Genomic DNA, 57,671 nt, shown 5'->3' with positions numbered 1-57,671 from the left:
TGAAGGGGCTGAAGGCATTTCAGGCCAGTCGCTGATAAGATCGCGGCTTGTTTCCTACAAGCCTTGATCGTCACGTGAACACCTCGAGCGAATCTTCCGTCATTGCCGCCGAACCGACGCTGCCCGTCAGCAAACCCTGGTTCGTCTACCTCGTTCGCGCGGCCAATGGTTCGCTCTACTGCGGGATCAGCGACGATCCCGTCCGCCGTTTCGCCACCCACCAAAGTGGCAAAGGCGCGCGCTTCTTCCTGTCGAGCCCGGCCGTGGCGCTGGTCTACACCGAAGTCTGCCGCGACAAAAGCGAAGCACTGCGCCAGGAACGCCTGATCAAAAAACTCAAGAAAAGTGCCAAGGAATGTCTGGTGGCGAGCGCAGCTGCGGGCTTATCAATCTGACTGATAAGCGTCCATCAGGCCGATGGGTAGGCCGCGTGCGGATTGCGCGCTAAGCTGCTGGCTCCTTATCGAGCGGCGGAGCCGAGCATGTCCGAGTTGATTCTGCATCATTACCCGACGTCCCCTTTCGCCGAAAAGGCCCGCTTGCTGCTGGGCTTCAAGGGGCTGTCCTGGCGCTCGGTGAACATTTCGCCGGTGATGCCAAAACCCGACCTGACGGCGCTGACCGGCGGCTACCGCAAGACGCCGGTGTTGCAGATTGGTGCTGATATCTATTGCGACACCGCGCTGATGGCTCGTCGTCTGGAGCAGGAAAAAGCCTTGCCTGCGTTCTTTCCGGAAGGCCAGGAAATGATCACCGCAACCTTCGCGGCGTGGGTCGATTCGGTGGTGTTCCAGCATGCGGTCAGCCTGGTGTTCCAGCCGGCGTCAGTGGCAGTGCGCTTCGGCAAGTTGTCGCCGGAAGCGATCAAGGCGTTCCTGGCCGATCGCGCCGGCTTGTTCAGCGGTGGCAGCGCCACACGCTTGTCGGCCGAGCAGGCTCGGCACCAGTGGCCAACGATCATGGCGCGTCTGGAGCAACAGCTTCAGCGCGAACAGGGTGACTTCCTGTTCGGCGAGCCGTCGATTGCCGACTTTGCCCTGGCCCATTCACTGTGGTTCCTCAAAGCGACGCACGTGACGTCACCGTTGGTGGATGCTTATCCGGCCGTGTCGGCGTGGTTTGGCCGGGTGATGGGCTTTGGTCATGGCGCGTTCAGCGAGATGACTTCTGAGGAAGCGCTTGAAGTCGCGCGCAACGCCACACCGGCTGCATTGCCGGATGAGCAGTTCGATGAGCCGAACGGGTTCGAGGTTGGCCAGCAGGTGGTGGTCGCCGCGACCGATTACGGCGTTGATCCGGTGGCGGGAGAGTTGCTGTTTGCGGGCAGCGAAGAGTTGATTTTGCGTCGCGAAGACGAGCGGGTTGGCGTGGTGCATGTGCATTTTCCGCGGTTCGGGTTTCGCATAGAGGCTTGCTGACGCACACCCTGTGGCGAGGGGGCTTGCCCCCGTGGGGCCGCGAAGCGGCCCCAGCATTTCAACGGTAAATCTCATGCATAGGGTTTACGACTGCTGCGCAGCCGAACGGCGGCAAGCCCTCTCGCCACAAGGGATGGTGTGAGCCAGTGGGTTATTCCAGCGCCGCAAGAACCTTGTCCGGGTCATACCCGCGAATCAAGGTCCCGTTCACATCGATCAGCGGAATCCCGCGTCCGCCCAGCGCCTCATAAGCCTTGCGTGCACCGGCATCTTTCTCGATATCGAATTCCTTGTACGGAATACCCTTCTGGTCGAGAAAGCGCCGGGTCAGCTTGCAGTAGCCGCACCAGTCGGTGGCGTAGAGCACGACGTTGGCCTTGGTCTGGGTCTGCTCGGACACCACCTGCGAGGGGTGAAACACCCGCTCGATCTTGCCCCAGTTCTGGTAAGCAACGACCACCAGCAGGATCAGCAGGCATTTCTTCAACACGCCGCCGAGCATCAGTTGCGTCGCTTGAGCTGGTCGGTCAATTGGGTTGGCAGACCTTTGATGATCAGCGTGCCAGCTTCTTCGTCATATTCGATCTTCGAGCCCAGCAGGTGCGCTTCGAAGCTGATGGACAAACCCTCGGCGCGGCCGGTGAAGCGGCGGAACTGGTTCAGGGTGCGCTTATCCGCGGGAATCTCGGGCGACAGGCCGTAGTCCTTGTTGCGGATGTGATCGTAGAACGCTTTCGGGCGCTCTTCGTCGATCAGCTCGGACAACTCTTCCAGGCCCATGGGCTCGCCCATTTTTGCCTGGCTGCTGGCGTAATCCACCAGGGTCTTGGTCTTTTCGCGCGCGGACTCTTCCGGCAGGTCTTCGCTTTCGACGAAGTCACTGAAGGCTTTGAGCAGGGTGCGGGTTTCGCCGGGGCCGTCGACGCCTTCCTGGCAGCCGATGAAGTCGCGGAAGTACTCCGACACCTTTTTGCCGTTCTTGCCTTTGATGAACGAAATGTACTGCTTGGACTGCTTGTTGTTCTGCCACTCGGAGATGTTGATCCGCGCCGCCAGGTGCAACTGGCCAAGGTCCAGATGTCGCGAAGGAGTCACGTCCAGCTGATCGGTCACTGCAACACCTTCGCTGTGGTGCAGCAGGGCGATGGCCAGGTAATCGGTCATGCCTTGCTGGTAATGCGCGAACAGCACGTGGCCGCCCACAGAGAGGTTCGACTCTTCCATCAGCTTCTGCAGATGTTCCACCGCCACCCGGCTGAAGGCTGTGAAGTCCTTACCACCATCGAGGTATTCCTTCAGCCAGCCGCTGAACGGATGCGCCCCGGACTCGGCATGGAACAAACCCCAAGCCTTGCCTTGTTTGGCGTTGTAGCTCTCGTTGAGGTCGGCAAGCATGTTCTCGATGGCGCTGGACTCGGCCAGTTCGGAATCGCGGGCATGAAGAACTGCGGGTGTGCCGTCGGGTTTTTTGTCGATCAGGTGGACGATGCAATGACGGATCGGCATGGGCTTCTCGGCTGATTGAAGAGAGGAGGGCGTGCTCCCCCGAAAAAGCGCTCAGTGTACCGCAACCACTGGTTTTGGCGTGGTGCCAAGGGCAATTTGCAGCTGTCCGCCGGCGCTTATGCAGTTTTTTGCCGATTTAGAGCAATAAAGCTGACCAAATGGGTAGCTAGAGGCGGATATTTCCCCGTCTCTGTGCTAGTTTTGCCCGGTCTTACGCGAAGTCACTGCGTTAAGCGTGCATTCAGCATTTGTCAGGTCGAACCAAACCCTGATTTCGGTATCTATAACCCCGACTCGTCGTGGTTATGGCCGAGGGTGCCAGATCCAGAAGATCGGGCTCGATGGCTGACACTGCACTCTGCAATCCATATGAATTTGATAGGGAAGGAACATTACATGGCTCTTACTAAAGACCAACTGATCGCCGACATCGCTGAAGCTATCGACGCGCCAAAAACCACCGCGCGTAACGCTCTGGACCAACTGGGCCAAATCGTTGCTGATCAGCTGGAAAACGGCGGCGAAATCACCCTGCCAGGTATCGGCAAGCTGAAAGTGACTGAGCGTCCTGCCCGTACCGGCCGCAACCCTTCGACTGGCGCTGCCATCGAAATCGCTGCCAAGAAAGTTATCAAGCTGGTTGTGGCCAAAGGCCTGACCGACGCTGTTAACAAGTAAGACTTGTTAAAAAAAACCGTGCTCCGGAGCAATCCGGGCACGGTTTTTTTGTGTCTGCGATTTAGCGATTGACCTGCAACACCACTGAACCAATGTGTGCGAGCAAGCCCACTCCCACAGTTGATCTGCGCCGGTCAGTTACTCAGCTTTTACGCGCCCAACGTTCGCGCCAGACCTGCTGTTCGGATTTAGTCTGGAACGTCCAGGCGACGAAGCGGCTTTGTTTCTGCCCTTGAGACATTTCCACGACCTGGCTTTCCAATACGCCGGCCTTTTTCAGCGCCGTCTGGATCGCAGGCAGGTTTGAGGCTTTCGAGACCAGGGTGCTGAACCAAAGCACTTTGTGTTGGAAATGCGCGCTCTCGGCGATCAGTTGCGTCACAAACCGTGCTTCGCCACCTTCACACCACAGTTCGGCCGATTGACCGCCAAAGTTCAGTACCGGCAGTTTGCGTTTCGGGTCGGCTCGGCCCAATGCGCGCCATTTACGCTCGCTGCCCTTGGTTGCCTCGTCCATCGAGGCGTGGAACGGCGGGTTGCACATGGTCAGGTCAAAGCGTTCGCCGGGTTCGAGCAGGCCCAGCAGAATGTGCTTGGGATTGTTTTGCTGACGCAGCTGGATGGCCTTGTTCAGCCCGTTGGACTGTACGATGGCTTTGGCGGCAGCCACGGCTGTCGGGTCGATTTCCGAACCGAGGAAGTGCCAGCGGTAGTCGCTGTAGCCGATCAACGGATAGACGCAGTTGGCGCCCATGCCGATATCGAGCACCTTGACCGGCGCGCCGCGAGGGATCTCGCCGTCGTTGACGCTGGCCAGCAGGTCGGCCAGAAAGTGCACGTAGTCAGCCCGACCCGGAACCGGTGGGCACAGGTAATCGGCCGGGATGTCCCAATGGGCGATGCCGTAGAACGACTTGAGCAGCGCCCGGTTGAACACCCGAACCGCGTCCGGGCTGGCGAAGTCGATGCTTTCCTTGCCATACGGGTTGATGATCACGAACTTCGCCAGTTCCGGCGTGGTTTTGATCAGCGCCGGGAAGTCGTAACGACCCTGATGGCGATTGCGCGGATGCAGGCTGGCCTTCTCGCGGGGCTCCACGACTTTGGCCGGGATGGCGGAGTCAGGCTTCTTGCGCGCAGGTCTTGGTGTGCGGGGGGCGTTCATGGGCGTTGTCGATTCGGGTATGGCTAAAAGTGGCGGGTATTGTCCCACATCCAGCCGTTGTGAACCCAATTGTAAAGTTCGCCGCTCCCACAGGGATTTTTGGTGTGTGGAGGAAAGCGGCAGGCATAAAAAAGGGAGGCCATCTGGCCTCCCTGTTTCGTTGCGACTTGCCGTTACAGGCTGGCAATCCGCGCATGCTGCTCGGCCAGCTTGCCCAAAGCCTGTTCAGCTTCGGCCAGTTTGGCGCGTTCCTTCTCGATGACTTCGGCCGGGGCCTTGTCGACGAAACCGGCGTTGGACAGCTTGCCGCCGACGCGCTGGACTTCACCCTGCAGACGCAGGATTTCCTTGTCCAGGCGAGCCAGTTCGGCGTCCTTGTCGATCAGGCCAGCCATTGGCACCAGCACTTCCATCTCGCCAACCAGTGCGGTGGCGGACAGCGGTGCTTCTTCGCCGGCCTTCAGAACGGTGATCGATTCCAGACGCGCCAGCTTCTTCAGCAGCGCTTCGTTCTCGGTGAGACGACGCTGATCTTCGGCGCTGACGTTTTTCAGGAACAGGTTCAGCGGCTTGCCCGGGCCGATGTTCATTTCGCCACGGATGTTCCGCGTGCCGAGCATCAGGCCCTTGAGCCATTCGATGTCGTCTTCGGCGCCCTGGTCGATGCGTGCTTCGTTGGCCACTGGCCAAGGTTGCAGCATGATCGTCTTGCCTTCGATGCCGGCCAGCGGCGCGACGCGCTGCCAGATTTCTTCGGTGATGAACGGCATGAACGGGTGGGCCAGGCGCAACGCGACTTCCAGCACTCGAACCAGCGTGCGACGGGTGCCGCGCTGACGTTCGACCGGTGCGTTTTCGTCCCACAGCACAGGCTTGGACAGTTCCAGGTACCAGTCGCAATACTGGTTCCAGATGAACTCGTACAAGGCTTGTGCGGCCAGGTCGAAACGGAACTGATCGAGCTGGCGGGTCACTTCGGCTTCAGTGCGTTGCAGCTGCGAGATGATCCAGCGATCCGCCAGGGACAGCTCGTAAGCTTCGCCGTTCTGACCGCAGTCTTCGCCCTTGTCCAGCACGTAGCGCGCCGCGTTCCAGATCTTGTTGCAGAAGTTGCGATAGCCTTCGACGCGACCCATGTCGAACTTGATGTCACGCCCGGTCGATGCCAGCGAGCAGAACGTGAAGCGCAGGGCATCGGTGCCGTAGCTGGCGATGCCGTCGGCGAACTCGTCGCGGGTCTGCTTCTCGATCTTCTTCGCCAGTTTTGGCTGCATCATGCCGGAGGTGCGTTTCTGCACCAGCTCTTCCAGTTCGATGCCGTCGATGATGTCCAGCGGGTCCAGGACGTTGCCCTTGGACTTGGACATTTTCTGGCCCTGGCCATCACGTACCAGACCGTGCACGTAAACGGTCTTGAACGGAACCTGCGGCGTGCCGTCTTCGTTTTTCACCAAGTGCATGGTGAGCATGATCATCCGGGCAACCCAGAAGAAAATGATGTCGAAACCGGTCACCAGCACATCGGTGGAGTGGAATTTCTTCAGGAATTCGGTCTGCTCCGGCCAGCCGAGCGTGGAGAAAGTCCACAGACCCGAACTGAACCAGGTATCCAGAACGTCGTTGTCCTGTTGCAGCGCAACGTCCGGGCCGAGGTTGTTCTTGGCACGCACTTCGGCTTCGTCGCGACCGACATAGACCTTGCCCGACTCGTCGTACCAGGCCGGAATCCGGTGGCCCCACCACAACTGACGGCTGATGCACCAATCCTGGATGTCGCGCATCCACGAGAAGTACATGTTTTCGTATTGCTTGGGCACGAACTGAATGCGGCCGTCTTCAACCGCAGCGATGGCCGGCTCGGCCAATGGCTTGGTCGATACATACCACTGGTCGGTCAACCATGGCTCGATGATGGTGCCCGAGCGATCGCCTTTCGGCACTTTCAGAGCGTGATCGTCGACGCTGACCAGCAGGCCGGCGGCTTCGAACGCGGCCACGATCTGTTTGCGCGCTTCGAAGCGGTCGAGGCCGGCGTATTCGGCCGGGATCTTGCCGTCGATGCTTTCGTTAAGCGTGCCGTCGAGGTTGAACACCTGACAGGCCGGCAGCACGTGGGCATTCTTGTCGAAGATGTTCAGCAGTGGCAGGTTGTGGCGCTTGCCGACTTCGTAGTCGTTGAAATCGTGGGCCGGGGTGATTTTCACGCAGCCGGTGCCGAATTCAGGGTCGCAGTAATCGTCGGCGATGATCGGGATGCGGCGGCCGACCAGTGGCAGCTCGACAAATTTGCCGATCAGGGCTTTGTAGCGTTCATCGTTCGGGTTAACGGCCACGGCGGCGTCGCCGAGCATGGTTTCCGGACGCGTGGTCGCGACGATCAGGTAATCCTTGCCTTCAGCGGTTTTGGCGCCGTCGGCCAGCGGGTATTTCAGGTTCCACAGGAAGCCTTTCTCGTCGTGGTTTTCCACTTCGAGGTCGGAAATCGCCGTGTGCAGCTTGGTATCCCAGTTGACCAGGCGCTTGCCGCGGTAGATCAGGCCGTCTTCGTGAAGGCGCACGAACGCTTCTTTCACCGCTTCCGAGAGGCCGTCGTCCATGGTGAAGCGCTCACGGCTCCAGTCCACGGACGAGCCGAGGCGACGGATCTGACGGCTGATGTTGCCGCCGGACTGATCCTTCCACTCCCAGACTTTCTCGAGGAATTTTTCGCGGCCCAGATCATGGCGATTCTGGCCTTGAGCTTCGAGTTGACGCTCCACCAGCATTTGCGTGGCGATACCGGCGTGGTCGGTGCCCGGCTGCCACAGGGTGTTGCGACCCTGCATGCGGCGGAAACGGATCAGGGCATCCATGATCGCGTTGTTGAAGCCGTGACCCATGTGCAGGCTGCCGGTGACATTCGGCGGCGGGATCATGATGGTGTAGGACTCGCCCGCGCCTTGCGGGGCGAAGTAATTCTCAGACTCCCAGGTGTTGTACCAGGAAGTTTCAATGGCGTGCGGCTGGTAGGTCTTATCCATGCGCGGCGGGACCCTATTGGCATTTATTCAGGAAAGCCGGCAAGTATAACGGGGCATCGGGCGTAGGGCGAGCGGGTGCGGACCGGGCGCAGATCAATAGCAGCGCGAATCAAATGTGGAGGCAATTTGTAGGGTGTAGGGAGAGGGGTCTTACCCTGTAGGAGCTGTCGCAGGCTGCGATCTTTTGGCGTCTTCAAGAACACTGAAGATCAAAGTCAAAAGATCGCAGCCTGCGGCAGCTCCTACACTGGAATGGTGGTGTTTATTCGTACTGACTGAGCAACCGCTCCATTCGCGCATCCAGCCGGCGTTTGATCTCGGTTTCGATGTGCGGGGCGAAGTCGTCGATTACGTCTTGCATGATCAATAGCGCGGCGGCGCGCAGTTCGCTGTCCAGGTGCAGCAGGGCGTCGGGGCCTTTGCTGGTGGCAGGCGACGGCTGCGCTGCCGGAGCAGGCGGCGGTGTCGTTTCGACCGGTTGCGGCGCATTGCCGACAGTGTCGAATAGCATGGGGATCTGTTCCTGATCACCTTCGATGACCGTGTCGGTCAGCAAGGGCGGTTGCAGGTTGTCATCGCCGAGCAGTTGGCGGATCGACTCGAGGTCATCCAGCAGATGCGCGGAATTTTGCTGCGGTTTTGGAGTGTCCATCGGAATGCTCAGAGTCGCTGTAAACGGTGATCTTGCAGAGGATAGCCCTGTTCGCGGTAGAAACGGAAACTCTCCCGCGCAGCCGAACGAATCGTCGGATCTTCCACCACCACTTCCGCCACGCGGGCGAACTGTTTGGCAAATACCGGCACTTTCAGGTCCAGATTGACCAGCAGATCCTGATGCTGGCCGCAGTCATCGCCAAGACCCAGGACAATCAAACCGTCTGGCTCGCTTTCGGCGGGACCATGGGGCACGAAGCTTTCGCCCTTGAAGGCCCACAAACGCGCATCGAGGTCATCACGCTGGGCGGCATCGCTGCAGTGCAGGTAAATGCGATGGCCCATGCGCCAGGCTTTTTCGGTGAGCTTGCAGGCGAAATCCAGCCGTGCCGAAGGATCGGCGCTGGGCAGGATATAGAAGTCGACTTTGGTCATTGCGGTTCCTGAGCCCTGAACGGCGCCACGAGTAAGTGGCACCGCTCGGGGTCATCGGTGTCAGGCTTTGGCGCGGTCCAGCAGGTATTGGGTCAGCAGGGGAACCGGACGGCCAGTGGCGCCCTTGTCCTTGCCGCCGCTGGTCCAGGCCGTGCCGGCGATGTCCAGATGCGCCCAGTTCAGGTTCTTGGTGAAGCGCGACAGGAAGCAGGCGGCGGTGATGGCGCCGGCTTTCGGGCCGCCAATGTTGGCGATGTCGGCGAACGGGCTGTCCAGCTGCTCTTGATATTCATCGAACAGCGGCAGTTGCCAGGCGCGGTCGTCGGCGGCTTGGCCGGCGCTCAGCAGTTGGCCGATCAGCTCGTCGTTGTTGCCCAGCAAGCCCGAGGTGTGGGAACCCAGTGCGACGACACAAGCGCCGGTCAGGGTAGCGATGTCGATCACCGCTTGCGGCTTGAAGCGTTCGGAGTAGGTCAGGGCATCGCACAGCACCAGACGGCCTTCGGCATCGGTGTTGAGGATTTCCACGGTCTGGCCGCTCATGGTGGTGACGATGTCACCCGGACGTGCAGCGTTGCCGCTCGGCATGTTCTCGGCGCAGGCCAGGATGCACACCAGGTTGATCGGCAGTTTCAGCTCAAGCACGGCACGCAGGGTGCCGAACACGCTGGCGCTGCCGCCCATGTCGTACTTCATTTCATCCATGCCGGCGCCAGGCTTGAGGCTGATGCCGCCGGTGTCGAAGGTGATGCCTTTACCTACCAGTGCGTACGGCTTCTCGGACTTCTTGCCGCCGTTGTATTGCATGACGATCAGGCGCGGCGGCTGGGCGCTGCCCTGGCCGACGGCGTAGAACGAACCCATGCCCAGGTCCTTGATCTTCTTCTCATCGAGGACTTCGACTTTCAGGCTCTTGAATTCTTTGCCCAGGTTCTTGGCTTGCTCGCCCAGGAACGTCGGGTGGCAGATGTTTGGCGGCAGGTTGCCCAGGTTGCGAGTGAAGGCCATGCCGTTGGCGATGGCGGTGGCGTGGGCCACGGCGCGTTCGACTTCAGCCTGTGCTGCCTTGATGGTCACCAGGGTGACTTTCTTCAGGGAGAGCGGGTCGGCTTTCTGGCTCTTGAACTGGTCGAAGCTATATTCGCCATCCACCAGGGTTTCGGCCAGCAGGCGGGTCTTGCCATAGCTGTCGCGGCCTTTGACCACGACTTCATCCAGCGCCAGCACTGCATCGCTGCCGCCCAGGCTTTTAAGGGTATTGAGTACACCGGCGATGATTTTGCGGAACGGGCGATCGCCCAGCTCCTCATCCTTGCCCACGCCCACCAGCAGCACGCGCTCGGCCTTGAGGTTAGGCAGGCTGTGCAGCAACAGGCTCTGGCCGACTTTGCCGGCCAGGTCGCCGCGCTTGAGTACCGCGCTGATGGCGCCACCGCTCAGCTCATCGAGTTGTCTGGCAACGGCGCCGAGCTTGCGGCCTTCGCCGACGGAGACCACCAGCGTGGCGGTCTTCAACGTTTCCGGGCTAACGCTTTTTACAACCAGTTCCATGTCCGGGTCCCTGAATTAATGGTCAATGTGCGCGACGCGCAAAGGCTTGCTTATAAGTAGGAAGGCGCCGGAGCAGTGCCAGCGACAAAGGCCGCAGTTTGAACCTCGCTAATGGCGCCTGACAACCCTCGGTCGTGCGAACTTCGGTGGTTCCGGTGTCTGCTTGAGCATGCGCAGTGACAGGCGCACCCAATCACAGGATAATGCGCCATCTTTTTCGGCGGCTCTGCCCTGCGGGCCGACCGATACGTTTGTTTGTTTGGCCGCTTAGCCTGACAACCCTGGAGTGTCTGGTTTGATTGTCTTCCGTTATCTATCCCGCGAAGTCCTGTTGACCTTGAGCGCCGTCAGCGCCGTGCTGCTGGTCATCATCATGAGCGGGCGCTTCATCAAATACCTCGCCCAGGCGGCCGCTGGTGCCCTGGATCCGGGGTCGCTGTTCCTGATCATGGGCTTCCGTCTGCCGGGTTTCCTGCAGTTGATCCTGCCTTTGGGGCTGTTTCTCGGGATCTTGCTGGCCTACGGTCGTCTGTACCTCGACAGCGAAATGACCGTGTTGTCGGCCACCGGCATGAGCCAGCAGCGGCTGTTTCGCATCACTTTGTTTCCGGCCACGCTGGTTGCGCTGGTGGTGGCATGGCTGAGCCTGAGCCTGGCGCCACAAGGTGCCAACCAGTTCCAGCTGCTGCTGAACAAACAGGACGCACTGACTGAATTCGATACCCTTGAGCCCGGCCGCTTCCAGGCCCTGCGCGACGGTACTCGGGTGACCTATACCGAGCAATTGTCGGATGACCGCATCAATCTGGGCGGCGTGTTCATTTCGCAAAAAAATGTAAATTCCGACAAAAAGGATCGCGGGATTTCCGTATTGGTGGCCGAGAAGGGGCGCCAGGAAATTCGCCCCGACGGCAACCGTTATCTGATCCTCGACAACGGCTACCGCTACGACGGCAATCCGGGGCAGGCCGACTACCGCGCCATCAAATACGACGAGTACGGCGTATTGCTGCCCAAACCGGACGTCAGCGACGAAGTCACCGACCGCGATGCGATGACCACCAGTTCCCTGCTGGGCAATGATGACATCCGCTCGCGCACCGAACTGCAATGGCGTCTGTCTCTGCCGTTGCTGGTCTTTATCGTGACCCTGATGGCGGTGCCGCTGTCGCGGGTCAACCCGCGCCAGGGCCGTTTCCTCAAGCTGCTGCCGGCGATTCTTCTTTATATGGCTTACCTGACCATCCTGATTGCCGCTCGCGGCGCCCTCGAAAAGGGCAAGATCCCGGCGGCATTGGGCTTGTGGTGGGTGCACGCGATCTTCCTGTTCATCGGTCTGGGCTTGCTGTACTGGGAGCCGTTGCGCTTGAAGATGGCGAGTCGCCGCAGTGCGCTGGAGGTGGCCCGTGGATAAGCTCGATCGCTACATTGGTAGCAGCGTGTTCATGGCGATCCTGGCGGTACTGGGGATCATTCTGGGTCTGGCAACGCTGTTTGCCTTCATCGATGAGATGGGCGACGTCAGCGATACCTATACGCTGGCGGATGTCCTGAGCTATGTGCTGCTGACTGCGCCGCGCCGTCTGTATGACATGTTGCCGATGGCAGCGCTGATCGGTTGCCTGATCGGCCTCGGCAGTCTGGCCAGTCATAGTGAGCTGACCATCATGCGCGCTGCGGGCGTGTCGCTCGGGCGAATCGTCTGGGCGGTCATGAAGCCGATGCTGCTTTTGATGGCGGTGGGCTTGGTGATCGGTGAATACGTCGCGCCGGCCACGGAAGTTACCGCTCAGGCCAATCGTTCGCTGGCCCAGGGCAGTGGCGACGCGCAAAGCGCCAAGCACGGTCTGTGGCACCGGCAGGGTGACGAGTTCATCCACGTCAACTCTGTGCAACCCAATGGTCTGCTGTACGGCGTGACCCGTTATCGCTTCGACGATCAACGCCACATACTGTCTTCGAGCTTCGCCAAGCGCGCGGAATTCGACACGGATCACTGGCAACTGAGCGACGTCACGACCACGTTGTTCCATGAGAAGAACACCGAAGTGGTGACGACTCCCGTGGAGCGTTGGGAGGTAGCCCTGAGCCCGCAACTGCTGAGCACTGTGGTGATGGCGCCTGAATCTCTCTCGATCAGCGGTCTGTGGAGTTACATCCACTACCTGGCTGACCAGGGCCTGAGCAACGGTCGTTACTGGCTGGCATTTTGGGTCAAGGTGTTGCAGCCGCTGGTGACCGCCGCATTGGTGCTGATGGCGATTTCCTTCATCTTCGGCCCGCTGCGTTCGGTGACCCTCGGTCAGCGGGTCTTTACCGGTGTACTGGTGGGCTTCACCTTCCGCATCGTCCAGGATTTGCTCGGGCCTTCAAGCCTGGTGTTCGGTTTCTCGCCGCTGTTTGCGGTGCTGGTACCGGCCGGTGTCTGCGCCCTGGCCGGGGTCTGGTTGTTGCGCCGGGCCGGTTGATCGCGGGTTATTCCCGATATGGCTTGTCACTCAAAACGCCCCTGTCGCAAGACCGGGGCGTTTTTTGTAAGCGCCGTCTGACCTGCGAACGTGACGCTTGCGCCGTGGATCAGGTACAATTCCCGGCTATTTTTCGGCGGGCTATGCCTGCAGCCTTTTTGAGTGTTGATCCGTGAGTGATTTGAGTCATATCCGCAATTTCTCCATCATCGCCCACATTGACCATGGCAAGTCGACGCTGGCCGATCGCTTCATCCAGATGTGCGGCGGCCTTGCCGAGCGCGAAATGGAAGCCCAGGTGCTGGACTCCATGGACCTGGAACGTGAACGCGGGATCACCATCAAGGCCCACAGCGTCACCCTTTATTACACCGCCCGCGATGGCATCAAGTACCAGCTGAACTTCATTGACACCCCCGGCCACGTTGACTTCACCTACGAAGTCAGCCGTTCGCTGGCGGCCTGTGAAGGTGCGTTGCTGGTGGTCGATGCCGGTCAGGGCGTTGAAGCGCAGTCGGTTGCCAACTGCTACACGGCAATCGAGCAGGGCCTGGAAGTCATGCCAGTCCTGAACAAGATCGACCTGCCTCAGGCCGATCCGGACCGCGTCAAAGAAGAAATCGAAAAAATCATCGGCATCGATGCCACCGATGCGGTCGAGTGCAGTGCCAAGACCGGCCTGGGCGTCGACGAAGTGCTCGAACGTCTGGTTCACACCATTCCTGCGCCGACCGGCAACTACGAAGATCCGCTGCAAGCGTTGATCATCGACTCCTGGTTCGACAACTACCTGGGCGTTGTTTCCCTGGTTCGCGTGCGCCACGGTCGTGTGAAGAAGGGCGACAAGATCCTCGTCAAGTCCACCGGCAAGATCCATCTGGTGGACAGCGTCGGTGTCTTCAACCCGAAACACACCCCTACCGCCGACCTGAAGGCCGGTGAAGTGGGCTTCATCATCGCCAGCATCAAGGACATTCACGGTGCGCCAGTGGGCGATACCCTGACCTTGAGTTCGACGCCAGACGTTGACGTGCTGCCAGGCTTCAAACGCATTCAGCCGCAGGTGTACGCCGGCTTGTTCCCGGTCAGCTCCGACGACTTCGAGGACTTCCGCGAGGCGCTGCAAAAGCTCACGCTCAACGATTCGTCGCTGCAATACACACCGGAAAGCTCAGACGCACTGGGTTTCGGCTTCCGTTGCGGCTTCCTCGGCATGCTGCACATGGAAATCATCCAGGAGCGCCTGGAGCGCGAATACAACCTGGACCTGATCACCACGGCGCCGACGGTAATCTTCGAGCTGCTGCTCAAGACTGGCGAGACGATTTACGTCGATAACCCGTCCAAGCTGCCGGACTTGTCTGCCATCGAAGACATGCGCGAGCCAATCGTGCGCGCCAATATTCTTGTACCGCAAGAGCACTTGGGTAACGTTATTACCCTGTGTATCGAAAAACGTGGTGTACAGGTCGATATGCTGTTCCTCGGCTCCCAGGTACAAGTGACCTACGACCTGCCGATGAACGAAGTGGTGCTGGACTTCTTTGATCGTTTGAAGTCCACCAGTCGCGGCTATGCTTCTCTGGACTACCATTTCGATCGTTACCAATCGGCCAGCCTGGTGAAACTGGACGTGCTGATCAACGGCGACAAGGTCGACGCGCTGGCGCTGATCGTGCACCGTGACAACTCGCACTACAAAGGTCGCCAGTTGACCGAGAAGATGAAAGACCTGATTCCGCGGCAGATGTTCGACGTGGCAATCCAGGCCGCCATTGGTGGTCAGATTGTGGCGCGTACAACCGTCAAGGCACTCAGAAAGAACGTATTGGCCAAATGCTACGGCGGTGACGTCAGCCGTAAGAAAAAACTGCTGGAAAAGCAAAAGGCCGGTAAAAAACGCATGAAGCAGGTGGGTAACGTGGAAATTCCACAAGAAGCCTTCCTTGCAGTGCTCAGGTTGGATAGTTAGGTCCTATGTCACTAAATTTCCCGCTGTTGCTGGTCATCGCCGTGTTCGTCTGCGGCCTGTTGGCGTTGCTCGATCTGCTGTTCCTGGCGCCACGGCGCCGGGCTGCCATTAACTCTTACCAGGGTAGCGTCAGCCAGGCTGACATGGTGGTGGTCGAGAAACTGAACAAAGAGCCGCTGCTGGTCGAATACGGCAAGTCGTTCTTCCCGGTGCTGTTCATCGTGCTGGTGCTGCGTTCGTTCCTGGTGGAACCGTTCCAGATTCCTTCCGGCTCGATGAAACCGACCCTGGACGTCGGCGACTTCATTCTGGTGAACAAATTTTCTTACGGGATCCGCCTGCCGGTGATCGACAAGAAAGTCATCGAAGTCGGTGATCCGCAGCGCGGCGATGTGATGGTGTTCCGCTACCCGAGCGACCCGAACGTCAATTACATCAAACGTGTGGTGGGCCTGCCGGGTGACCAGATTCGCTACACCGCCGACAAGCGTCTGTTCGTCAACGGTGAGTCGATTGCCGAACAACTGGTCGGCTCCGAGCCGGGCACGTTGGGCAGTGCCGAGCTCTACAAGGAAAAACTCGGCATCGCCGAGCACCTTATCCGCAAGGAAATGAGCCGCTACCGCGCAGCGCCGGATCGTTCGTGGACCGTGCCTGCCGGGCACTACTTCATGATGGGCGACAACCGCGACAACTCGAACGACAGTCGCTACTGGGATGATCCGAGTATTCCCAAGGATCTGCTGGGCATGGTTCCCGACAAGAATATCGTCGGCAAGGCCTTCGCAGTCTGGATGAGCTGGCCGGAACCCAAACTCAGTCACCTGCCGAATTTCTCGCGGGTTGGCCTGATCAAGTAATCACACGCGGCGCTGTTGAACACAGCGCCGAATGCATTTCTGGAGTCGGCATAATCGGCAACAGAAGCATGAAAACAACGATATTCAGGACGTTATTTTTGAACACAGCGTTAATTGTCCCAAGCCTGCGCCGCACCACGGCGATGGCGGTGGAATCCAGCCACGAACTCAGCGTGGGTAAACCGTGAGCGTCTCCTTAAGCCGTCTAGAGCGTCAGCTCGGCTACACCTTCAAAGACCAGGAGCTGATGGTCCTGGCCCTGACTCACCGCAGCTTTGCCGGGCGCAACAACGAACGCCTGGAGTTCCTCGGTGATGCCATCCTCAACTTCGTCGCTGGCGAGGCGCTGTTCGATCGCTTCCCGCTGGCCCGCGAAGGCCAGTTGTCGCGTTTGCGCGCCCGCTTGGTGAAAGGTGAGACCCTGGCCGTACTGGCCCGTGGTTTCGACCTGGGCGAATACCTGCGCCTGGGCTCCGGCGAATTGAAAAGCGGCGGTTTCCGTCGCGAGTCGATTCTGGCCGATGCCCTGGAAGCGCTGATTGGTGCGATTTATCTGGACGCCGGCATGGACATGGCGCGCGAGCGCGTGCTGGCCTGGCTGGCCGGAGAGTTCGAAGGGCTGACGCTGGTCGACACCAACAAAGATCCGAAAACCCGCCTGCAGGAATTCCTGCAGTCCCGTGGTTGTGAGCTGCCGCGTTACGAAGTGGTGGATATCCAGGGTGAGCCGCATTGCCGGACGTTCTTCGTCGAATGTGAAATCATCTTACTGAATGAAAAAAGCCGAGGTCAGGGTGTGAGTCGTCGTATTGCCGAACAGGTAGCGGCCGCCGCAGCACTGATTGCCCTGGGTGTGGAGAATGGCAATGACTGATACAACCGCAACTCGCTGTGGCTATGTTGCCATCGTCGGCCGTCCCAACGTGGGCAAGTCCACGCTGCTGAACCACATTCTGGGTCAGAAGCTGGCGATCACCTCGCGCAAGCCGCAGACCACCCGTCACAACATGCTCGGCATCAAGACCGAAGGCGCCGTTCAGGCGATCTACGTCGACACCCCGGGCATGCACAAGGGCGGCGAAAAGGCTCTGAACCGCTACATGAACAAGACCGCTTCGGCGGCGTTGAAAGACGTCGACGTGGTGATCTTCGTGGTTGACCGCACCAAGTGGACCGATGAAGACCAGATGGTCCTCGAACGCGTTCAGTACGTGACTGGCCCGCTGATCGTGGCGCTGAACAAGACCGACCGTATCGAAGACAAGTCCGAGCTGATGCCGCACCTGACCTGGTTGCAGGAACAGCTGCCGAACGCGCAGATCATGCCGATCTCGGCCCAGCACGGGCACAACCTGGACACGCTGGAACGAGTGATCGCCGAGCACCTGCCGGAAAACGATCACTTCTTCCCGGAAGACCAGATCACCGACCGCAGCAGCCGCTTCCTCGCCGCCGAACTGGTACGCGAAAAAATCATGCGTCAGCTGGGCGCCGAGCTGCCATACCAGATCACCGTGGAAATCGAAGAGTTCAAGCAGCAGGGCAAAACCCTGCACATTCATGCCTTGATCCTCGTCGAGCGTGACGGCCAGAAGAAAATCATCATTGGCGACAAGGGCGAGCGCATCAAGCGCATCGGCACCGAGGCGCGCAAGGACATGGAGCTGCTGTTCGACTCCAAGATCATGCTTAACTTGTGGGTCAAGGTTAAGGGCGGCTGGTCCGATGACGAGCGTGCGCTACGTTCGCTGGGTTACGGCGACCTGTAAACCCGGTCTGCGCTGCACCGTAGAACCCTGTGGGAGCGGGCTTGCCCGCGATGAGGATGTAACATTCAGCGCAGATGTTGAATGTAAGTCCGCCATCGCGGGCAAGCCCGCTCCCACATTGGTTTTGGGTTGTTTGTAAAACTGCGCTCTTTCATTGAGAACTGCGATTTCCATGTCGACCACCGCGCCAACCGGCCAACCCGCCTACGTCCTCCACAGCCGCGCCTACCGCGAAAGCAGTGCACTGGTGGATTTCCTTACGCCGCAAGGTCGGCTGCGGGCGGTGTTGCGTAGCGCGCGGGGCAAGGCCGGGACGTTGGCGCGGCCGTTCGTGCCGCTCGAAGTCGAGTTTCGCGGGCGGGGAGAACTGAAGAATGTCGGTCGCATGGAAAGCGCCGGTGTTTCGACCTGGCTCAATGGTGAAGCATTGTTCAGCGGCCTGTACCTCAACGAGTTGCTGATTCGTCTGCTGCCCGCCGAAGACCCTCATCCCGCGGTTTTCGATCACTACGCCGCGACCTTGCTCGCCCTGGCTGAAGGCCGTCCGCTGGAGCCGTTGCTGCGCTCTTTCGAATGGCGTTTGCTCGACGACCTCGGTTACGGCTTTGCATTGAACACCGACATCCACGGCGACCCCATCGCGCCGGACGGCCTCTATCGCTTGCAAGTGGATGCAGGCCTGGAGCGGGTCTATCTGCTGCAACCGGGCCTGTTCAATGGCACTGAGCTGCAGGCCATGGCCGATGCCGACTGGTCCGCGCCCGGTGCGCTGTCCGCTGCCAAGCGCTTGATGCGTCAGGCGCTGGCCGTTCATCTGGGCGGTCGTCCCCTGGTCAGTCGCGAGTTGTTTCGCAAGCCATAGTTTCGCAGCCATAGGAACTGTTGATGCTAGCGTCAACAGACCCAGGCTCCCCGTGTATGCTGTGCACCGAACTTTCCCTTATTTCAGGAGCGCTTCCGTGACCACCAGCAATCGCATTCTTCTTGGCGTGAACATCGACCACGTTGCCACCCTGCGTCAGGCCCGGGGTACTCGCTACCCGGATCCGGTCAAGGCAGCGCTGGACGCGGAAGAGGCGGGCGCTGACGGCATCACCGTGCACTTGCGCGAAGACCGCCGGCACATTCAGGAGCGCGACGTGCTGCTGCTCAAGGACGTGCTGCAAACCCGCATGAACTTCGAAATGGGCGTCACCGAAGAAATGATGGCGTTCGCCGAACGCATCCGCCCGGCGCACATCTGCCTGGTTCCGGAAACCCGTCAGGAGCTGACCACCGAAGGCGGCCTGGACGTGGCAGGGCAGGAGGCGCGGATCAAGGTCGCGGTGGATCGCCTGGCGAAGATCGGCTGTGAAGTGTCGCTGTTCATCGACGCAGACGAGCGGCAGATTGAAGCATCCCGCCGTGTCGGTGCGCCGGCCATTGAATTGCACACCGGGCGTTATGCGGACGCCGAGACGCCAACCGAAGTCGCTGAAGAGCTCAAGCGCGTGGCCGATGGCGTGGCATTCGGTCTGGGCCAGGGCCTGATCGTCAACGCCGGTCACGGCCTGCACTATCACAACGTCGAGGCTGTTGCGGCGATCAAGGGTATCAACGAACTGAACATCGGCCATGCACTGGTGGCCCATGCGTTGTTCGTCGGGTTCAAGTCGGCGGTGTCGGAGATGAAGGCGCTGATTCTGGCAGCTGCGTTGAAAGGTTAGATCGGCCGCGATGGCGTCTTTGAAGGCAGCGAAGATTTAAAGCGGCGGGGTTTCCTGGCTCGGCTTGGTCTTGTCGACCCCAGGTACATGCAGGTTGCCCTCGGCGACCTGATTGCCTTCCAGCTGTGGCTGCGTGACCCACGTCAGGATGTCGTAGTAACGACGGATGTTCGCCACGAAATGCACCGGTTCGCCGCCCCGGGCATAGCCATAGCGAGTCTTGCTGTACCACTGTTTCTGCGACAGGCGCGGCAGGATTTTCTTCACGTCCAGCCACTTGTCCGGGTTCAGCCCTGCCTTGGCTGTCAGTTTGCGCGCGTCATCCAGATGACCGCTACCAACGTTGTAGGCTGCGAGCGCGAACCACGTACGATCCGGCTCCTGGATCGACTCATCCAGTTGCTCCTTCATGTAGGCCAGGTACTTCGCGCCGCCCATGATGCTCTGCTTGGGATCGAGGCGATTGGACACGCCCATGGCTTGCGCCGTGTTCTGGGTCAGCATCATCAATCCGCGCACGCCGGTCTTGGACGTGACCGCCGCTTGCCACAGCGATTCCTGATAACCGACTGCGGCCAACAAGCGCCAATCGACTTTCTCTTTCTTGGCGTACGTCTTGAAATGCTGTTCGTACTTGGGCAACCGCTGCTGCAGATGCTGGGCGAAGGTGTAGGCGCCCATGTAACCCAGCACGTCGACGTGCCCGTAATAGCGATCCTTGAGGCGTTGCAGGGTGCCGTTTTTCTTCACTTTGTCGAGATAGGTATTGATCTCGTTGAGCAGGCTGTTGTCTTCGCCGGCGGCCACGGCCCAGCTCTGATTGCTGGCGTCGCCGAGATCGAAGGCGACCCGCACTTTGGGGAAGTACACCTGGTTCATTGCGACTTCGTTGGAATCGACCAGTGTCAGGTCGATCTGGGCTTCATCGACCATGCGCAGCAAGTCGACGACTTCAACCGCGTCGGACTCTTCGTATTCAATGCCGGGATATTTCTTTTTCAGCTCTGCCAATTGCTCGGCGTGGGTGCTGCCCTTGAGCACCATGATCTTCTTGCCGACCAGATCGCCTGCATCGGTCGGCCGCGACTGGCCGTTGCGGTAGATGATCTGTGGGGTGACTTCGAGGTAAGAGTGGGAAAAGCGCACCTGCTTTTTTCGTTGCTCGCTGCTGACCAGGCCGGCAGCAGCCAGCACCGGGCCATTGGGCTTGCCCACCTGATTGAACAGGTCGTCGAGGTTGTCGGCGGTTTCGATCTTGAGTTCAACCCCCAGATCGTCGGCGAAGCGCTTCACCAGCTCGTATTCGAAGCCGGTTTCACCGTTGCGATCCTGAAAGTAGGTGGCGGGACTGTTACGGGTAACCACCCGCAGCACGCCATCCTCCTTTACGCGCTCCAGCGTGTTGGGTTTATCAACACAGCCACCGAGCACCAGGAAGAGTCCGGTTGCGATCAGCCATTTGGCGTACCGCGGACGCAAAGCCGTTGGGGAAAACATCTGCGCAGTATACGCAAAGGACCACGAGCGCCATATCTCGACAGCGAAGGGCTTGTCTGCTAGAGAGTCTAAAACCCGTTTGGAGCCCGCAGGAATGGGCCCGAACAGCATTTTGTGACAGAAAAAATAACCTGCGGCGCGCACCTGTTTCAGGCCCGAATACCCGGCCCGACGTTCGGGTGCAGCCGTGCGTACCGTTTCGGGTGCTGTCGCGGGCGGTTTAGGCTAGAATGCACGGCCTCAAAGCACACCCCTTCCCGAGGCTGTCCCGAAGATGTTGATCCTGCGCGGCGCTCCTGCCCTTTCTGCCTTTCGCCACAGCAAACTCCTTGAGCAACTGAGCCAGAAGGTTCCGGCTGTCAGCGGCTTGTATGCTGAATTCGCTCACTTCGCCGAAGTTACCGGCGTCCTGACCGGCGACGAACAGCAGGTGCTCGCGCGCCTTCTGAAGTACGGCCCAAGCGTTCCAGTACAAGAGCCAACCGGTCGTCTGTTTCTGGTGTTGCCACGTTTCGGCACTATCTCGCCGTGGTCCAGTAAAGCCAGCGACATCGCTCGCAACTGCGGCCTGACCAAGATCCAGCGCCTGGAGCGCGGTATCGCGTTCTACGTCGCCGGCCAGTTCAGCGACGCCGAAGCGCAGCTGATCGCAGGCGCCTTGCATGACCGCATGACCCAGATCGTATTGGACAACCTTGAACAAGCCGCCGGCCTGTTCAGCCACGCCGAACCCAAGCCCCTGACCGCGATCGACGTGTTGGGTGGCGGCCGCGCCGCGCTGGAAAAAGCCAACACCGAGCTGGGCCTGGCCCTGGCCGAAGACGAGATCGACTACCTGGTCAACGCCTTCGTCGGCTTGAAGCGCAACCCGCACGACATCGAACTGATGATGTTTGCCCAGGCGAACTCCGAGCACTGCCGTCACAAGATCTTCAACGCCAGTTGGGACATCGATGGTCAGAGCCAGGAAAAAAGCCTGTTCGGTATGATCAAGAACACCTATCAGATGCACAGCGAAGGTGTTTTGTCGGCTTATAAGGACAACGCCTCGGTGATCGTCGGTTCCGTTGCCGGTCGTTTCTTCCCGGACCCTGAAACCCGCCAGTACGGCGCGGTGCAGGAACCGGTGCACATCCTGATGAAAGTCGAAACTCACAACCACCCGACCGCGATTGCCCCGTTCCCGGGCGCATCCACCGGTAGCGGCGGTGAGATTCGTGATGAAGGTGCAACCGGTCGCGGCGCCAAGCCAAAGGCTGGCCTGACCGGTTTCACCGTGTCCAACCTGCAAATCCCGGGTTTCGAACAGCCGTGGGAAGTGCCGTACGGCAAACCTGAGCGCATCGTTACCGCGCTGGACATCATGATTGAAGGCCCGTTAGGCGGTGCCGCGTTCAACAACGAATTCGGCCGTCCGGCCCTGACCGGCTACTTCCGTACCTTCGAACAATCGATCACCACCCCGCGTGGCGACGAAGTTCGCGGTTACCACAAGCCGATCATGCTGGCTGGCGGCATGGGTAACATCCGTGCCGAACACGTACAGAAAGGCGAGATCACCGTCGGCTCCAAGCTGATCGTGCTCGGCGGCCCGGCAATGCTCATCGGCCTGGGCGGTGGCGCTGCCTCTTCCATGGCCACCGGCACCAGCTCGGCGGATCTGGATTTCGCATCCGTACAGCGCGAAAACCCTGAAATGGAGCGTCGCTGCCAGGAAGTCATCGACCGTTGCTGGCAGTTGGGTGACAAGAACCCGATCAGCTTCATCCATGACGTGGGTGCGGGCGGTCTGTCCAACGCCTTCCCGGAACTGGTCAACGACGGTAACCGTGGCGGTCGCTTCGAACTGCGCAACATTCCAAACGACGAGCCGGGCATGGCCCCGCACGAAATCTGGAGTAACGAATCCCAGGAACGCTACGTTCTGGCAGTCGGCCCGGCGGACTTCGAACGCTTCCAGGCGATCTGCGAACGTGAGCGTTGCCCGTTTGCCGTGGTCGGCGAAGCCACTGCCGAACCGCAACTGACCGTGACCGACAGCCACTTCGGTAACAGCCCGGTGGACATGCCGCTCGAAGTGCTGCTGGGCAAAGCCCCGCGCATGCACCGTTCGGCCGTTCGCGAAAACGAGCTGGGCGACGATTTCGATCCGTCAACCCTCGAGATCGCCGACTGCGTCGAGCGCGTTCTGCATCACCCGGCCGTGGCCAGCAAAAGCTTCCTGATCACCATCGGCGACCGCACCATCACCGGCCTCGTGGCCCGTGATCAGATGGTCGGCCCGTGGCAGGTTCCGGTGGCCGACGTTGCTGTTACCGCCACCAGTTTTGACGTCTACACCGGTGAAGCCATGGCCATGGGCGAGCGCACTCCGCTGGCTCTGCTGGACGCTCCGGCGTCGGGCCGCATGGCCATCGGCGAAACCCTGACCAACATCGCGGCTTCGCGCATCGCCAAAATCTCCGACATCAAACTGTCGGCCAACTGGATGTCCGCTGCCGGTCACCCGGGTGAAGACGCGCGTCTGTACGACACCGTGAAAGCGGTCGGCATGGAATTGTGCCCGGATCTCGGCATCACCATTCCGGTGGGCAAGGACTCGATGTCCATGGCCACCCGCTGGAGCGACGAAGGCGTCGACAAGACTGTGACTTCGCCGATGTCGCTGATCGTGACCGGTTTCGCCCCAGTGGCTGACATCCGTCAGACCATGACCCCGCAACTGCGCATGGATAAGGGCACTACCGACCTGATCCTGATCGACCTCGGTCGCGGTCAGAACCGCATGGGCGCTTCGATCCTCGCTCAGGTTCACGGCAAACTCGGCAAGCAGGCACCGGACGTCGATGACGCCGAAGACCTGAAAGCCTTCTTTGCCGTGATTCAGGGCCTCAACGCCGACGGTCACTTGCTGGCTTACCACGACCGTTCCGACGGTGGTTTGCTGACCAGCGTGGTGGAAATGGCCTTTGCCGGCCACTGCGGCCTGAGCCTGAACCTCGACGGTCTGGCCGAAACCTCCGCCGACATCGCCGCGATCCTGTTCAACGAAGAACTGGGCGCCGTGATCCAGGTTCGCCAGGACGCCACTCCAGACATCCTCGCGCAGTTCAGTGCTGCCGGTCTGAGTGATTGCGTATCGGTGATCGGTCAGCCAATGAACAACGGTGAAATCAGCATCACTTTCAACGGTGACACCGTGTTCGAAGGTCAGCGTCGTCTGCTGCAACGTCAGTGGGCTGAAACCAGCTATCAGATCCAGCGTCTGCGTGACAACGCTGACTGCGCCGATCAAGAATTCGACGTATTGTTGGAAGAAGACAACCCGGGCCTGAGCGTCAAGCTCAGCTACGACGTCAACCAGGACGTCGCCGCGCCTTACATCAAGAAAGGCATCCGCCCACAGGTTGCCGTGCTGCGTGAGCAGGGCGTCAATGGTCAGGTGGAAATGGCGGCCGCGTTCGACCGCGCCGGTTTCAACGCGATCGACGTGCACATGAGCGACATTCTGGCCGGCCGTGTCGACCTGAACGAGTTCAAAGGTCTGGTGGCTTGCGGCGGTTTCTCCTACGGTGACGTCCTGGGTGCCGGCGAAGGCTGGGCCAAGTCCGCGCTGTTCAACAGCCGCGCTCGCGATGCCTTCCAGGGCTTCTTCGAACGTAACGACAGCTTCACCCTCGGCGTGTGCAACGGTTGCCAGATGATGTCCAACCTGCACGAGTTGATCCCGGGCAGCGAGTTCTGGCCGCACTTCGTGCGCAACCGTTCCGAGCAGTTCGAAGCGCGCGTGGCGATGGTACAGATCCAGGAGTCGAACTCGATCTTCCTGCAAGGCATGGCCGGTTCACGCATGCCGATCGCTATCGCGCACGGCGAAGGCCATGCCGAATTCGCCAGCGAAGAAGCGTTGCTGGAAGCCGATCTGTCAGGTTGCGTGGCGATGCGTTTCGTCGACAACCACGGCAAGGTCACCGAAAACTACCCGGCCAACCCGAACGGCTCGCCGCGCGGGATCACCGGTTTGACCAGCCGTGACGGTCGCGTGACCATCATGATGCCGCACCCGGAGCGTGTATTCCGCGCCGTGCAGAACTCGTGGCGTTCGGAAGACTGGAACGAAGACGCACCTTGGATGCGTATGTTCCGTAATGCTCGGGTTTGGGTTAACTAAGCGCCGTGTACAAGCTCTGTTTTTTTGTTCCGGCCAGCCATGTCGAGGTGGTCAAGAGTGCTGTGTTCGCTGCCGGTGGCGGGCGGATCGGGGCTTATGATCGCTGCGCGTGGCAGGTGTTCGGGTTGGGTCAGTTTCGTCCACTGGATGGCAGTCAGCCGTTCATTGGCGAAGCGGGGCAGGTCGAGCAGGTTGAGGAATGGAAGGTTGAGCTTGTGGTCAGTGATGAGTTGATTCGGGCGGTGGTGGTGGCTCTGAAAGAGAGTCACCCCTATGAGACGCCGGCTTACGAGGTATGGCGGTTGGAGGATTTCTGATCTTCCTGGCCGCTGAAATGAAAAACCCGCTGAAGTGATTTCAGCGGGTTTTTTTTTGTGCGCCCGGCGTGTGCGCAATCGGGTGAGAGTTCCACCGTTTTGCGCAGACGCCTACAAGCCGATCAGTCGATGTACTCAAACAACTTCACGATCTTCTGCACGCCGGAAACGCCTTGTACCAGATTGGTTGCCTGGGCCGCTTCCTGCTTGGTCAGCAGACCCAGCAAGTAGACGATGCCGTTTTCAGTCACAACCTTGATGCGTGACCCCGGGATGGAGGGATCGGTAAGCATCTGGGTCTTGATCTTGGTGGTCAGCCACGTGTCGTTCTGGCGCGCCAGCAGCGAGGAGGGCTGCAGCACTTGCAGCTCGTTGTGTACCTTCTTTACCCGCTGAACGGAGGCGGCAACCTGTTCGGCCTTGGCCTTGAGGTCGGCGCGCGGGGTTTGCCCGGCCAGCAGCACTACGCCGTTGAAGCTGGTGACGACGATGTGCGAGTTGTTGTCCAGGTCCGGATCGGCCTTGGCGATGTTTACACCTGCCTTGGTTTCGATCAGGGAGTCGTCGATCTTGCTGCCGAAGGTGCGGGTGCCACGGTCATCATCGATCGGCGCTTCACGGCTGGCGGTAACCACCGAGGTGCAGCCGCTGATGCCAAGGCACAGGGTCAAGGCCAGAAGGCCTAGGCGATTAGGGGTCATTCTTCACTCCCGAACAGTTGGCTGTCGATCAAATCGCAAAGGCAATGGATCGCCAGCAGGTGGACTTCCTGAATACGTGCGGTGACGTTGGCCGGTACGCGAATCTCGACGTCCTCAGGCAATAGCAGTGACGCCATGCCGCCGCCATCACGACCGGTCAATGCTACGACAATCATTTCGCGATCATGTGCGGCCTGGATCGCTTGAATTATATTTGCCGAGTTGCCGCTGGTGGAAATCGCCAGCAAAACATCACCCGGCTGGCCCAGGGCGCGAATCTGTTTGGAGAAGATTTCGTTGTAGCTGTAATCGTTGGCGATCGAGGTGATTGTCGAGCTGTCGGTGGTCAGCGCGATGGCCGGCAGACTCGGGCGCTCGCGCTCGAAACGGTTGAGCAGTTCGGACGAGAAGTGCTGCGCGTCACCGGCGGAGCCGCCGTTGCCGCAGGACAGCATTTTGCCCTCGTTGAGCAGGGCGTTGACCATGACCTGACTGGCTTGCTCGATGTGCGGTGCAAGTACGTCCATCGCCTGTTGCTTGGTGTCGATACTGGCCTGAAAAAGCTGGCGAATTCGCGATTGCATGTCCATCTGTGTGACCTTAATTAGCGCGGCTACTCGGCACATGAAAGTGCAGCCCGCAAAGCAAAGAGCAAAAGTGTTGGGTGAAGGTGTCCGGTTCGGGGCGCAAGCGATCAGCTGTCGAAGGCATTCTGCAACCAGTTCAACTGATCAAGGTTGCTGTCGATGGCAACCACGTCGAAGCGGCAGGGGAAATTGGCCCAACGCGACTCGCGCTGAAGAAAATACTGCGCGGCAAAAATCAGTTTCTGCCGTTTGCGGCCATCGATGCTATCGAGCGCGCCACCCCATTGGGTGTTTTTTCTGTAGCGGACTTCGACGAATACTACTGTATCGCCATCAAGCATGACCAGATCAAGCTCGCCGCGTTTACACAACCAGTTCTGCGCCAGCAGGCGCAGACCTTGTTGCTGAAGATGCTCGAGCGCATGACGCTCGGCATCTTTACCGCTTTGCTGGCGTGACCTGTCAGGCATCAGCGCGAGGTATCCGGCAGGCGTTGAACCTGGCCGTTGGTGAACTCTGCCCATGGCAACTGACGCTCGACGCGTTGATTCTGAGTCATGCCCAGGCTGCCCGATTGGCCTTGGATGCGGCTGTCCGGCAAGGCCTTGAGTTGCCCCAGGCGCGGTGCCAGGCGATAGGCGTCAACGCCCATCGCGTACAGGCGACCCAGGCTGCCGCCGGCTTGTGGCCATTGTGCAGTGACCTGTTTGCGCAGCGGGTCGTTGGCGTCCAGCAGCCAAGGGGTTTCGCAGAAGCGAATACCGTTCATGTCGTTGTACTGGTTCTGGTCGCCGCTGGCGCTGAACACGTGGGAGGTGGCGTAAACCGGTACGTCACCCGCGTACTGGAAGTTCAGGGTCGGTTTGATCTGTTGGGCTTGTTGCGGCGTTGCGGCCAGGAAGATGAACTCGATGTCCTGACGACGCGAAGGTTGTGCGGCAACCTGCGAGCCAACGGTGCTTTGCAGGCTCTTGGCGCGGCCTTCGCTCTGGCGCAACTGGAACATGTCGGCAATCTGCTGGGCCAGTTGCACCGGCTGGTCGACGCGTTCGGTAGCAACGATGCTGCCCCCGTTGGCTTGCCAATCCTGGCTGAACGCCCTGAGTACGCGGTCACCCCATTCGCCTTTCGGCACCATGATGGCGGCGCGGTGCAGGCCATCGGCGCGCGCACGACGGGACACTTCGCGGGCTTCGTCTTCAGCGGCAAGACCGAACTGGAACAGTTGGGCCGGACCTTGTTCGCCTTCGCTGTAGTTCAGTGCAAGGGTCGTGATCGGCAGTTGCGGGCGCGCGCTGAGTTGTTTGACCAGGGGCTTCTCCAGTGGGCCGACCACCAGTTGCACGCCATCGGCCTGGGCCTTGCGATAAAACTCGTCGAGGGAGGTCAGGCGCGAGCTGTCATAGAACTCGATGGCTGGCGGCTTCTGCCCGGCTTGTTGCGCCTGGTAGTGAGCGGCCATGAAGCCTTCGCGTAGTGCTCTGCCAACCGAACCCAGTGGGCCGTCTTGCGGCAGTAGCAGGGCGATCTTGCTCAGGGGCTGGCTGGCCAGCTCCTTGAGTTTGGTCAGTGGCAGCGGCAGCTGGATGGCAGCCGGGTGCTTTGGATTCTTTTCGCGCCAGTTGTCGATCGCCGCTTGCTGCTGTTCCAGGGTGCCGGCTGTTTTCACTGCCTGCGCCAGACGTATCCAGCCGCCGAGGTCGTCGTCGGTAGTCGGCTGCAATTGATCGGTCGGCAGCGAAGCGATCAGGGTCCAGATCGCTTCGTGGTTTTTGCTGGCAGCTTCACCTTCAAGCATCGGCGCAATAAAGATGCGCTCCCGTGCGGCGGCCAGGGTCTGGCCGTCGGCCTCAAGGGCGCGGGCATGTACGGTGCCGGTGCGAACTTGTTGTTCGACGGGCAGTTCGCCCAGGCGTTGCAGGCTCGGATGGCTCAGGGCAGTCAGCGCCGCTTTGGGCTGATTGCGGGCCATGGCCAGTTCAGCCGCCAGGGTGCTGGCGAAGACTTGTTGGCCAGGCTTGAGTTGTTCCACCGGGACCTGTTGCAGGATTTGCGCGGACTGCCCGGCATTGCCCTGACGATAAGCCAGGTCTGCTGCGCTCAAGCGCAATAGGGCGGCTTTTTCCGGATCTTTGCTTTTAGTGGCCTGTTCGAGCAGTTGCTCGATACTGGCGTCCGGGGTCCGTGGAAGTTCGCCAAGGCTGGAGGAGGGCGAGCTGGCGCAAGCCGCCAGCAAGGCAGCGAGGCAGAGGGCAGTGAGCAGCCGCAGGCAAGCGATCATGTAAGTGTTCCTGATACTCGATCAAATTAGCGTGGAATTGTACCCAAGCACTGGCCGGGGCGCGATGTTACTGGCGTGAATCGATCAATTTAGCTCGTGCAAATGTTGCAGCACTGCACAAAAGGCTGGAAAACCCGGGGAGGGCAAGGCGTATCGCAAGCGCCGCTACGCGCTACAATGTCGCCTTTTACCGATCATGAGGTGTGCGCTTTGACTGCTCCAGGTGCTTTGAATTCCGCTGCTGGCTCGCTTTATGTGGTGGCGACGCCCATCGGCAACCTGGACGATATCAGTGCGCGTGCGCTGAAGATCCTGCGCGAGGTCGCCTTGATCGCGGCCGAAGATACTCGCCATTCCCAGCGATTGATGCAGCATTTCGGTATTCCTACGCCGCTGGCGGCCTGCCATGAACACAACGAGCGGGAGGAGGGTAACCGCTTTATCACGCGTCTGCTGGCGGGCGACGATGTGGCGTTGATTTCCGACGCCGGGACGCCGCTGATTTCAGATCCGGGTTATCACTTGGTGCGTCAGGCTCGTGCCGCCGGAATCAATGTGGTGCCGGTTCCGGGTGCATGTGCATTGATTGCTGCGTTGTCAGCGGCGGGGCTGCCATCCGACCGTTTCATCTTCGAAGGGTTTTTGCCGGCCAAGGCTGTCGGCCGACGTGCTCGTCTGGAACTGGTAAAAGAAGAACCGCGCACGCTGATTTTCTACGAAGCACCGCACCGCATCCTCGAATGCCTGCAAGACATGGAGCTGGTATTCGGCGCCGAGCGTCCGGCGTTGCTGGCGCGTGAACTGACCAAGACTTTCGAAACCCTTAAAGGCTTGCCGTTGGCCGAGTTGCGCGAGTTCGTCGAATTGGACAGCAATCAACAGCGTGGCGAGTGTGTGGTGCTGGTGGCGGGCTGGACTGCCCCTGAGACGGAAGACGCTGTCAGCAGTGAGGCCATGCGCATTCTCGACCTGTTACTCGAAGAGATGCCGCTCAAGCGTGCGGCGGCATTGGCCGCGCAAATTACCGGCGAACGCAAGAATGTGCTCTACCAGGTCGCGCTGGATAAACAGAAGGGCGAGTAAAACCGACGTGCAGCGCCGGCCAGAGGCTTTTAGCGCTTGTTCTTCGGCCGCTCTGCCGTTAATCTTCGCGGCGGAGAGTCGATCGGACAGTCGCTGCCCTCTATGAAAATTAGGGGGGGGAGGAAAGTCCGGGCTCCATAGGGCGAAGTGCCAGGTAATGCCTGGGAGGCGTGAGCCTACGGAAAGTGCCACAGAAAATAACCGCCTAAGCGCTTCGGCGCCGGTAAGGGTGAAAAGGTGCGGTAAGAGCGCACCGCACGTCTGGCAACAGTTCGTGGCTAGGTAAACCCCACTTGGAGCAAGACCAAATAGGGTCCCAAGGCGTGGCCCGCGCTGGGACCGGGTAGGTTGCTAAAGATGTCCAGTGATGGCCATCGTAGACGAATGACTGTTCAAGACAGAACCCGGCTTACAGATCGACTCTCCACCTTTTTTTCCTCTCTGCCGGATCATTGGCAGCGATGTGCGTAATGGCAATTTCCCTCCCTGCTGAATCAATAGCAGAAGCGCTTTTGTAATACCGAAAAAATCTTACTCTTAACAAACTACTTTAACTTCTGAACGCAGCCTTCTGTGCTGATTCAAGTTATTGAGCGAATTCATCCGTCAGATTCTCGTTAACCCTCCTTTTACGCTCCTAAATCTCCGTTCTGTAAGGCTTTTCCTTTAATCCGCGCCTTGACGGTGTGGTGGGGGCATTCCTATAGTGTGCGCAAGTGGCGGAAAGTGGCATGAAGTGGGTTTTTTGAGCGTAAAACGCTAATATTTGGAGAAACGCTGACGTGTTTCGCGGAGCTAACGCTATCAGTCTCGATGCAAAGGGCCGTCTCGCTATGCCGAGCCGGTACCGTGACGAGCTGGTTTCGCGTAGTTCCGGTCAATTAATCGTCACCATCGATGCCGTTGATCCGTGTTTGTGTGTTTATCCCCTCGATGAGTGGGAAATTATCGAAACCAAACTGCGCGCACTGCCTTCGCTTCGCGAAGAAAACCGCCGCCTGCAACGTTTACTGATTGGTAATGCCGTCGACCTCGAGCTCGATGGCAGTGGTCGTTTTCTGGTTCCGCCGCGTCTTCGCGAATATGCCAAGTTGGATAAGCGCGCAATGTTGGTAGGCCAACTGAACAAGTTCCAATTGTGGGACGAGGATGCCTGGAATGCGGTTTCTGCCGCTGACCTGGCTGCTATTCAACAACCGGGCGCTATGCCTGATGAACTGCGTGATTTGATCCTGTGACTATTGATAGCGGCTTTAACCACATCACCGTACTGCTTGACGAAGCCGTCGAGGCTCTCGCCGTACGTCCTGATGGCTGCTATCTGGACGGTACGTTCGGACGTGGCGGGCACAGTCGGTTGATCCTCAGCCAGCTCGGACCTGATGGCCGGTTGCTCGGATTCGACAAAGATCCTCAAGCGATTGCCACCGGGCAAACGCTAGCGGCCGAAGACGGCCGCTTTGTCGTTGTGCAGCGCAGTTTTGCCGAGCTCGGTTCGGAAGTCGCCGAGCGCGGTCTGGCCGGCAAGGTCAGCGGTGTTCTGCTCGACCTCGGCGTATCTTCGCCGCAGCTCGACGACCCGGAGCGCGGTTTCAGTTTCCTCAACGACGGTCCGTTGGACATGCGCATGGACCCGTCCCGCGGGATCAGCGCCGCCGAGTTCGTCAACACCGCGCCGGTGGAAGAAATCGCCCGGGTGTTCAAGCAATACGGCGAAGAGCGTTTCTCCGGTCGCATGGCACGTGCAGTGGCCGAGCGTCGCGACATCAAGCCGTTCGAGCGCACTGGCGATCTGGCTGAAGTGTTGAAAGTCGCCAACCCGGCATGGGAAAAGGGCAAGAACCCGGCCACCCGTGCATTCCAGGGCCTGCGTATTCACGTCAACAACGAACTGGGCGATCTGGAAACCGGCCTCGAAGCCGCGCTGGAATGCCTGGAAGTAGGCGGCCGTCTGGTCGTCATCAGCTTCCACTCGCTGGAAGACCGCATCGTCAAACTGTTCATGCGCAAACTGGTGAAAGGCGAAGCCGACAACCTGCCGCGCAACCTGCCGGTCCGTCACGTCGCTTTCGAACCGAAAATCAAAATCCATGGCAAAGCGCAGTCTGCCTCCGAGGCCGAACTCAAAGCCAACCCACGTTCCCGTAGCGCCATCATGCGTGTCGCGGAGAAGTTGCGGTGAGCAAGCTTTTCGCCAAGCCACTTCCCGGCGGAAGCTTTTTCATGCTGCTGCTGTTTGTCGGCGTGCTTGTGTCGGCCATCGGCGTGTCCTATAGCGCACACTGGAACCGTCAGTTGCTGAATTCTCTGTACGGCGAATTGAGCGTGCGCGACAAGGCGCAGGCGGAGTGGGGGCGGTTGATTCTCGAGCAGAGCACCTGGACCGCCCATAGCCGTATCGAAGTCCTGGCCACCGAGCAGCTGAAGATGCGCATTCCAGGCGCCGCTGAAGTGCAGATGGTGGCGCCATGATGAAACTCGAAGGCGCGCTCTTCCCATGGCGGTTCCGTCTGGTGGTGGGTTTGCTCGGCATCATGGTGGCCGCGATTGTCTGGCGCATCATCGATTTGCAAGTGGTCGACCGTGCCTTCCTTAAAGGTCAGGGCGATGCGCGCAGTGTTCGTCATATTCCGATTCCGGCTCACCGTGGTCTGATTACCGACCGTAACGGCGAGCCGTTGGCCGTGAGTACCCCGGTCACCACCCTGTGGGCCAACGCCAAGGAAATGCAAACGGCCAAAGAAACGTGGCCGGCACTGGCGGCTGCCTTGGGGCAGGACCCGAAAGCCCTGGCCGAACGTCTCGAAGCCCAGGCCAATAAAGAATTCATTTATCTGGTGCGCGGGCTGACCCCCGAGCAGGGCCAGGCTGTGCTTGATCTGAAAGTGCCGGGCGTTTATGGCATCGAAGAGTTCCGGCGTTTCTACCCGGCCGGTGAAGTCACCGCCCATATGGTCGGCTTTACCGACATCGATGATCACGGGCGCGAAGGCGTCGAGCTGGCCTACGACGAATGGCTGGCCGGCGTCCCCGGCAAGCGACAGGTGATCAAGGACCGGCGCGGCCGGCTGATCAAAGATGTCCAGGTCACCAAAAACGCCAAGGCCGGCAAGCCCTTGGCGTTGTCCATTGACCTGCGTCTGCAATACCTGGCCAACCGTGAACTGCGCAACGCGATCATCGAGAATGGCGCCAAGGCCGGCAGCCTGGTGATCATGGACGTGAAGACCGGCGAGATCCTCGCCATGGTCAACCAGCCGACCTACAACCCGAACAACCGTCGCAACCTGCAACCGGCGATGATGCGCAACCGCGCGATGATCGACGTGTTCGAGCCGGGCTCCACCATGAAAGCGATTTCCATGAGCGCCGCGATTGAAACCGGGCGCTGGAAGCCGACCGATACCGTCGAGGTGTATCCAGGCACCTTGCAGATTGGTAAGTACACCATCAAGGACGTATCCAAGAGTGAAGGCCCGGTGCTCGACCTGACCGGTATCCTGATCAATTCCAGTAACGTCGGCATGAGCAAGGTTGCGTTCGATATCGGCGGCGAAACGATTTTCCGTCTGGCGCAGAAAGTCGGCCTCGGCCAGGACACCGGTCTCGGCTTCCCGGGCGAGCGCGTTGGCAACCTGCCGAACTACCGCGAATGGCGCAAGGCTGAAACTGCCACGCTGTCCTACGGCTACGGTATTTCCGTGACTGCGATCCAGTTGGTCCACGCCTTCTCGGCCCTGGCCAACAATGGTCGTCTCGCGCCGCTGACCCTGATCAAAACCGACAAGGCACCGCAAACCACACAGGTATTGCCGGAAGCCGTCGCGAAAACCATGCAAACCATGTTGCAACAAGTGATCGAAGCCCCGCGCGGTGTATTCCGTGCGCAGGTGCCGGCGTATCACGTGGGCGGCAAGTCGGGTACCGCGCGTAAAACGTCGGTCGGCACCAAAGGCTACGCCGAGAATTCCTACCGCTCGCTGTTTGCCGGCTTCGGCCCGATGAGCGACCCGCGCTACGCAATTGTGGTGGTGATCGATGAACCGACCAAGGCCGGTTACTTCGGTGGTCTGGTATCGGCGCCGGTGTTCAGCAGAGTGATGTCCGGGACCTTGCGCCTGATGAACATTACCCCGGACAACCTGCCTGCCACTCAACAAGCGAACGCCGCACCGGTCGTTCCGCTGAAAGCTAATGGAGGGCGCGGCTGATGTCGCTGAGCCTGAACAAGATTTTCGCCCACGCCGGCCGCGATCTGTTGATCCGCGAATTGGCGCTGGACAGCCGCAACGTACGGGCAGGCGATCTGTTTCTCGCGGTTCCTGGTGGCAAGTTCGACGGGCGTGCGCACATCGCCGACGCCTTGCAACGCGGCGCTGCTGCCGTGGCTTATGAAGTCGAAGGCGCGACCGTGCTGCCGATTACCGATGTGCCGTTGATTCCGGTCAAAGGCCTGGCGGCGCAGCTGTCGGACATCGCCGGACGTTTTTATGGTGACCCGAGCCGTCATTTGAACCTGATCGGCGTGACCGGCACCAACGGTAAAACCAGCGTGACCCAATTGATCGCCCAGGCGCTCGACCTGCTCGGTCAGCACTGCGGCATTGTCGGCACCCTGGGCTCCGGTTTCTACGGCGCGCTGGAAAGCGGTCTGCACACCACGCCGAACCCGATAGCGGTGCAAGCGACCCTCGCCGACCTGAAAAAGGCCGGCGCTAAAGCCGTGGCCATGGAAGTCTCTTCCCACGGCCTGGATCAGGGCCGCGTGACTGCGTTGGCGTTCGATGTGGCGGTGATGACTAACCTGTCGCGCGATCATCTGGATTACCACGGCACCATGCAGGTCTATGGCGAAACCAAGGCCAAGTTGTTTGCCTGGAATGATCTGAAGTGCCGGGTGGTCAACCTGGACGACGATTTCGGCCGGCAACTGGCGGCTGATAAAGGCGAGTCGCGACTGATCACTTACAGTCTGGAAGATTCCAGTGCCTATCTGTATTGCCGCGAAGCGCAGTTCGACGACGAAGGCGTGCGCGCCACGCTGGTCACGCCGCAAGGCGAGCACCATTTGCGCAGCACCTTGCTCGGTCGTTTCAACCTGAGCAACGTGTTGGCCGCGATCGGCGCCTTGCTCGGGCTGGACTACGCGCTGGACGAAATCCTCAAAGTGCTGCCGAAACTCGAAGGCCCGGCCGGTCGCATGCAGCGCCTGGGCGGCGGTACTCAGCCGTTGGTGGTGGTCGATTACGCCCACACACCGGATGCGCTGGAAAAAGTCTTGATGGCCCTGCGTCCTCACGCCAAAGGCCGGTTGCTGTGCCTGTTCGGTTGCGGCGGTGATCGCGATCGCGGCAAGCGTCCGCTGATGGCGGAAGTGGTCGAGCGTCTGGCCGATGGCGTACTGGTCACCGATGACAATCCGCGCACCGAAGACCCGACCGTGATTTTCGACGACATCCGTGCCGGTTTCACCGCTGTGGATAAAGTTGCCTTCGTCGCCGGCCGTGGCCAGGCGATTGCCCAATTGATCGCCAGCGCTTCGGCGGATGACGTGATTGTCCTGGCCGGTAAAGGTCACGAGGACTATCAGGAAATCAACGGCGAGCGCCACGCTTTCTCCGATCTGGTCGAGGCCGATCACGCCCTGACCGCGTGGGAGGTGGCCCATGCTTAAAGCCTTGAAACTGAGCGAACTGACCAGCGCATTGAATGGCCGTCTGATTGCCAGCGACGCCAGCTTTGACGGCGTCAGCATCGACAGCCGCGCGATCACGCCCGGCCAGCTGTTTATTGCTCTGGCCGGCCCGCGTTTCGATGGCCATGATTACCTCAATGACGTCGCCGCCAAAGGCGCCGTGGGTGCCTTGGTCGAGCGTGAAGTCGCCGACAGCGCGCTGCCGCAACTGCTGGTCAAGGACACCCGCCAGGCCCTCGGCCAATTGGGCGCGATGAACCGTGCGGCGTTCACTCAGCCGGTCGTGGCCATCACCGGCTCCAGCGGCAAGACCACGGTCAAGGAAATGCTTGCAAGCATCCTGCGCACGCGCGGTCCGGTGCTGGCGACCCGTGGCAACCTGAACAATGACCTCGGCGCTCCACTGACCCTGCTCGAACTGGCGCCGGAGCATACCGCGGCCGTGATCGAGCTCGGCGCTTCGCGGCTCGGCGAGATTGCCTACACCGTCGGCATGACCAAGCCCCACGTGGCTGTCATCAACAACGCCGGGACCGCCCACGTCGGCGAGTTCGGCGGGCCGGAAAAAATCGTTGAAGCCAAGGGCGAGATTCTCGAAGGGCTGGATGCCGATGGCGTCGCGGTGCTGAATCTCGACGACAAGGCGTTTGAAATCTGGAAAACCCGAGCCGCCGGTCGCAAAGTGCTGACGTTTGCCCTGAGCAACATCAGCGCCGACTTCTACGCCAGCGATCTGGACCGCGATGCCCGCGGTTGCCCGGCGTTCAACCTGCACAGCCCTGAAGGTGTGGAACGGGTTCAGCTGAACCTGCTCGGCACCCATAACGTCGCCAATGCCATGGCCGCCGCCGCTGCCGCGCATGCCTTGGGCGTGTCGCTGTTCGGCATCGCCACCGGTCTCGGCGCCGTGCAACCGGTCAAGGGACGCACCGTGGCGCAACTGGCCAGCAATGGCATGCGCGTGATCGATGACACGTACAACGCAAACCCCACCTCCATGTGCGCCGCCGTTGATATACTCGCCGGCTTTTCCGGTCGCACCGTTTTGGTGCTCGGAGATATCGGCGAGTTGGGCGATTGGGCGGAGCAGGGGCACCGCGATGTGGGCGAGTACGCCCGCGGCAAGGTTTGCGCGCTGTACGCGGTCGGGCCAATGATGACCCACGCCGTGAATGCTTTCGGCGAGCAGGCTTTTCACTTCAGCACACAGGCTGATCTGATCAAGGCCCTGGAAGCCGAGCAGGACACAAACACCACCATTTTGATCAAGGGCTCGCGCAGCGCCGCGATGGAAAACATCGTCGCCGCTTTGTGCGGGACCCGTCTGGAGAAACATTAATGCTGCTGCTGCTAGCGGAGTATCTGCAACAGTTCTACAAAGGCTTCGCGGTCTTTCAGTACCTGACCCTGCGCGGGATCCTCGGTGTGCTGACCGCGCTGGTCTTGTCGCTGTGCTATGGCCCGTGGATGATCCGCACCTTGCAGAACCGTCAGATCGGTCAATCCGTTCGCAACGACGGCCCGCAATCGCACCTGTCCAAATCCGGCACCCCGACCATGGGTGGCGCGCTGATTCTTTCGTCCATCGGCGTCAGCACCTTGCTCTGGGCTGACCTGACCAACCGTTACGTTTGGGTCGTGTTGTTGGTGACCCTGCTGTTCGGCGCCATCGGTTGGGTCGACGATTACCGCAAAGTCATCGAGAAAAATTCCCGCGGCCTTCCGAGCCGCTGGAAGTATTTCTGGCAGTCGGTGTTCGGCCTGGGCGCGGCGATCTTCCTTTATATGACTGCCGCGACGCCGGTAGAAACCACCCTGATCCTGCCGATGCTCAAGGACTACAGCATTCCGCTGGGCGCGGGTTTCATCGTCCTGACCTATTTCGTGATTGTCGGCTCGAGCAACGCGGTCAACCTGACCGACGGCCTCGACGGTCTGGCGATCATGCCTACCGTGATGGTCGGCGGCGGCTTGGGGATCTTCTGCTACCTGTCGGGTAACGTGAAATTCGCTGAATACCTGCTGATTCCTTACGTACCGGGCGCGGGTGAGTTGATCGTATTCTGCGGCGCGCTGATCGGCGCGGGCCTGGGTTTCCTCTGGTTCAACACCTATCCGGCCCAAGTGTTCATGGGCGACGTCGGCGCACTGGCACTGGGCGCGGCCCTGGGCACCATCGCGGTGATCGTCCGTCAGGAAATCGTCCTGTTCATCATGGGCGGCGTGTTCGTGATGGAGACCCTGTCGGTCGTCATTCAGGTTGCCTCCTTCAAGTTGACCGGTCGCCGTGTGTTCCGCATGGCACCGATACACCACCACTTTGAACTCAAGGGCTGGCCCGAGCCACGTGTGATCGTCCGTTTCTGGATCATCACCGTGATTCTGGTACTGGTCGGCCTTGCCACCCTGAAGCTGAGGTAGAACGAGTGTCTCTGATCGCTTCTGACCACTTCCGCATCGTTGTCGGCCTCGGCAAGAGCGGCATGTCCCTGGTTCGCTTCCTGGCGAACCGGGGCGTGTCGTTTGCTGTCGCCGATACGCGGGAAAATCCACCGGAACTGGCCACGCTCAAGCGTGACTATCCGCACGTGGAAGTGCGTTGTGGCGAGCTGGACGTCGAATTCCTGTGCCGTGCCGACGAGCTCTACGTGAGCCCCGGCCTGGCGCTGGCGACCCCGGCCCTGCAGGCTGCCGCCGCCCGTGGCGTGAAGTTGTCCGGCGACATCGAGCTGTTCGCGCGTAACGCGAAGGCGCCGATTGTCGCCATCAGCGGTTCCAACGCAAAAAGCACCGTCACTACCCTGGTCGGCGAGATGGCGGCTGCGGCCGGCAAGCGTGTTGCCGTCGGCGGCAACCTCGGCACGCCAGCACTGGATTTGCTCAGCGACGACATCGAGTTGTACGTGATGGAGCTGTCGAGCTTCCAGCTCGAAACCACCGATCACCTCGGCGCCGAAGTGGCGACTGTGCTCAACATCAGCGAAGACCACATGGACCGCTACAGCGGTCTGCCGGCTTATCACTTGGCCAAGCACCGGATCTTCCGTGGCGCCAGGCAGTTTGTGGTCAACCGTCAGGACGCCTTGAGTCGTCCGCTGATGGGGGAAGGTCAGCCGTGCTGGACCTTCGGTTTGAGCAAACCCGATTTCAAGTCCTTTGGTATCCGGGAAGAGGATGGCGAGAAATACCTGGCCTTCGAATTCCAGAACCTGATGCCGGTGCGCGAGCTGAAGATTCGTGGCGCGCATAACCAGTCCAACGCCCTGGCGGCCTTGGCGCTGGGCCACGCCGTGGGGCTGCCGTTCGATGCCATGCTTTCGAGCCTGCGCACCTTCGCCGGTCTCGAGCATCGCTGCCAATGGGTTCGCGACCTCAATGGCGTGAGCTACTACAACGATTCCAAAGCCACCAACGTCGGCGCCGCACTGGCCGCCATCGAAGGCCTGGGTGGGGACATCGATGGCAAGCTCGTGCTGATCGCCGGTGGCGATGGCAAGGGTGCCGAGTTCAAGGATCTGCGTGATCCGGTCGCGGCCAACTGCCGTGCCGTGGTGCTGATGGGCCGGGACTCCGAGCTGATCGCCCAGGCCATCGGCGATGGCGTACCGCTGATTCGCGTCAATTCGCTGGACGAAGCTGTAGCGCAATGCCGCGCCATCGCCGAACCGGGCGACGCGGTGCTGCTGTCGCCGGCCTGCGCCAGTTTCGACATGTTCAAGAACTACGAAGATCGCGGTCACCAGTTTGTCCGCGCCGTGGAGGGCTTGGCATGAGCCTCCTGAATATCATCAAGCCGTACCCGTCGCCGATCATCACCGGGCGCGGCATCGACCTCGATTTCCCGATGCTCGCCGGCTGCCTGGCGCTGCTGGGCCTGGGGCTGGTCATGATTGCATCGGCATCGACCGAAGTGGCGGCGGTGCAGTCGGGCAGTGCCCTGTATTACATGATTCGCCACCTGATCTACGTGGTGCTGGGCCTTGGTGCCTGTATCGTCACCATGATGATTCCGATCGCTACCTGGCAACGCCTGGGCTGGCTGATGCTGATTGGTGCGTTCGGTTTGCTGGTGATGGTGATCATTCCCGGGATCGGCCGTGAAGTGAACGGTTCGATGCGCTGGATCGGCTTCAGTTTCTTCAACGTCCAGCCTTCCGAGATCGCCAAGGTATTCGTGGTGATCTACCTCGCCGGTTATCTGGTGCGTCGCCAGAAAGAAGTGCGTGAAAGCTGGATGGGCTTCTTCAAGCCGTTCATCGTTCTGCTGCCGATGGCGGGTCTGTTGCTGATGGAACCGGACTTCGGTGCCACCGTCGTGATGATGGGGGCTGCTGCGGCGATGCTGTTCCTCGGCGGGGTCGGGCTGTTCCGTTTTTCCTTGATGGTTGTCCTGGCTGTCGGTGCGGTGGTGTTGTTGATTCAAATGCAGCCGTATCGAATGGCTCGCCTGACCAACTTCGCGGACCCATGGGCTGACCAGTTCGGTGCTGGTTATCAGTTGTCTCAAGCCTTGATCGCTTTCGGTCGCGGCGAATGGCTGGGCGTTGGCCTGGGCAACAGCGTGCAAAAACAGTTCTACCTGCCGGAAGCCCACACCGACTTCGTGTTCTCGGTCCTGGCCGAAGAACTGGGTGCCGTGGGTTCCTTGTGCACGGTAGCGCTGTTCGTCTTTGTCTGTATTCGTGGCATGTACATCGGTTATTGGGCCGAGAAGGCCAAGCAATTCTTCGCTGCCTATATCGCGTATGGCTTGTCGTTCCTGTGGATTGGTCAGTTCCTGATCAACATCGGGGTGAACGTCGGCCTGCTGCCAACCAAAGGTCTGACCCTGCCATTCCTCAGTTATGGCGGCAGTTCGTTGGTGATCTGCTGTGCCTGTCTTGGCTTGTTGTTGCGCATCGAGTGGGAGAGTCGAACCCATTTGGGCAGTGAAGAGATGGAGTTCCATGAGAGCGACTTCGCCGAGGAGCCGACCCATGGGCGCTAACGTATTGATCATGGCTGGCGGCACCGGGGGCCACGTGTTCCCGGCATTGGCCTGCGCTCGCGAGTTCCAGGCCCGCGGTTACACCGTGCACTGGCTCGGCACGCCGCGCGGGATCGAAAACGATCTGGTGCCAGCGGCCGGCCTTCAATTGCATCGGATCCACGTCAGCGGTTTGCGCGGCAAGGGCAAATTGTCCCTGCTCAAGGCGCCGTTCATGTTGCTCAAGTCGATCTGGCAGGCGCGGGCGATCATTCGTCAACTGCGGCCGGTGTGTGTGGTCGGCTTCGGTGGTTTTGTGACCGGTCCCGGCGGCGTTGCAGCCAGACTGGCCGGAGTACCGGTCATCGTTCATGAGCAGAACGCCGTAGCCGGTACCGCCAATCGGTTGCTGGTGCCGTTGGCCGCCCGAGTCTGTGAAGCGTTCCCCGACACCTTTACCCTGTCGAACAGCCGTCGTACCACCGGTAACCCGGTGCGCACTGAGCTGTTCCTCGAAACACCACGACCTGCCCTGGCCGGTCGCAAGGCGCGTTTGCTGATCCTGGGCGGAAGCCTGGGCGCAGAGCCGTTGAACAAGTTGCTGCCTGAAGCCCTGTCGCAAGTCGCCCCCGATCTGCGCCCGGACGTGTTTCATCAGGCCGGCAAAAACCACGATGAAGTGACTGCAGAGCGCTATCGCGCGGCTGGCGTCGAGGCGCAAGTGCAGCCTTTCATCAAAGACATGGCCCAAGCCTATGGCTGGGCCGACCTGGTGGTGTGCCGCGCAGGCGCGTTGACCATCAGTGAACTGGCGGCTGCCGGTCTGCCCTCGATGCTGGTGCCTTTGCCCCACGCGATCGACGATCACCAGACCCGTAACGCCGATTATTTGGCCCGTGAAGGCGCTGCCTTCCTGATGCCGCAAAGAACGACTGGCGCAGCGGATCTTGCCGCTCGCCTGACAGAGGTCTTGATGCAACCGCAACGACTCAACGACATGGCCACCGCGGCACGCCGCCTGGCCAAACCCGATGCCACTCGTAACGTGGTCGATACCTGCCTGGAGGTGGCCCATGGTTGAGAACAAGAAAGCCATGCCGCACCCGGAAATGCGCCGCATCCGTCGCATCCACTTCGTCGGTATCGGCGGCGTGGGCATGTGCGGCATCGCCGAAGTGTTGCTGAACCTGGGCTATGAAGTGTCCGGTTCCGACCTGAAAGCTTCGCCGGTGACCGAGCGCCTGGAATCCTTCGGTGCCCACATCTATATCGGCCACCGTGCCGAGAACGCTGCGAACGCCGATGTGCTGGTCACCTCCAGCGCTGTGAACACTTCCAACCCGGAAGTCGCCACTGCTCTGGAACGCCGGATTCCGGTGGTGCCGCGTGCCGAGATGCTGGCCGAACTGATGCGCTACCGCCACGGCATCGCCGTCGCCGGTACCCACGGCAAAACTACGACCACCAGCCTGATCGCTTCGGTGTTCGCCGCTGGTGGCCTGGACCCGACATTCGTTATCGGTGGTCGTCTGAATGCTGCGGGCACCAATGCCCAGCTCGGTACCAGCCGTTACCTGATCGCCGAAGCCGACGAAAGCGATGCCAGCTTCCTGCACTTGCAGCCGCTGGTGGCCGTGGTCACCAACATCGACGCCGACCACATGGCGACCTACGACGGCGACTTCAACAAACTGAAGAAAACCTTCGTCGAGTTCCTGCACAACCTGCCGTTCTACGGTCTGGCGGTGGTGTGCCTGGACGATCCGGTGGTGCGTGAAATCCTCCCGCAGGTGAAACGTCCGACGGTCACTTATGGCTTTGGCGACGATGCCGACGTGCGCGCGATCAATGTGCGCCAACAAGGCATGCAGACTTTCTTTACCGTGCTGCGCCCTGATCGCGAGCCGCTGGATGTGTCGGTGAACATGCCGGGCAACCATAACGTCCTGAACGCGCTGGCGACCATCTGCATCGCCACCGACGAAGGCGTCAGCGATGAAGCCATCGTCCAGGGCCTGTCCGGGTTCCAGGGTGTCGGTCGTCGCTTCCAGGTGTACGGCGAACTGCCGGTTGAAGGCGGCAACGTGATGCTGGTGGACGACTACGGTCACCACCCGACCGAAGTCGCAGCCGTGATCAAAGCCGTGCGCGGTGGCTGGCCGGAGCGCCGTCTGGTGATGGTTTACCAACCGCACCGTTACAGCCGCACCCGCGACCTGTACGACGATTTCGTCAATGTGCTGGCCGACGCCAACGTCTTGCTGTTGATGGAAGTTTATCCGGCCGGTGAAGAGCCGATTCCGGGTGCTGATAGCCGCAAACTGTGCAACAGCATTCGCCAGCGCGGTCAGCTCGACCCGATCTACATCGAGCGCGGCATCGACCTCGCGCCAATCGTCAAGCCGCTGCTGCGTGCCGGCGACATTCTGCTGTGCCAGGGCGCCGGTGATATCGGCGGTCTCGCACCGAAACTGTTGAATAGTCCGTTGTTCGCTGGCGCGGTTGCCGCGCCAAGCGTGGGGAAGTTGAAATGACTGCTGCTTACGCCAACCTCGTCTCCACTATCGCGCCGAAGGATTTCGGCCGTGTCGCCGTGCTGTTCGGTGGCAAGAGTGCTGAGCGTGAGGTCTCCCTGAAGTCGGGTAACGCGGTGCTCGACGCACTGCAAAGCGCCGGTGTGGACGCTTTCGGTCTTGATGTGGGCGATGACCTGCTGCAGCGTCTGCTGAACGAAAAAATCGATCGCGCCTTCATCATCCTCCACGGTCGTGGCGGTGAAGACGGCAGCATGCAGGGCTTGCTCGAATGCCTGGGCATTCCGTATACCGGCAGCGGCATTCTGGCCTCGGCACTGGCCATGGACAAACTGCGTACCAAGCAGGTCTGGCATAGCCTCGGTATTCCGACGCCACGCCATGCGGTACTGAGCTCTGAGGCCGATTGTATTTCGGCGGCCACGGAACTGGGCTTCCCTTTGATCGTCAAACCGGCCCATGAAGGCTCCAGTATCGGGATGGCCAAAGTGACTTGCGCGTCTGAATTGATCGACGCGTGGAAAGCGGCCAGTACCTACGATTCGCAAGTGTTGGTCGAGCAATGGATTCAAGGTCCGGAGTTCACCATCGCCACCCTGCGTGACCAGGTGTTGCCTCCAATCGCCTTGGGCACAACCCACAGTTTCTACGACTACGACGCCAAGTACGTGGCTTCCGATACCCAGTACCGGATCCCGTGTGGCCTGGACAGCAACAAAGAAAAAGAACTCATGGACCTCACGGCCAAAGCCTGTGAGGCGCTGGGTATCGCCGGTTGGGGCAGGGCAGACGTGATGCAGGACGCCGACGGGCAGTTCTGGTTCCTGGAAGTCAACACCGCACCGGGCATGACCGATCACAGTCTGGTTCCGATGGCGGCCCGTGCCGCTGGCCTGGATTTCCAGCAACTGGTTCTGGCGATTCTGGCCGCAAGCGTTGCCGGTAATGCTGCCAGCAACAAAGAGCCGCGAGGTTAAGACCATGCAAGGCGCACAGCTGAGACATCAGCCCTCCGCACCCGGCCGCAAGCCGGTGCCGCGGGGTGCCAGCCGAATGGTGGCCAAAGAGCCGATGTCCGCGCGCCAGCCGAAAGCCAACTTTGGTTTTCTGAAAAGCCTGTTCTGGCCTGTGCTGTTGGTTGCACTGGGGTTCGGCACTTATGAAGGCGCACAGCGTTTGCTGCCGTACGCCGACCGGCCGATCACCAAGGTCGCGGTGCAGGGCGACTTGAGTTACATCAGCCAGCAAGCGGTGCAGCAGCGGATCGCCCCCTACGTGGCGTCGAGCTTCTTCACCATCGACCTGGCGGGCATGCGCACCGAGCTTGAACAGATGCCATGGATTGCCCACGCCGAAGTGCGCAGGGTATGGCCGGATCAAGTAGTGATTCGCCTGGAAGAACAACTGCCGGTGGCCCGTTGGGGCGATGAGTCGCTGTTGAACAATCAGGGGCAGGCGTTCACCCCGCGTGAGCTGGCGAACTACGAACATTTGCCACAGCTGTTCGGCCCGCAGCGGGCCCAGCAGCAAGTGATGCAGCAATACCAGGTGCTGAGCCAGATGCTCAGGCCATTGGGTTTCTCGATTGCACGCCTGGAGTTGCGTGAACGAGGCAGTTGGTTCCTGACCACCGGCGCCGGCAGCGCGGGCCCGGGAATCGAACTGCTGCTGGGACGCGGCAAGCTGTTGGAAAGGATGCGCCGCTTCATTGCCATCTATGACAAGACGCTCAAAGAGCAGATTACGAACATTGCGCGCATCGATCTGCGCTATGCCAACGGCCTCGCTGTTGGCTGGCGGGAACCTGTAGCGCCCACGACAGCCCAACCCGCTGTCGCGAAGAATTAAGAAGAGGCAGGACCCATGGCAAACGTGCAAAGCGGCAAAATGATCGTCGGTCTCGATATCGGCACCTCCAAGGTGGTGGCGCTGGTCGGCGAGGTCTCGGACGACGGCACGCTCGAAATCGTCGGGATCGGTACTCATCCGTCCCGCGGCCTGAAAAAAGGCGTAGTGGTGAACATCGAGTCCACCGTCCAGTCGATCCAGCGCGCTATCGAAGAAGCGCAGCTGATGGCCGGTTGCCGGATCCACTCGGCGTTTGTCGGCGTGGCCGGCAATCACATCCGCAGCCTGAACTCCCACGGCATCGTGGCGATTCGTGATCGCGAAGTCAGCTCCGCCGACCTTGAGCGCGTCCTCGACGCAGCCCAGGCCGTGGCGATCCCGGCTGACCAGCGCGTGCTGCACACCCTGCCGCAGGATTACGTGATCGATAACCAGGAAGGCGTTCGCGAGCCTTTGGGCATGTCGGGCGTGCGTCTGGAAGCCAAGGTTCACGTGGTCACCTGCGCCGTCAACGCCGCACAGAACATTGAAAAATGCGTGCGCCGCTGCGGCCTGGAAATCGACGACATCATTCTCGAGCAACTGGCTTCCGCGTATTCGGTCCTGACCGACGACGAGAAAGAGCTGGGCGTGTGCCTGGTGGACATCGGCGGCGGCACCACCGACATCGCGATCTTCACCGAAGGCGCGATCCGTCACACCGCGGTGATCCCGATTGCGGGCGATCAGGTGACCAACGACATCGCCATGGCGCTACGCACCCCGACCCAGTACGCCGAAGAAATCAAGATTCGCTACGCCTGCGCCCTGGCCAAACTGGCTGGTGCCGGTGAAACCATCAAGGTGCCGAGCGTCGGCGATCGTCCACCGCGCGAGCTGTCCCGTCAGGCCCTGGCCGAAGTGGTCGAGCCGCGTTACGACGAGCTGTTCACCCTGATCCAGGCCGAACTGCGTCGCAGTGGCTACGAAGACCTGATTCCGGCCGGCATCGTGCTGACCGGCGGTACGTCGAAGATGGAAGGCGCGGTGGAACTGGCCGAAGAGATCTTCCACATGCCGGTTCGCCTGGGCGTGCCGCATGGCGTCAAGGGCCTGGACGACGTGGTCCGCAACCCGATTTATTCCACCGGCGTTGGCCTGTTGATGTACGGCCTGCAGAAGCAGTCCGACGGAATTTCGTTCTCGGGCATCGGCAGCCGCGACAGCTACAGCAATGACGAACCGAAAGTCGCCCTGCTCGATCGCTTCAAGAGCTGGGTACAAGGCAATTTCTAAAGCTTTACCGCAACACCGCTTCAAACAGCAGTAGGCGAAAAAACTAGAGAATGTAAGGAGAGGGAAAATGTTCGAACTCGTAGACAACATCCCCGCAAGCCCGGTAATTAAAGTTATCGGTGTTGGCGGTGGCGGCGGCAACGCTGTCAATCACATGGTCAAGAGCAACATTGAAGGCGTTGAATTCATCTGCGCCAACACTGATGCCCAAGCGCTGAAAAGCATCGGCGCGCGGACCATCCTGCAACTGGGTACCGGCGTGACCAAAGGTCTGGGCGCTGGTGCCAACCCTGAAGTAGGTCGTCAGGCCGCTCTCGAAGACCGTGAGCGCATTGCCGAAGTCCTGCAGGGCACCAATATGGTGTTCATCACCACCGGCATGGGCGGTGGTACCGGTACCGGTGCTGCGCCAATCATTGCTGAAGTGGCCAAGGAAATGGGGATCCTCACCGTTGCGGTGGTGACCCGTCCGTTCCCGTTCGAAGGTCGCAAGCGTATGCAGATCGCCGACGAAGGTATTCGTCTGCTGTCTGAAAGCGTCGACTCGTTGATCACCATTCCCAACGAGAAGCTGCTGACCATCCTCGGTAAAGACGCAAGCCTGCTGTCGGCTTTCGCCAAGGCCGACGATGTACTGGCCGGTGCCGTTCGCGGTATTTCCGACATCATCAAGCGTCCGGGCATGATCAACGTCGACTTTGCCGACGTGCGTACTGTGATGAGCGAAATGGGCATGGCGATGATGGGCACTGGCTGCGCCAGCGGTCCGAACCGTGCACGTGAGGCCACCGAAGCGGCCATTCGCAACCCGTTGCTCGAAGACGTGAACCTGCAAGGCGCACGCGGCATCCTGGTGAACATCACCGCCGGTCCTGACCTGTCCCTGGGTGAGTACTCCGACGTGGGTAGCATCATCGAAGCCTTCGCTTCCGAGCACGCGATGGTCAAGGTCGGTACCGTTATCGATCCGGACATGCGCGACGAGCTGCACGTGACTGTTGTTGCCACTGGTTTAGGCGCTAAAATCGAGAAGCCTGTGAAGGTCATCGACAATACCGTCCACACCTCGATGGCTTCCCAGCCACAACAACAAGCCCCTGTTCGTCAAGAACAGCCTGCGGTGAACTACCGTGACCTGGACCGTCCGACTGTCATGCGCAACCAGGCTCAGGCCGGTGCTGCGACTGCCGCGAAGATGAACCCGCAAGATGACCTGGACTACCTGGACATCCCGGCTTTCCTGCGTCGTCAGGCCGATTGATGAAATGTATCAGGGGTATTAGGGTGATTGGTGTTCAGCAAAGGTCTGGTCTGCTATCATCGCCAGCCTTTGTTGATACCAGTTCGCAATTTGCGCTGAAGCGGCCCATGCCATGATAAAACAACGCACCCTGAAGAATATTATCCGTGCCACAGGTGTCGGCCTGCACTCCGGGGAGAAGGTCTATCTGACCCTCAAGCCAGCGCCCGTCGACACCGGCATTGTGTTTTGTCGTGCTGACCTCGACCCTGTCGTGCAGATTCCTGCCCGCGCGGAAAACGTTGGCGAAACCACTATGTCGACCACGCTTGTTAACGGTGACGTCAAAGTGGACACGGTGGAGCACCTGCTCTCGGCCATGGCTGGCCTGGGCATCGATAACGCCTACGTCGAGCTCTCCGCGTCCGAAGTCCCGATCATGGATGGTAGCGCTGGACCCTTCGTATTCCTGATTCAATCGGCCGGCCTGGAAGAGCAGGACGCCGCCAAGAAGTTCATCCGGATCCTGCGGGAAGTGACAGTGGAAGACGGCGACAAGCGCGCCACTTTCGTCCCTTTCGAAGGTTTCAAAGTGAGCTTCGAGATCGATTTCGATCACCCGGTTTTCCGTGACCGCACACAAAGTGCAAGCGTGGATTTTTCCAGCACTTCGTTCGTAAAAGAAGTCAGCCGCGCCCGTACCTTTGGTTTCATGAGTGATATCGAGTACCTGCGCAAGCACAACCTCGCACTCGGCGGCAGCGTTGAAAACGCTATTGTGGTCGACGCGGATGGTGTACTGAACGAAGACGGCCTTCGCTATGAAGACGAATTCGTGAAGCACAAGATCCTCGATGCAATTGGTGACCTCTACCTGCTGGGCAATAGCCTGATTGGTGAGTTCAAGGGCTTCAAGTCCGGACATGCATTGAACAACCAGCTGCTGCGCAAGTTGATTGAGCAGACAGATGCTTGGGAAGTCGTGACTTTCGAAGACGCCAGCACTGCACCGATCTCTTACATGCGTCCTGTTGCGGCCGTGTAAGCAAAAAACCTCTCTAGTTTTTAAAGGCTGCCTTCGGGTGGCCTTTTTTTATTCCTGCGGGAAAGTACCCGGTGTTTTTTGATCGTTCCCACGCGGAGCGTGGGAACGATCAACTACGCAGCAACCACCCGATTCCGCCCACTTTCCTTGGCCTGATACAGCGCCTTGTCCGCCAAAAACAGCAACTGTTCCAGGCTGATGTCGGTTGCGGTCGTCCAGGTGCTGATACCAATACTGACAGTAATCGGCGAATCATCACCTCCCACCAACGGCAACTGTTCCACCGCTGCGCGGACGTTGTCGGCAATCTGTTGCGCGCCGGCGCTGTCGGTTTCAGCCAGGATCACCGAAAACTCCTCGCCACCATAACGGGCGACCAGATCCGCCGGTCGTCGAACATGGTTGCTGATCACTTTAGCCACCAAGCGCAAGGCATCGTCGCCGCCCTGATGGCCATGGCGATCGTTGAACGCCTTGAAGTGATCGACATCGATCATCAGTACCGACAATGGCAGGCCGGAACGTTGGGCACGAAACCATTCATGGCGCAGGGCCTGATCCAGGGTTCGGCGGTTGGCCAGTCCGGTCAAGGAGTCGGTAGCGGCCAGTTGGGCCAATTCCTGCTCGGCACCGTGGCGCCGACGCAATTCCCGGCAGAGCAACCAGGTCAGCCACAGCAGGCTCACGCACAGGGCAATGGTCGCAAAGCTGACCACCACTGCGGTGCGCTTCCAGGCCGCAAAGACTTCATCACTGGACAGCGCAACGATGACGATCAACGGCAAGTTCCCGACCTTGGAGAACGTGTACAGGCGCTTATCCTTGTGGCGGCTGGACAGGCCGGTGAAGCTGCCGTTGCCTTCCTTGACGATGCGTTGGAAATTGGGGCGGCTACTGAAATCCTTGCCGATCAGCTCTTCGGCCAAGCGGGGTTGCTGGGCTAGCAGAATCCCGTCTTTGCTGATCAGATTGACCGTACTGTCGCGACCGATGCTCAAACTGTTGAACAACTGATCGAAGTAACTCAAACGCATGGCGGCTTCGGCAACACCGAGGAACTCGCCCTGGGGGCCGTTCACCCGGCGGCTGAAACTGATACGCCAATCCTGTTCGGGCGACCTGGCTCTGAAGGGGGGACTGATGAACATGCCCGGGTCCGGGTTGTTCACGTGGGACTGGAAGTATTCGCGATCGGCGAAGTTGCCCTGCCTGGGCTCCACCGAGGCCGAGTCTGCAATCACGTCGCCCTTGTTGTCGAGCAACAAAATGTTGCCCTTGTACGGCGCGGCAGTAGCGCGGTCGAAATAGGCCAGATGGCGAATGGCTGGAGAAACGCTCTTGAGGTCTTCTCGCTGGGAGGCAGCGATCAAACCCAGCAGGGACACATCATAAAGTTCGACATTGCGCAGCACGTCGGCGTCGATCAATTGCACGATATTGTTGGCGGCACGAGCGGCGGACAATTCGGCATTGGCGCGTTCACGGATCAGCAGGAATGCGACGATGCTCAGTATCGCAATAACCAACAACACACTACTGAGAACCAGAAGCCGCTCCGACCGTGTCGAACGGATCGGATCACGGGATTTCGCACTGCTCACACTCATGGTTCTGACTTCTGCAAATAAGGCGTTATGAAAGTTCTTTTACAAGAGTCGGGCAGAGTCCCAGAAACCGGTCGCGTCCAGAGCGCCTATATAAATGGCGGATAAAAAAAACGCCAGCAAAACATGCTGGCCTTTTGCTAATTGAAGCTTAGAAGACATTCAGAGGGTAGTCGACAATTACCCGGGAAAGGTAAAGATCGGTAAATGAATTCCGAAGGTGTTCATCCGCCGAGCCAGTACGCCGAGCAGCGAGATCTCTTTGGCGGTCAGGTTCAGGCGTGTGCTGGTACGGGTGGCCTTGCGGCTGATCAAATCTATCCACAGCTCGGCAATGCTCACCTGCACCGGGTTCTTGGCCGCCGCTGCGCCGGGTCAGCGCTTGTAAACGCGCCACCCGTTCGAGGAAGGAAAACGGTTTGCCGAGGTAATCGTCAGCGCCAGGTGCAGGCCTTCGACGCCATCGCGGGCCACGTCCACGGTGTAGCCCTGTTCTGTCAGACCGCGGTGCAGATAGTCCGCGGTTTTTTCTTCGTCTTCGATAATCAGAACGCGCATGACCCGCCTCAGTCTGTGGTCGCCAGCACCGGCTGCTGGGCTGGTGTGGGTCTATGGAATAGCCGCTCAAGCCACAAGTATATGACCGGCGTAGTGAAGAGCGTCAGCGCCTGGCTCACCAGCAAGCCGCCGACCACCGCAATCCCCAGCGGCTGGCGCAATTCGGCACCGGTCCCGTAGCCGAGCATCAGCGGCAGGGCGCCGAGCAGGGCGGCGAGGGTAGTCATGATGATCGGCCGGAACCGCGTCATACACGCTTCATAGATCGCCTCTTCGGGAGGCAAGCCACGGTTACGTTGGGCGTCCAGCGCAAAGTCGATCATCAGGATGCCGTTCTTCTTGACGATGCCGATCAGCAGCACCAGCCCGATCAGCGCCATGATCGAAAAGTCCTGGCCGCAGATCCACAGCATGATCACCGCCCCGAGCCCTGCCGAGGGCAGGGTCGAGATGATCGTCAGCGGGTGCACGAAGCTTTCGTACAGAACGCCAAGAATGATGTACACCGCCACCAGCGCCCCCAGAATCAGCCACGGCTGGCTGGCCAGCGAACTCTGGAACGCCTGGGCCGCGCCCTGGAAATTACCGCTGATGGCCGCCGGCATGCCAATGTCGGTCTTGGCCTGATCGAGCATGATGACTGCGTCGCCCAACGCGACGCCGGGCGCCAGGTTGAACGACAGGTTGGCCGCCGGGAACATCCCGTCGTGAGCGATGGACAGCGGGCCGATGGTTGGCGCATCGAATTTTGCCAGGGCCGACAGCGGCACCATTTCCCCGCTCAGCGGCGAGCGCAGGTAAAAATAGTTGAGGCTTTCGGCCTTGCCGCGCTGTTTGGTGTCCAGCTCCAGAATCACGTTGTACTGGTTGGTCTGGGTCTGGAATTCGTTGATCTGCCGCTGGCCGAAGGCGTCGTACAGCGCTTCGTCGACATCACTGGCGGTCAGGCCGAAACGCGCCGCCGCGCTGCGGTCGATGCTGATGTGGGTGATGCTGCCGCCCAGTTGCAGGTCGTTGGAAATGTCGCGGAACGCCGGGTTGCTGCGCAGTTTTTCCGTCAGGCGCTGGGTCCAGGTGCTCAGGAGGGCACCGTCGTTGCTCTTGAGTACGTATTGGTACTGCGCGCGGCTCGGGCCGGAGCTGAGGTTGATGTCTTGCCCGGCGCGCAGGTACAGCACAATGCCCGGGACTTTCATCAGCTGTGGGCGAATACGGTCGATGAATTGGCTGGCGGACACATCGCGGTCGCCGCGTTTTTTCAGCGAAATCCAGAACCGTCCGTTGGCGATGGTCTGGTTGCTGCCCGCAACGCCAACCGAATGGGAGAACGTCTCGACGGCGGGATCGGCGGCGACAATCTCGGCCATCGCCAGGTGTTTTTTCACCATGTCGCCGTAGGAAATGTCCGCCGCTGCTTCGGTCGTGCCGAGGACGAAACCGGTGTCCTGCACCGGGAAAAAACCCTTCGGAATGAAAATGTACCCGGCGACCGCCAGGCCGAGGGACAGGCCGAACACACCGATCATCAATTTCTGATGAGCGAGGGCGCGGCGCAGGCCTTTCTCATACAGCGCCAGCAAGCGTTCGCCGAAACCCGGTTTGTCGTGGGCGTGATGCACCGGCGCGCGCATGAATAGCGCGGCCAAAGTAGGCGCCAGCGTCAGGGACACCACCACGGAAATCATGATGGTCGAGGTGGCGGTCAGGGCGAATTCCTTGAATAGCCGCCCGACCACACCGCCCATGAACAGCAGCGGAATGAACGCCGCCACCAGCGAGAAACTGATGGAAACCACGGTAAAGCCGATCTCGCCGGCGCCCTTGATCGCCGCCTCACGCATGCCGTCGCCGGCCTCCAGATGGCGGTGAATGTTTTCCACCACCACAACCGCATCGTCCACCACAAACCCGACGGACACCACGATCGCCACCAGTGTCAGGTTATTCAGGCTGAAGCCCATGATGTACATCAGGGCAAAACTGGCGATCAGCGACACACCGAGCACCGATGCCACGATCAGGGTCGCCGACAACTGCCGCAGGAACAGCGCCATCACCGCCACCACCAGCAGGATCGCGATCAGCAGGGTGACTTCCACTTCACGCAACGAAGCGCGGATGGTCTGGGTGCGATCAACCAACACTTTGACCTGTACCGTGGCAGGCAGCATGGCCTCCAGCGTCGGCAGGGCCGCTTGAATACGGTCGACGGTCGCGACGATGTTGGCTCCCGGTTGCCGGAAAATCACCAGGTTCACCCCCGGCTGACCGTCAGCCCAAGCCTGGATGTAGGCATCTTCCGAACCGTTGACGACTTTGGCTACATCCTTGAGATGAACCGGTGCACCGTCCTTGTAGGAAACAATCAGCTGACCGTATTCCTCGGGGTGGAACAATTGGTCGTTGGTGGACAAGGTCGAAATGCTCGACTCGCCGTACAACGCACCCTTGGCCAGGTTGAGGCTGGTCTGCTGGATCGCGAGACGAATGTCCGCCAGGGTCAGGCCAATGGCGGCGAGTTTGTCCGCCGAGGCCTGCACGCGGATCGCCGGACGTTGCTGACCGGTGATGTTGATATTGCCTACGCCATCGATCTGGCTGATCTGACGGGCGAGCAGGGTTTCCACCAAGTCGCTGACTTCGGTGCCGGGCATTTGCGGTGAGTTGATGCTGAGGATCAGCACCGGGCTGTCGGCCGGGTTGACCTTCCTCCAGTTCGGCAGGTTCGGCATGTCTTTGGGCAGCTTGCCGGCTGCGGTGTTGATCGCGGCCTGGACTTCCTGCGCGGCGGTGTCGATGCTTTTGTCGAGGGTGAATTGCAGGGTCAGAATGGTCGAGCCCAGGGCGCTGCTCGAGGTCATCTGGGTCACGCCGGGGATGGCGCTGAATTGCACTTCAAGCGGCGTGGCCACCGACGAGGCCATGGTTTCGGGGTTGGCGCCGGGCAGTTGCGCGGCCACCTGGATGGTCGGGAATTCCGCTTCCGGCAGTGGTGCAATCGGCAGCCGCGGAAAGGCGATCACCCCCAGCAGCACCAGGGCAAAGGTCAGCAGGATCGTCGCCACCGGATGATCGATGCACCACGCGGAAATCGAACCGTGGCCCTTCATGGTTTTGGCTCCGATTGCACCATTTGCGGTGGGTCGGCCACTACCTGCACGGTCGAGCCAGGTTTGAGCCGCGACTGGCCGTCGCTGACCAGCACATCGCCCGGTTTCACGCCTTTGATGATGTCCTGCCCGCTGCTTTGATAAACCACCTGCACCTGAACGGCTTCGACCTTGTCGCCGTTGACCCGGTAGACGAAATGTTGATCGAGGCCACGTTGTACGACGGTGGGCGGCACCACCAGCGCATTTTTATCCAGCGCTGTCTGAATCTTTACCGTTACCAGCAGGCCCGGCCAGAGTTTCTGTGCGGGGTTGGCGAACTCGGCCTTGGCGCGGATGGTCCCGGTGTTGGCGTTGATCTGGTTGTCGATCAGGGTCAGGTGACCTTCGCCTAGCAGGTTGCCGGTTTCGCCGTCGGTGTCGGCGCCGATGTAAGCCTTGACTGGCGTGTGCTGTGGATCGTCGATCAGGCCCTGCAGGGTTGGCAGCATTTGTTGCGGCAGGGAAAACTCCACGGCGATCGGGTCGATCTGGGTCACTGTGAACAAGCCCTGGGTGTCGGTCATGCGCAGGAAGTTGCCTTCATCCACTGTGCGAATACCGACGCGACCGGTGACCGGGGAGCGAATTTGTGTGTAAGAAAGCTGCACCAGAGCGGCGTCGATCGATGCCTGATTGCCTTGGGCGGTGGCTTTGAGTTGGTTGACCAAGGCTTGTTGCTGGTCGTAGGTCTGCTTGGACACGCCGTCGTCGACGCTCAGCAGTTTGTAGCGTTTGAGGTTGACCTGCGCCACTTGCAGTTGCGCCTGACTTTCGCCCAGTTGCGCCCGGGCCTGGTCGAGGCTGGCGCGGATCGAGCGATCGTCGATGGTGGCCAGCAGATCACCTTTGTTCACCCGTTGGCCTTCCTTGACCAGCAGCTTGGTGAGGATGCCGTCGATCTGCGGGCGCACGACCACGCTGTGCAACGACAGCACCGAACCGATGCCGCTGATGTAGCGGGGCACATCTTTTTCAGCGACGCTGACCACTCGCACGGGGATGGCGGTGGAAGGGGCCAGTTTGGTCGTGGCGGGTTTGGCGGCGTACCACACGCCCAGCGCTGCCAGGACGATCAGAAGGGCGGCGAGCAGGGCGGTTTTTTTCTGAATTCGCATGCGAATGGGGCGCCAGGCAGAGTGGTCGGAGTTTTGTCAGGTTTATACCTTCCTTTATAAACCTGTTAGCCCGTCAGGAGAGTGACTGGTAGCTGACGGCGCTGTCAGTTTGGACCTCTGCGGATTGATACTGACTCCCCCTGTAGGTGCTGCCGCAGGCTGCGATCTTTTGATCGCAGCCGCCAATGATCTAAACCCTGGCACTCATCTCACTGCGATTGATCAACATCTCCAGCGCACCCTTCAAACTCGGCGCCTTGTCGCCAATCAGCAGGTGCCATACGCCACCGTCCAATTGGCTGACACCCAGGCAACCAAGCGCTTTCAACTGACCCTCCGACAACGCTTTGCCATCCGCCAGTTGCAACCGAATCCGGGTCATGGCCACGCAATCCATTTGCAGCACATTGTCGCCGCCGCCCAGTGCCTTCAGCCATTGTGGGGCTTCTGTGTTCGTCACAGTGGCAGGTTCAGGTACGTCGATAACGGCAGCGGGGGAGGTGATAGCCGCGCGCCCCAAAGCCGGCATCGCCAACCGGATTTCATCGGCAATGCTGTCTGCCATCGGCCCGACCACCACCTGCAAACTTCCACCTTTACCCGGACGAACAACAGCCATCGCCCCCAATGCTTTCAAGTCCGCATCGGATGCCTTGTTGCGATCAACCATGTCCAGCCGCAACCGCGTCGTGCACGCACCCACCGTGATCAAATTATCCGCACCACCCAGTGCCTTGATGTAAGCCCCGGCGCGCTCATTCTCGGCGATCACCACCTTGTCGCCGGTCGGCACATCTTCACGCCCTGGCGTCTTTAAATTGAATCGACGAATACAGAAATCAAACACAATGTAGTAGATCAGCGCATACGCCAGCCCCACCGGAACCACCCGCCAGCCATTGGTGGACTCCCCCCAGCCCAGAACCATGTCGATGAAGCCGCCTGAGAAGGTAAAGCCCAGGTGAATGTTCAGTAAATTGGTGACCGCCATTGACAACCCCGTCAGCAGCGAGTGAAGCAAAAACAGCATCGGCGCGAGGAACATGAAGGCGAATTCGATCGGTTCGGTCACGCCGGTCAAAAATGAGGTCAGGGCCATGGACAAGAAGATCCCGCCCATGACTTTGCGCCGTTCCGGCAGGGCGTTGCGGTACATCGCCAGGCAGGCGGCGGGCAGGCCGAAGATCATCATCGGGAACATGCCGGTCATGAACTGGCCACCTTTCGGGTCGCCGGCAAAGTAGCGCGACAAGTCGCCTGTCACCAGGGCGCCGGTGGTCGGGTCGGTGAAGTTGCCGAACACGAACCACGCCATGTTGTTGAGGATGTGATGCAGGCCAGTGACGATCAGCAGGCGGTTGAATACGCCGAAAACGAAAGCACCGAAGCTGCCGCTCTCCATCATTAACGTGCCAAAGCCATTGATGCCGTGCTGGATCGGCGGCCAGATGAATCCAAACACGACGCCCAGGCCGACGGCGGCGAACCCGGTGACGATCGGTACAAAACGCCGTCCGCCAAAGAATGCCAGGTACTCCGGCAACTTGATGTCTTTGAAGCGGTTGTACAGTGCTCCCGCCATTAAGCCGCTGACGATCCCGGCGAGCATGCCCATGTTGATGCTCGCATCAAGCACCTTGAGGGTGGAGATCATCACCAGATAGCCAATGACCCCGGCCAGGCCAGCCGTGCCGTTGTTGTCTTTGGCAAAACCGACCGCGATGCCGATGGCGAAGATCAATGCCAGGTTGGCGAAGATCACCTGACCGGCGTCGTGGATGATCGCAATGTTCAGCAGGTCGGTGTCGCCGAGGCGCAGCAGTAACCCTGCAATCGGCAGGATCGCGATCGGCAGCATCAGCGCGCGACCGAGGCGTTGCAGGCCTTCGATGAAGTATTGGTACATGGCGGATCTCCCTGGGTTCTTGTTTTTTTTGTTGTGAGCTCAGCTCAGAGGCCATTGCTGGTGACAGGCGTGACGCACCGCGCTGGCGCTGCTCAGCTTGAGCAAGTCCTGGCTGATGCGTCGGCATTCATCGGCGTCGAGATGGCGGACGCGGTCCTTGATTTCACCGATCTGCACCGGGCTGACCGACAACTCCCTGACCCCCAGGCCGATCAACACCGGCGTGGCCAACGGATCGGAGGCGAGGGCGCCGCAGACGCCGACCCAACGGTTATGCACCGCCGCACCGGCGCAGGTCTGGGCGATCAGCCGCAGCAGCGCCGGGTGCAGCGCATCGACGCGGGAGGCGAGGCCGGCGTGGTCGCGGTCCATGGCCAGGGTGTATTGGGACAAATCGTTGGTGCCGATCGACAGGAAGTCCGCGTGTTCGGCCAGTTGCTCGGCCAGCAATGCGGCGGCCGGGACTTCGATCATAACGCCCAGCTCCGGGCGTTGGCTCAGGCCGAGTTCTCCGCACAGCGCATCGAGACGCTGGCGGATGTGCAGCAGTTCATCGACTTCGGTGACCATCGGCAGCAGGATCCGACAACGCGACAACGGACTGACTTGCAGCAGTGCGCGCAGTTGCTGATCCAGCAGTTCCGGGCGGACCTGGGCCAAACGAATACCGCGCAAACCGAGCACCGGATTCGCTTCGTCGGGAAGCGGTAAATAGTCGAGTTGCTTGTCGCCGCCGACGTCGATGGTGCGGATGATCACCGATTTGTCGCCCATGGCATCGAGCACGGCTTGATAGGCGATGCGTTGTTCCTGTTCGTCCGGCGCTGTGTTGCGGTCCACAAACAGAAATTCGGTGCGCAGCAGGCCGACGCCATCGGCGCCATTGGCCAGTGC

General features: G+C 60.1%; 48 protein-coding genes, 1 other RNA gene and 1 pseudogene (2 of these 50 cut by a window edge). 32 read left to right on the top strand and 18 right to left on the bottom strand.

Annotated features, from left to right (window positions below):
- From MMG91_RS17265 to MMG91_RS17255, 3 genes are all read left to right on the top strand, one after another.
- On the top strand, positions 1-35 hold the end of the coding sequence (locus MMG91_RS17265; RefSeq protein WP_123494436.1) for a nuclear transport factor 2 family protein. Its footprint begins 436 nt before the window's first position; 35 of the gene's 471 nt are visible here — the last part of the coding sequence; its start codon lies beyond the left edge, outside the window; its stop codon occupies positions 33-35.
- A gap of 39 nt (positions 36-74) precedes the next feature.
- A complete protein-coding gene (locus tag MMG91_RS17260; protein WP_305503204.1) occupies positions 75-395 on the top strand; it encodes a GIY-YIG nuclease family protein in 321 nt (106 codons plus the stop codon).
- A gap of 87 nt (positions 396-482) precedes the next feature.
- The gene (locus MMG91_RS17255) at positions 483-1,418 is read left to right on the top strand and encodes a glutathione S-transferase family protein (protein WP_310660232.1); all 936 of its coding nucleotides are present in this window, start codon (positions 483-485) and stop codon (positions 1,416-1,418) included.
- A 151-nt stretch (positions 1,419-1,569) separates the two neighbouring features.
- Here the strand turns inward: MMG91_RS17255 and MMG91_RS17250 are convergent, their stop codons facing one another.
- Entirely contained in the window at positions 1,570-1,920 is a 351-nt protein-coding gene (locus tag MMG91_RS17250) for a glutaredoxin family protein (protein ID WP_310660231.1), read from the bottom strand.
- Complete coding sequence (yejK, locus tag MMG91_RS17245) at positions 1,920-2,924, bottom strand: nucleoid-associated protein YejK (RefSeq protein ID WP_223488966.1); 1,005 nt, start codon at positions 2,922-2,924, stop codon at positions 1,920-1,922. The genes MMG91_RS17250 and yejK overlap by 1 nt, the downstream gene beginning before the upstream one ends.
- A 396-nt stretch (positions 2,925-3,320) precedes the next feature.
- On the opposite strand from yejK, the gene MMG91_RS17240 reads away from it, so the two are divergent.
- Positions 3,321-3,602, top strand: coding sequence for an HU family DNA-binding protein (locus MMG91_RS17240; protein ID WP_007905514.1), 282 nt, complete (start codon positions 3,321-3,323; stop codon positions 3,600-3,602).
- Positions 3,603-3,744: 142 nt separating this feature from the next.
- On the opposite strand, the gene rlmF is transcribed toward MMG91_RS17240, so the two are convergent.
- The 5 genes from rlmF to MMG91_RS17215 form a co-directional block, all read right to left on the bottom strand.
- Complete coding sequence (gene rlmF, locus MMG91_RS17235; protein ID WP_310660230.1) at positions 3,745-4,767, bottom strand: 23S rRNA (adenine(1618)-N(6))-methyltransferase RlmF; 1,023 nt, start codon at positions 4,765-4,767, stop codon at positions 3,745-3,747.
- 173 nt (positions 4,768-4,940) lie between these two features.
- Positions 4,941-7,787, bottom strand: a complete 2,847-nt coding sequence (locus tag MMG91_RS17230; RefSeq protein ID WP_310660229.1) for a valine--tRNA ligase — start codon at positions 7,785-7,787, stop codon at positions 4,941-4,943.
- A 262-nt stretch (positions 7,788-8,049) separates the two neighbouring features.
- A complete protein-coding gene (locus tag MMG91_RS17225) occupies positions 8,050-8,439 on the bottom strand; it encodes a DNA polymerase III subunit chi (RefSeq protein ID WP_305446817.1) in 390 nt (129 codons plus the stop codon).
- A gap of 8 nt (positions 8,440-8,447) precedes the next feature.
- Positions 8,448-8,876, bottom strand: coding sequence for a DNA polymerase III subunit chi (locus tag MMG91_RS17220; RefSeq protein WP_305446816.1), 429 nt, complete (start codon positions 8,874-8,876; stop codon positions 8,448-8,450).
- Between the two features lie 60 nt (positions 8,877-8,936).
- Positions 8,937-10,427 (bottom strand): leucyl aminopeptidase, encoded by a 1,491-nt coding sequence (locus MMG91_RS17215; RefSeq protein WP_310660228.1) that lies wholly within the window; start codon positions 10,425-10,427, stop codon positions 8,937-8,939.
- A 295-nt stretch (positions 10,428-10,722) separates the two neighbouring features.
- On the opposite strand from MMG91_RS17215, the gene lptF reads away from it, so the two are divergent.
- From lptF to pdxJ, 8 genes are all read left to right on the top strand, one after another.
- Positions 10,723-11,841 carry an LPS export ABC transporter permease LptF gene (gene lptF / locus MMG91_RS17210; protein ID WP_305446814.1) on the top strand — a complete coding sequence of 373 codons (1,119 nt, stop codon included), beginning with the start codon at positions 10,723-10,725 and terminating at the stop codon, positions 11,839-11,841.
- Positions 11,834-12,895, top strand: coding sequence for an LPS export ABC transporter permease LptG (gene lptG / locus MMG91_RS17205; RefSeq protein WP_253552653.1), 1,062 nt, complete (start codon positions 11,834-11,836; stop codon positions 12,893-12,895). The genes lptF and lptG overlap by 8 nt, the downstream gene beginning before the upstream one ends.
- A 172-nt stretch (positions 12,896-13,067) precedes the next feature.
- Positions 13,068-14,867 (top strand): translation elongation factor 4, encoded by a 1,800-nt coding sequence (gene lepA / locus MMG91_RS17200; RefSeq protein WP_305446813.1) that lies wholly within the window; start codon positions 13,068-13,070, stop codon positions 14,865-14,867.
- 5 nt (positions 14,868-14,872) lie between these two features.
- Positions 14,873-15,727, top strand: coding sequence for a signal peptidase I (gene lepB / locus MMG91_RS17195; protein ID WP_038981676.1), 855 nt, complete (start codon positions 14,873-14,875; stop codon positions 15,725-15,727).
- 184 nt (positions 15,728-15,911) lie between these two features.
- Entirely contained in the window at positions 15,912-16,601 is a 690-nt protein-coding gene (rnc, locus tag MMG91_RS17190; RefSeq protein ID WP_007905528.1) for a ribonuclease III, read from the top strand.
- Positions 16,594-17,496, top strand: coding sequence for a GTPase Era (gene era / locus MMG91_RS17185; protein WP_305446812.1), 903 nt, complete (start codon positions 16,594-16,596; stop codon positions 17,494-17,496). Before rnc ends, era begins: the two co-directional genes overlap by 8 nt.
- A 172-nt stretch (positions 17,497-17,668) precedes the next feature.
- Complete coding sequence (gene recO, locus MMG91_RS17180) at positions 17,669-18,358, top strand: DNA repair protein RecO (protein ID WP_310660227.1); 690 nt, start codon at positions 17,669-17,671, stop codon at positions 18,356-18,358.
- Positions 18,359-18,455: 97 nt separating this feature from the next.
- Positions 18,456-19,202 (top strand): pyridoxine 5'-phosphate synthase, encoded by a 747-nt coding sequence (gene pdxJ / locus MMG91_RS17175; RefSeq protein ID WP_310660226.1) that lies wholly within the window; start codon positions 18,456-18,458, stop codon positions 19,200-19,202.
- Between the two features lie 36 nt (positions 19,203-19,238).
- Here the strand turns inward: pdxJ and mltF are convergent, their stop codons facing one another.
- Positions 19,239-20,699 carry a membrane-bound lytic murein transglycosylase MltF gene (gene mltF / locus MMG91_RS17170; RefSeq protein WP_310660225.1) on the bottom strand — a complete coding sequence of 487 codons (1,461 nt, stop codon included), beginning with the start codon at positions 20,697-20,699 and terminating at the stop codon, positions 19,239-19,241.
- Positions 20,700-20,973: 274 nt separating this feature from the next.
- On the opposite strand from mltF, the gene purL reads away from it, so the two are divergent.
- Positions 20,974-24,870 (top strand): phosphoribosylformylglycinamidine synthase, encoded by a 3,897-nt coding sequence (purL, locus tag MMG91_RS17165; RefSeq protein WP_305503190.1) that lies wholly within the window; start codon positions 20,974-20,976, stop codon positions 24,868-24,870.
- Between the two features lie 5 nt (positions 24,871-24,875).
- Positions 24,876-25,187, top strand: coding sequence for a YqfO family protein (locus MMG91_RS17160; protein WP_310660224.1), 312 nt, complete (start codon positions 24,876-24,878; stop codon positions 25,185-25,187).
- 122 nt (positions 25,188-25,309) lie between these two features.
- Here the strand turns inward: MMG91_RS17160 and MMG91_RS17155 are convergent, their stop codons facing one another.
- The 4 genes from MMG91_RS17155 to MMG91_RS17140 all read right to left on the bottom strand — a co-directional run bounded on the left by MMG91_RS17155 (position 25,310) and on the right by MMG91_RS17140 (position 28,756).
- On the bottom strand, positions 25,310-25,888 hold the full coding sequence (locus MMG91_RS17155) for a BON domain-containing protein (protein ID WP_305446806.1): 579 nt from the start codon (positions 25,886-25,888) through the stop codon (positions 25,310-25,312).
- Entirely contained in the window at positions 25,885-26,478 is a 594-nt protein-coding gene (locus MMG91_RS17150; RefSeq protein ID WP_007904374.1) for a phosphoheptose isomerase, read from the bottom strand. The genes MMG91_RS17155 and MMG91_RS17150 overlap by 4 nt, the downstream gene beginning before the upstream one ends.
- Positions 26,479-26,582: 104 nt before the next feature.
- On the bottom strand, positions 26,583-26,945 hold the full coding sequence (locus tag MMG91_RS17145; RefSeq protein ID WP_223488270.1) for a YraN family protein: 363 nt from the start codon (positions 26,943-26,945) through the stop codon (positions 26,583-26,585).
- Positions 26,945-28,756, bottom strand: a complete 1,812-nt coding sequence (locus tag MMG91_RS17140) for a penicillin-binding protein activator (protein ID WP_310660223.1) — start codon at positions 28,754-28,756, stop codon at positions 26,945-26,947. Before MMG91_RS17140 ends, MMG91_RS17145 begins: the two co-directional genes overlap by 1 nt.
- A 177-nt stretch (positions 28,757-28,933) precedes the next feature.
- Between MMG91_RS17140 and rsmI the strand changes: the two genes are divergently transcribed.
- The 18 genes from rsmI to lpxC all read left to right on the top strand — a co-directional run bounded on the left by rsmI (position 28,934) and on the right by lpxC (position 48,442).
- The gene (gene rsmI, locus MMG91_RS17135) at positions 28,934-29,839 is read left to right on the top strand and encodes a 16S rRNA (cytidine(1402)-2'-O)-methyltransferase (RefSeq protein ID WP_310660222.1); all 906 of its coding nucleotides are present in this window, start codon (positions 28,934-28,936) and stop codon (positions 29,837-29,839) included.
- Positions 29,840-29,913: 74 nt separating this feature from the next.
- Positions 29,914-30,267, top strand: an RNA gene (gene rnpB, locus MMG91_RS17130) — RNase P RNA component class A.
- A gap of 354 nt (positions 30,268-30,621) precedes the next feature.
- Entirely contained in the window at positions 30,622-31,077 is a 456-nt protein-coding gene (mraZ, locus tag MMG91_RS17125; protein WP_003205355.1) for a division/cell wall cluster transcriptional repressor MraZ, read from the top strand.
- Positions 31,074-32,021 (top strand): 16S rRNA (cytosine(1402)-N(4))-methyltransferase RsmH, encoded by a 948-nt coding sequence (rsmH, locus tag MMG91_RS17120; protein WP_370694677.1) that lies wholly within the window; start codon positions 31,074-31,076, stop codon positions 32,019-32,021. The genes mraZ and rsmH overlap by 4 nt, the downstream gene beginning before the upstream one ends.
- Entirely contained in the window at positions 32,018-32,311 is a 294-nt protein-coding gene (gene ftsL, locus MMG91_RS17115) for a cell division protein FtsL (RefSeq protein WP_038981628.1), read from the top strand. The genes rsmH and ftsL overlap by 4 nt, the downstream gene beginning before the upstream one ends.
- On the top strand, positions 32,311-34,050 hold the full coding sequence (locus tag MMG91_RS17110) for a penicillin-binding protein 2 (protein WP_310660246.1): 1,740 nt from the start codon (positions 32,311-32,313) through the stop codon (positions 34,048-34,050). The genes ftsL and MMG91_RS17110 overlap by 1 nt, the downstream gene beginning before the upstream one ends.
- The gene (locus MMG91_RS17105) at positions 34,050-35,513 is read left to right on the top strand and encodes a UDP-N-acetylmuramoyl-L-alanyl-D-glutamate--2,6-diaminopimelate ligase (RefSeq protein WP_305446803.1); all 1,464 of its coding nucleotides are present in this window, start codon (positions 34,050-34,052) and stop codon (positions 35,511-35,513) included. Before MMG91_RS17110 ends, MMG91_RS17105 begins: the two co-directional genes overlap by 1 nt.
- A complete protein-coding gene (gene murF / locus MMG91_RS17100) occupies positions 35,506-36,873 on the top strand; it encodes a UDP-N-acetylmuramoyl-tripeptide--D-alanyl-D-alanine ligase (protein WP_310660221.1) in 1,368 nt (455 codons plus the stop codon). The genes MMG91_RS17105 and murF overlap by 8 nt, the downstream gene beginning before the upstream one ends.
- Positions 36,873-37,955 (top strand): phospho-N-acetylmuramoyl-pentapeptide-transferase, encoded by a 1,083-nt coding sequence (gene mraY / locus MMG91_RS17095; RefSeq protein ID WP_008005012.1) that lies wholly within the window; start codon positions 36,873-36,875, stop codon positions 37,953-37,955. Before murF ends, mraY begins: the two co-directional genes overlap by 1 nt.
- 5 nt (positions 37,956-37,960) lie before the next feature.
- On the top strand, positions 37,961-39,307 hold the full coding sequence (gene murD / locus MMG91_RS17090) for a UDP-N-acetylmuramoyl-L-alanine--D-glutamate ligase (RefSeq protein ID WP_310660220.1): 1,347 nt from the start codon (positions 37,961-37,963) through the stop codon (positions 39,305-39,307).
- Positions 39,304-40,521 carry a putative lipid II flippase FtsW gene (gene ftsW / locus MMG91_RS17085; protein WP_305425273.1) on the top strand — a complete coding sequence of 406 codons (1,218 nt, stop codon included), beginning with the start codon at positions 39,304-39,306 and terminating at the stop codon, positions 40,519-40,521. Before murD ends, ftsW begins: the two co-directional genes overlap by 4 nt.
- Entirely contained in the window at positions 40,511-41,581 is a 1,071-nt protein-coding gene (gene murG, locus MMG91_RS17080; protein WP_305446800.1) for an undecaprenyldiphospho-muramoylpentapeptide beta-N-acetylglucosaminyltransferase, read from the top strand. Before ftsW ends, murG begins: the two co-directional genes overlap by 11 nt.
- Positions 41,574-43,034, top strand: a complete 1,461-nt coding sequence (gene murC, locus MMG91_RS17075; protein ID WP_008005018.1) for a UDP-N-acetylmuramate--L-alanine ligase — start codon at positions 41,574-41,576, stop codon at positions 43,032-43,034. The genes murG and murC overlap by 8 nt, the downstream gene beginning before the upstream one ends.
- Positions 43,031-44,011, top strand: a complete 981-nt coding sequence (locus tag MMG91_RS17070) for a D-alanine--D-alanine ligase (protein ID WP_305503179.1) — start codon at positions 43,031-43,033, stop codon at positions 44,009-44,011. Before murC ends, MMG91_RS17070 begins: the two co-directional genes overlap by 4 nt.
- A 4-nt stretch (positions 44,012-44,015) precedes the next feature.
- Positions 44,016-44,882 carry a cell division protein FtsQ/DivIB gene (locus MMG91_RS17065; RefSeq protein WP_310660219.1) on the top strand — a complete coding sequence of 289 codons (867 nt, stop codon included), beginning with the start codon at positions 44,016-44,018 and terminating at the stop codon, positions 44,880-44,882.
- Between the two features lie 15 nt (positions 44,883-44,897).
- Complete coding sequence (gene ftsA / locus MMG91_RS17060) at positions 44,898-46,157, top strand: cell division protein FtsA (RefSeq protein WP_007904319.1); 1,260 nt, start codon at positions 44,898-44,900, stop codon at positions 46,155-46,157.
- 67 nt (positions 46,158-46,224) lie between these two features.
- Positions 46,225-47,418, top strand: a complete 1,194-nt coding sequence (gene ftsZ / locus MMG91_RS17055) for a cell division protein FtsZ (protein WP_007904318.1) — start codon at positions 46,225-46,227, stop codon at positions 47,416-47,418.
- 112 nt (positions 47,419-47,530) lie between these two features.
- On the top strand, positions 47,531-48,442 hold the full coding sequence (gene lpxC / locus MMG91_RS17050) for a UDP-3-O-acyl-N-acetylglucosamine deacetylase (protein WP_007939852.1): 912 nt from the start codon (positions 47,531-47,533) through the stop codon (positions 48,440-48,442).
- Positions 48,443-48,555: 113 nt separating this feature from the next.
- Here the strand turns inward: lpxC and MMG91_RS17045 are convergent, their stop codons facing one another.
- The 6 genes and pseudogenes from MMG91_RS17045 to ptsP form a co-directional block, all read right to left on the bottom strand.
- Positions 48,556-50,049, bottom strand: a complete 1,494-nt coding sequence (locus MMG91_RS17045; RefSeq protein ID WP_310660218.1) for a sensor domain-containing diguanylate cyclase — start codon at positions 50,047-50,049, stop codon at positions 48,556-48,558.
- A 225-nt stretch (positions 50,050-50,274) separates the two neighbouring features.
- Positions 50,275-50,604: pseudogene (locus MMG91_RS17040) on the bottom strand (DNA-binding response regulator); the annotation flags it as partial.
- Between the two features lie 8 nt (positions 50,605-50,612).
- Positions 50,613-53,714: a multidrug efflux RND transporter permease subunit gene (locus MMG91_RS17035; protein ID WP_310660217.1), complete on the bottom strand. Its 3,102-nt coding sequence runs from the start codon at positions 53,712-53,714 to the stop codon at positions 50,613-50,615.
- Positions 53,711-54,871: an efflux RND transporter periplasmic adaptor subunit gene (locus tag MMG91_RS17030; protein WP_310660216.1), complete on the bottom strand. Its 1,161-nt coding sequence runs from the start codon at positions 54,869-54,871 to the stop codon at positions 53,711-53,713. The genes MMG91_RS17035 and MMG91_RS17030 overlap by 4 nt, the downstream gene beginning before the upstream one ends.
- Positions 54,872-55,061: 190 nt before the next feature.
- Positions 55,062-56,777 carry an N-acetylglucosamine-specific PTS transporter subunit IIBC gene (nagE, locus tag MMG91_RS17025; RefSeq protein WP_310660215.1) on the bottom strand — a complete coding sequence of 572 codons (1,716 nt, stop codon included), beginning with the start codon at positions 56,775-56,777 and terminating at the stop codon, positions 55,062-55,064.
- Positions 56,778-56,816: 39 nt separating this feature from the next.
- A protein-coding gene (gene ptsP / locus MMG91_RS17020) for a phosphoenolpyruvate--protein phosphotransferase (protein WP_310660214.1) crosses the window boundary here: on the bottom strand, positions 56,817-57,671 show its final stretch. Its footprint extends 1,662 nt past the window's final position; only the last 855 of its 2,517 coding nucleotides appear in the window; its start codon lies off the right edge, out of view; the stop codon is at positions 56,817-56,819.

It is taken from the genome of Pseudomonas sp. JL3 (genome assembly GCF_031570575.1).
GTDB lineage: Bacteria > Pseudomonadota > Gammaproteobacteria > Pseudomonadales > Pseudomonadaceae > Aquipseudomonas > Aquipseudomonas cucumis.
The sequence above is the reverse complement of the archived record's forward strand: the minus strand, read 5'-3'. Positions and strand labels throughout refer to the sequence as shown.

Coding starts and splice junctions, on each gene's coding strand:
- MMG91_RS17255 (WP_310660232.1), top strand. CDS start 483: ATGTCCGAGTTGATTCTGCATCATTACCCGACGTCCCCTTTCGCCGAA.
- MMG91_RS17250 (WP_310660231.1), bottom strand. CDS start 1,920: ATGCTCGGCGGCGTGTTGAAGAAATGCCTGCTGATCCTGCTGGTGGTC.
- yejK (WP_223488966.1), bottom strand. CDS start 2,924: ATGCCGATCCGTCATTGCATCGTCCACCTGATCGACAAAAAACCCGAC.
- MMG91_RS17240 (WP_007905514.1), top strand. CDS start 3,321: ATGGCTCTTACTAAAGACCAACTGATCGCCGACATCGCTGAAGCTATC.
- rlmF (WP_310660230.1), bottom strand. CDS start 4,767: ATGAACGCCCCCCGCACACCAAGACCTGCGCGCAAGAAGCCTGACTCC.
- MMG91_RS17230 (WP_310660229.1), bottom strand. CDS start 7,787: ATGGATAAGACCTACCAGCCGCACGCCATTGAAACTTCCTGGTACAAC.
- MMG91_RS17225 (WP_305446817.1), bottom strand. CDS start 8,439: ATGGACACTCCAAAACCGCAGCAAAATTCCGCGCATCTGCTGGATGAC.
- MMG91_RS17220 (WP_305446816.1), bottom strand. CDS start 8,876: ATGACCAAAGTCGACTTCTATATCCTGCCCAGCGCCGATCCTTCGGCA.
- MMG91_RS17215 (WP_310660228.1), bottom strand. CDS start 10,427: ATGGAACTGGTTGTAAAAAGCGTTAGCCCGGAAACGTTGAAGACCGCC.
- lepB (WP_038981676.1), top strand. CDS start 14,873: ATGTCACTAAATTTCCCGCTGTTGCTGGTCATCGCCGTGTTCGTCTGC.
- era (WP_305446812.1), top strand. CDS start 16,594: ATGACTGATACAACCGCAACTCGCTGTGGCTATGTTGCCATCGTCGGC.
- recO (WP_310660227.1), top strand. CDS start 17,669: ATGTCGACCACCGCGCCAACCGGCCAACCCGCCTACGTCCTCCACAGC.
- mltF (WP_310660225.1), bottom strand. CDS start 20,699: ATGTTTTCCCCAACGGCTTTGCGTCCGCGGTACGCCAAATGGCTGATC.
- purL (WP_305503190.1), top strand. CDS start 20,974: ATGTTGATCCTGCGCGGCGCTCCTGCCCTTTCTGCCTTTCGCCACAGC.
- MMG91_RS17155 (WP_305446806.1), bottom strand. CDS start 25,888: ATGACCCCTAATCGCCTAGGCCTTCTGGCCTTGACCCTGTGCCTTGGC.
- MMG91_RS17150 (WP_007904374.1), bottom strand. CDS start 26,478: ATGGACATGCAATCGCGAATTCGCCAGCTTTTTCAGGCCAGTATCGAC.
- MMG91_RS17145 (WP_223488270.1), bottom strand. CDS start 26,945: ATGCCTGACAGGTCACGCCAGCAAAGCGGTAAAGATGCCGAGCGTCAT.
- MMG91_RS17140 (WP_310660223.1), bottom strand. CDS start 28,756: ATGATCGCTTGCCTGCGGCTGCTCACTGCCCTCTGCCTCGCTGCCTTG.
- rsmI (WP_310660222.1), top strand. CDS start 28,934: ATGTCGCCTTTTACCGATCATGAGGTGTGCGCTTTGACTGCTCCAGGT.
- MMG91_RS17110 (WP_310660246.1), top strand. CDS start 32,311: ATGAAACTCGAAGGCGCGCTCTTCCCATGGCGGTTCCGTCTGGTGGTG.
- MMG91_RS17105 (WP_305446803.1), top strand. CDS start 34,050: ATGTCGCTGAGCCTGAACAAGATTTTCGCCCACGCCGGCCGCGATCTG.
- murF (WP_310660221.1), top strand. CDS start 35,506: ATGCTTAAAGCCTTGAAACTGAGCGAACTGACCAGCGCATTGAATGGC.
- mraY (WP_008005012.1), top strand. CDS start 36,873: ATGCTGCTGCTGCTAGCGGAGTATCTGCAACAGTTCTACAAAGGCTTC.
- ftsW (WP_305425273.1), top strand. CDS start 39,304: ATGAGCCTCCTGAATATCATCAAGCCGTACCCGTCGCCGATCATCACC.
- murG (WP_305446800.1), top strand. CDS start 40,511: ATGGGCGCTAACGTATTGATCATGGCTGGCGGCACCGGGGGCCACGTG.
- murC (WP_008005018.1), top strand. CDS start 41,574: ATGGTTGAGAACAAGAAAGCCATGCCGCACCCGGAAATGCGCCGCATC.
- MMG91_RS17070 (WP_305503179.1), top strand. CDS start 43,031: ATGACTGCTGCTTACGCCAACCTCGTCTCCACTATCGCGCCGAAGGAT.
- MMG91_RS17065 (WP_310660219.1), top strand. CDS start 44,016: ATGCAAGGCGCACAGCTGAGACATCAGCCCTCCGCACCCGGCCGCAAG.
- ftsA (WP_007904319.1), top strand. CDS start 44,898: ATGGCAAACGTGCAAAGCGGCAAAATGATCGTCGGTCTCGATATCGGC.
- ftsZ (WP_007904318.1), top strand. CDS start 46,225: ATGTTCGAACTCGTAGACAACATCCCCGCAAGCCCGGTAATTAAAGTT.
- lpxC (WP_007939852.1), top strand. CDS start 47,531: ATGATAAAACAACGCACCCTGAAGAATATTATCCGTGCCACAGGTGTC.
- MMG91_RS17045 (WP_310660218.1), bottom strand. CDS start 50,049: ATGAGTGTGAGCAGTGCGAAATCCCGTGATCCGATCCGTTCGACACGG.
- MMG91_RS17035 (WP_310660217.1), bottom strand. CDS start 53,714: ATGAAGGGCCACGGTTCGATTTCCGCGTGGTGCATCGATCATCCGGTG.
- MMG91_RS17030 (WP_310660216.1), bottom strand. CDS start 54,871: ATGCGAATTCAGAAAAAAACCGCCCTGCTCGCCGCCCTTCTGATCGTC.
- nagE (WP_310660215.1), bottom strand. CDS start 56,777: ATGTACCAATACTTCATCGAAGGCCTGCAACGCCTCGGTCGCGCGCTG.